60 protein-coding genes (2 of these 60 only partly in view) are annotated in these 56,355 nt (G+C 57.1%); 23 read left to right on the top strand and 37 right to left on the bottom strand.

All coding sequences use genetic code 11. From position 1 onward, the window contains the following. Positions 1–38 carry the 3' end of a DNA-binding transcriptional regulator ArgP gene (gene argP / locus OQV00_RS04105; RefSeq protein ID WP_004867418.1) on the top strand. The gene continues 856 nt to the left of window position 1, outside the view, so 38 of the gene's 894 nt are visible here — the last part of the coding sequence; its start codon lies off the left edge, out of view; the stop codon is at positions 36–38. Between the two features lie 53 nt (positions 39–91). Here the strand turns inward: argP and OQV00_RS04100 are convergent, their stop codons facing one another. From OQV00_RS04100 to tkt, 7 genes are all read right to left on the bottom strand, one after another. Further along, a complete protein-coding gene (locus OQV00_RS04100; protein ID WP_015585769.1) occupies positions 92–853 on the bottom strand; it encodes an oxidative stress defense protein in 762 nt (253 codons plus the stop codon). A gap of 85 nt (positions 854–938) precedes the next feature. Then, positions 939–1,580 (bottom strand): arginine exporter ArgO, encoded by a 642-nt coding sequence (gene argO / locus OQV00_RS04095; RefSeq protein ID WP_015585768.1) that lies wholly within the window; start codon positions 1,578–1,580, stop codon positions 939–941. Positions 1,581–1,729: 149 nt separating this feature from the next. Then, a complete protein-coding gene (mscS, locus tag OQV00_RS04090) occupies positions 1,730–2,587 on the bottom strand; it encodes a small-conductance mechanosensitive channel MscS (protein ID WP_004867425.1) in 858 nt (285 codons plus the stop codon). A 188-nt stretch (positions 2,588–2,775) separates the two neighbouring features. Next, entirely contained in the window at positions 2,776–3,855 is a 1,080-nt protein-coding gene (gene fbaA / locus OQV00_RS04085) for a class II fructose-bisphosphate aldolase (RefSeq protein WP_004867428.1), read from the bottom strand. A 195-nt stretch (positions 3,856–4,050) separates the two neighbouring features. Beyond that, a complete protein-coding gene (pgk, locus tag OQV00_RS04080) occupies positions 4,051–5,214 on the bottom strand; it encodes a phosphoglycerate kinase (RefSeq protein ID WP_004867431.1) in 1,164 nt (387 codons plus the stop codon). 77 nt (positions 5,215–5,291) lie between these two features. Continuing rightward, positions 5,292–6,311, bottom strand: coding sequence for an erythrose-4-phosphate dehydrogenase (epd, locus tag OQV00_RS04075; RefSeq protein ID WP_015585767.1), 1,020 nt, complete (start codon positions 6,309–6,311; stop codon positions 5,292–5,294). 331 nt (positions 6,312–6,642) lie between these two features. Further along, positions 6,643–8,634, bottom strand: a complete 1,992-nt coding sequence (tkt, locus tag OQV00_RS04070; RefSeq protein WP_128320973.1) for a transketolase — start codon at positions 8,632–8,634, stop codon at positions 6,643–6,645. Positions 8,635–8,911: 277 nt separating this feature from the next. Between tkt and loiP the strand changes: the two genes are divergently transcribed. Continuing rightward, complete coding sequence (loiP, locus tag OQV00_RS04065; RefSeq protein WP_004867438.1) at positions 8,912–9,670, top strand: metalloprotease LoiP; 759 nt, start codon at positions 8,912–8,914, stop codon at positions 9,668–9,670. A gap of 42 nt (positions 9,671–9,712) precedes the next feature. Here the strand turns inward: loiP and OQV00_RS04060 are convergent, their stop codons facing one another. From OQV00_RS04060 to OQV00_RS03995, 14 genes are all read right to left on the bottom strand, one after another. Then, positions 9,713–11,353: a thiamine pyrophosphate-binding protein gene (locus OQV00_RS04060; RefSeq protein WP_032718233.1), complete on the bottom strand. Its 1,641-nt coding sequence runs from the start codon at positions 11,351–11,353 to the stop codon at positions 9,713–9,715. A 14-nt stretch (positions 11,354–11,367) separates the two neighbouring features. Further along, positions 11,368–12,837, bottom strand: coding sequence for an aldehyde dehydrogenase (locus tag OQV00_RS04055; RefSeq protein WP_118842432.1), 1,470 nt, complete (start codon positions 12,835–12,837; stop codon positions 11,368–11,370). A gap of 9 nt (positions 12,838–12,846) precedes the next feature. Further along, positions 12,847–13,617 (bottom strand): aspartate dehydrogenase, encoded by a 771-nt coding sequence (locus OQV00_RS04050; protein ID WP_004867444.1) that lies wholly within the window; start codon positions 13,615–13,617, stop codon positions 12,847–12,849. 9 nt (positions 13,618–13,626) lie between these two features. Continuing rightward, a complete protein-coding gene (locus tag OQV00_RS04045) occupies positions 13,627–14,421 on the bottom strand; it encodes an SDR family oxidoreductase (protein WP_015585763.1) in 795 nt (264 codons plus the stop codon). Further along, positions 14,405–15,175 carry an alpha/beta fold hydrolase gene (locus OQV00_RS04040; protein WP_134936100.1) on the bottom strand — a complete coding sequence of 257 codons (771 nt, stop codon included), beginning with the start codon at positions 15,173–15,175 and terminating at the stop codon, positions 14,405–14,407. The genes OQV00_RS04045 and OQV00_RS04040 overlap by 17 nt, the downstream gene beginning before the upstream one ends. 9 nt (positions 15,176–15,184) lie before the next feature. After that, a complete protein-coding gene (locus OQV00_RS04035) occupies positions 15,185–15,715 on the bottom strand; it encodes a cupin domain-containing protein (RefSeq protein ID WP_004867451.1) in 531 nt (176 codons plus the stop codon). A 10-nt stretch (positions 15,716–15,725) separates the two neighbouring features. Next, the gene (locus OQV00_RS04030) at positions 15,726–16,982 is read right to left on the bottom strand and encodes an MFS transporter (RefSeq protein ID WP_004867453.1); all 1,257 of its coding nucleotides are present in this window, start codon (positions 16,980–16,982) and stop codon (positions 15,726–15,728) included. Positions 16,983–17,008: 26 nt separating this feature from the next. Further along, positions 17,009–18,205 (bottom strand): NAD(P)/FAD-dependent oxidoreductase, encoded by a 1,197-nt coding sequence (locus tag OQV00_RS04025; protein ID WP_032718236.1) that lies wholly within the window; start codon positions 18,203–18,205, stop codon positions 17,009–17,011. Beyond that, positions 18,202–19,128 carry a VOC family protein gene (locus OQV00_RS04020; RefSeq protein ID WP_004867458.1) on the bottom strand — a complete coding sequence of 309 codons (927 nt, stop codon included), beginning with the start codon at positions 19,126–19,128 and terminating at the stop codon, positions 18,202–18,204. The genes OQV00_RS04025 and OQV00_RS04020 overlap by 4 nt, the downstream gene beginning before the upstream one ends. 88 nt (positions 19,129–19,216) lie before the next feature. Continuing rightward, on the bottom strand, positions 19,217–20,005 hold the full coding sequence (locus OQV00_RS04015; protein ID WP_004867460.1) for an IclR family transcriptional regulator: 789 nt from the start codon (positions 20,003–20,005) through the stop codon (positions 19,217–19,219). 14 nt (positions 20,006–20,019) lie between these two features. Then, on the bottom strand, positions 20,020–20,769 hold the full coding sequence (locus OQV00_RS04010; RefSeq protein WP_015585758.1) for an SDR family oxidoreductase: 750 nt from the start codon (positions 20,767–20,769) through the stop codon (positions 20,020–20,022). Then, positions 20,769–21,791 (bottom strand): aromatic ring-hydroxylating oxygenase subunit alpha, encoded by a 1,023-nt coding sequence (locus OQV00_RS04005; protein ID WP_004867464.1) that lies wholly within the window; start codon positions 21,789–21,791, stop codon positions 20,769–20,771. The genes OQV00_RS04010 and OQV00_RS04005 overlap by 1 nt, the downstream gene beginning before the upstream one ends. A 10-nt stretch (positions 21,792–21,801) precedes the next feature. After that, positions 21,802–22,110, bottom strand: a complete 309-nt coding sequence (locus OQV00_RS04000; RefSeq protein WP_004867467.1) for a recombinase-like helix-turn-helix domain-containing protein — start codon at positions 22,108–22,110, stop codon at positions 21,802–21,804. Further along, positions 22,107–22,430, bottom strand: coding sequence for a Rieske (2Fe-2S) protein (locus tag OQV00_RS03995; protein ID WP_004151769.1), 324 nt, complete (start codon positions 22,428–22,430; stop codon positions 22,107–22,109). The genes OQV00_RS04000 and OQV00_RS03995 overlap by 4 nt, the downstream gene beginning before the upstream one ends. Positions 22,431–22,859: 429 nt before the next feature. Here OQV00_RS03995 and OQV00_RS03990 point away from each other — a divergent pair, with 429 nt between their 5' ends. Beyond that, positions 22,860–24,071 (top strand): MFS transporter, encoded by a 1,212-nt coding sequence (locus OQV00_RS03990; RefSeq protein WP_054829379.1) that lies wholly within the window; start codon positions 22,860–22,862, stop codon positions 24,069–24,071. Positions 24,072–24,074: 3 nt separating this feature from the next. On the opposite strand, the gene speB is transcribed toward OQV00_RS03990, so the two are convergent. The 4 genes from speB to OQV00_RS27225 all read right to left on the bottom strand — a co-directional run bounded on the left by speB (position 24,075) and on the right by OQV00_RS27225 (position 27,577). Continuing rightward, positions 24,075–24,995, bottom strand: coding sequence for an agmatinase (gene speB / locus OQV00_RS03985; RefSeq protein WP_004867471.1), 921 nt, complete (start codon positions 24,993–24,995; stop codon positions 24,075–24,077). Positions 24,996–25,240: 245 nt separating this feature from the next. Next, complete coding sequence (speA, locus tag OQV00_RS03980; RefSeq protein ID WP_266279871.1) at positions 25,241–27,217, bottom strand: biosynthetic arginine decarboxylase; 1,977 nt, start codon at positions 27,215–27,217, stop codon at positions 25,241–25,243. Between the two features lie 8 nt (positions 27,218–27,225). Then, positions 27,226–27,342 carry an acid stress response protein YqgB gene (gene yqgB, locus OQV00_RS03975; RefSeq protein WP_015585756.1) on the bottom strand — a complete coding sequence of 39 codons (117 nt, stop codon included), beginning with the start codon at positions 27,340–27,342 and terminating at the stop codon, positions 27,226–27,228. Positions 27,343–27,427: 85 nt separating this feature from the next. Next, the gene (locus OQV00_RS27225) at positions 27,428–27,577 is read right to left on the bottom strand and encodes a hypothetical protein (RefSeq protein WP_418324751.1); all 150 of its coding nucleotides are present in this window, start codon (positions 27,575–27,577) and stop codon (positions 27,428–27,430) included. 465 nt (positions 27,578–28,042) lie between these two features. Here OQV00_RS27225 and metK point away from each other — a divergent pair, with 465 nt between their 5' ends. The 8 genes from metK (at position 28,043) to ruvX (ending at position 36,015) form a co-directional block, all read left to right on the top strand. Beyond that, complete coding sequence (gene metK, locus OQV00_RS03970) at positions 28,043–29,197, top strand: methionine adenosyltransferase (RefSeq protein WP_004867476.1); 1,155 nt, start codon at positions 28,043–28,045, stop codon at positions 29,195–29,197. 403 nt (positions 29,198–29,600) lie between these two features. Next, positions 29,601–30,995 (top strand): sugar porter family MFS transporter, encoded by a 1,395-nt coding sequence (locus OQV00_RS03965; RefSeq protein WP_142632024.1) that lies wholly within the window; start codon positions 29,601–29,603, stop codon positions 30,993–30,995. A gap of 79 nt (positions 30,996–31,074) precedes the next feature. Then, positions 31,075–31,575 carry a SprT family zinc-dependent metalloprotease gene (locus tag OQV00_RS03960; protein ID WP_015585754.1) on the top strand — a complete coding sequence of 167 codons (501 nt, stop codon included), beginning with the start codon at positions 31,075–31,077 and terminating at the stop codon, positions 31,573–31,575. Between the two features lie 94 nt (positions 31,576–31,669). Beyond that, on the top strand, positions 31,670–32,377 hold the full coding sequence (gene endA / locus OQV00_RS03955) for a deoxyribonuclease I (protein WP_004867482.1): 708 nt from the start codon (positions 31,670–31,672) through the stop codon (positions 32,375–32,377). An 86-nt stretch (positions 32,378–32,463) separates the two neighbouring features. After that, on the top strand, positions 32,464–33,195 hold the full coding sequence (gene rsmE / locus OQV00_RS03950; RefSeq protein WP_044350850.1) for a 16S rRNA (uracil(1498)-N(3))-methyltransferase: 732 nt from the start codon (positions 32,464–32,466) through the stop codon (positions 33,193–33,195). A 20-nt stretch (positions 33,196–33,215) separates the two neighbouring features. Next, positions 33,216–34,163 (top strand): glutathione synthase, encoded by a 948-nt coding sequence (gene gshB, locus OQV00_RS03945; RefSeq protein ID WP_004867487.1) that lies wholly within the window; start codon positions 33,216–33,218, stop codon positions 34,161–34,163. Between the two features lie 872 nt (positions 34,164–35,035). Next, on the top strand, positions 35,036–35,599 hold the full coding sequence (locus OQV00_RS03940; protein WP_015585751.1) for a YqgE/AlgH family protein: 564 nt from the start codon (positions 35,036–35,038) through the stop codon (positions 35,597–35,599). Continuing rightward, the gene (ruvX, locus tag OQV00_RS03935; RefSeq protein ID WP_004867490.1) at positions 35,599–36,015 is read left to right on the top strand and encodes a Holliday junction resolvase RuvX; all 417 of its coding nucleotides are present in this window, start codon (positions 35,599–35,601) and stop codon (positions 36,013–36,015) included. Before OQV00_RS03940 ends, ruvX begins: the two co-directional genes overlap by 1 nt. Positions 36,016–36,084: 69 nt before the next feature. Here ruvX and OQV00_RS03930 read toward each other — a convergent pair whose 3' ends face one another. Both OQV00_RS03930 and OQV00_RS03925 read right to left on the bottom strand, forming a co-directional pair. After that, positions 36,085–36,738, bottom strand: coding sequence for a LuxR C-terminal-related transcriptional regulator (locus OQV00_RS03930; RefSeq protein WP_015585750.1), 654 nt, complete (start codon positions 36,736–36,738; stop codon positions 36,085–36,087). 335 nt (positions 36,739–37,073) lie between these two features. Beyond that, complete coding sequence (locus tag OQV00_RS03925) at positions 37,074–38,054, bottom strand: type IV pilus twitching motility protein PilT (RefSeq protein ID WP_048023397.1); 981 nt, start codon at positions 38,052–38,054, stop codon at positions 37,074–37,076. Between the two features lie 16 nt (positions 38,055–38,070). On the opposite strand from OQV00_RS03925, the gene OQV00_RS03920 reads away from it, so the two are divergent. The 8 genes from OQV00_RS03920 (at position 38,071) to OQV00_RS03885 (ending at position 44,869) form a co-directional block, all read left to right on the top strand. After that, a complete protein-coding gene (locus tag OQV00_RS03920) occupies positions 38,071–38,775 on the top strand; it encodes a YggS family pyridoxal phosphate-dependent enzyme (RefSeq protein WP_266279867.1) in 705 nt (234 codons plus the stop codon). A gap of 17 nt (positions 38,776–38,792) precedes the next feature. Further along, positions 38,793–39,359, top strand: coding sequence for a YggT family protein (locus tag OQV00_RS03915; protein WP_015585747.1), 567 nt, complete (start codon positions 38,793–38,795; stop codon positions 39,357–39,359). Beyond that, on the top strand, positions 39,356–39,646 hold the full coding sequence (gene yggU, locus OQV00_RS03910; RefSeq protein WP_032690761.1) for a DUF167 family protein YggU: 291 nt from the start codon (positions 39,356–39,358) through the stop codon (positions 39,644–39,646). The genes OQV00_RS03915 and yggU overlap by 4 nt, the downstream gene beginning before the upstream one ends. 12 nt (positions 39,647–39,658) lie before the next feature. Then, positions 39,659–40,252 (top strand): XTP/dITP diphosphatase, encoded by a 594-nt coding sequence (locus tag OQV00_RS03905; protein WP_015585746.1) that lies wholly within the window; start codon positions 39,659–39,661, stop codon positions 40,250–40,252. After that, positions 40,245–41,384 (top strand): radical SAM family heme chaperone HemW, encoded by a 1,140-nt coding sequence (gene hemW, locus OQV00_RS03900; RefSeq protein ID WP_015585745.1) that lies wholly within the window; start codon positions 40,245–40,247, stop codon positions 41,382–41,384. Before OQV00_RS03905 ends, hemW begins: the two co-directional genes overlap by 8 nt. 312 nt (positions 41,385–41,696) lie before the next feature. Next, positions 41,697–42,743 (top strand): ABC transporter substrate-binding protein, encoded by a 1,047-nt coding sequence (locus OQV00_RS03895; protein ID WP_266279864.1) that lies wholly within the window; start codon positions 41,697–41,699, stop codon positions 42,741–42,743. Between the two features lie 61 nt (positions 42,744–42,804). Next, the gene (locus OQV00_RS03890; protein WP_004867514.1) at positions 42,805–43,617 is read left to right on the top strand and encodes an ATP-binding cassette domain-containing protein; all 813 of its coding nucleotides are present in this window, start codon (positions 42,805–42,807) and stop codon (positions 43,615–43,617) included. Between the two features lie 4 nt (positions 43,618–43,621). After that, a complete protein-coding gene (locus OQV00_RS03885) occupies positions 43,622–44,869 on the top strand; it encodes a sugar ABC transporter permease (RefSeq protein WP_004867516.1) in 1,248 nt (415 codons plus the stop codon). Positions 44,870–44,922: 53 nt separating this feature from the next. Here the strand turns inward: OQV00_RS03885 and OQV00_RS03880 are convergent, their stop codons facing one another. The 3 genes from OQV00_RS03880 to trmB are packed head-to-tail and all read right to left on the bottom strand — an operon-like array spanning position 44,923 to position 46,738. Next, on the bottom strand, positions 44,923–45,642 hold the full coding sequence (locus OQV00_RS03880) for a YggN family protein (RefSeq protein WP_015585744.1): 720 nt from the start codon (positions 45,640–45,642) through the stop codon (positions 44,923–44,925). A gap of 50 nt (positions 45,643–45,692) precedes the next feature. Continuing rightward, positions 45,693–46,019, bottom strand: coding sequence for a YggL family protein (locus OQV00_RS03875; protein WP_004867521.1), 327 nt, complete (start codon positions 46,017–46,019; stop codon positions 45,693–45,695). Further along, the gene (gene trmB / locus OQV00_RS03870; RefSeq protein ID WP_004867525.1) at positions 46,019–46,738 is read right to left on the bottom strand and encodes a tRNA (guanosine(46)-N7)-methyltransferase TrmB; all 720 of its coding nucleotides are present in this window, start codon (positions 46,736–46,738) and stop codon (positions 46,019–46,021) included. The genes OQV00_RS03875 and trmB overlap by 1 nt, the downstream gene beginning before the upstream one ends. 136 nt (positions 46,739–46,874) lie before the next feature. Between trmB and mutY the strand changes: the two genes are divergently transcribed. The 4 genes from mutY to OQV00_RS03850 all read left to right on the top strand — a co-directional run bounded on the left by mutY (position 46,875) and on the right by OQV00_RS03850 (position 50,868). Next, complete coding sequence (gene mutY, locus OQV00_RS03865; RefSeq protein ID WP_048023393.1) at positions 46,875–47,933, top strand: A/G-specific adenine glycosylase; 1,059 nt, start codon at positions 46,875–46,877, stop codon at positions 47,931–47,933. A 27-nt stretch (positions 47,934–47,960) separates the two neighbouring features. Then, positions 47,961–48,236, top strand: a complete 276-nt coding sequence (locus tag OQV00_RS03860) for an oxidative damage protection protein (protein ID WP_004867532.1) — start codon at positions 47,961–47,963, stop codon at positions 48,234–48,236. A gap of 50 nt (positions 48,237–48,286) precedes the next feature. Next, positions 48,287–49,369, top strand: a complete 1,083-nt coding sequence (gene mltC / locus OQV00_RS03855; protein WP_015585742.1) for a membrane-bound lytic murein transglycosylase MltC — start codon at positions 48,287–48,289, stop codon at positions 49,367–49,369. Between the two features lie 239 nt (positions 49,370–49,608). Then, complete coding sequence (locus tag OQV00_RS03850) at positions 49,609–50,868, top strand: nucleoside permease (RefSeq protein ID WP_004867542.1); 1,260 nt, start codon at positions 49,609–49,611, stop codon at positions 50,866–50,868. 39 nt (positions 50,869–50,907) lie between these two features. Here the strand turns inward: OQV00_RS03850 and citG are convergent, their stop codons facing one another. The 7 genes in view from citG to OQV00_RS03815 are tightly spaced (at most 16 nt apart) and all read right to left on the bottom strand, a layout consistent with a single transcriptional unit that may run on beyond the window. Next, positions 50,908–51,711 carry a triphosphoribosyl-dephospho-CoA synthase CitG gene (gene citG, locus OQV00_RS03845; RefSeq protein ID WP_015585741.1) on the bottom strand — a complete coding sequence of 268 codons (804 nt, stop codon included), beginning with the start codon at positions 51,709–51,711 and terminating at the stop codon, positions 50,908–50,910. Then, positions 51,689–52,228: a citrate lyase holo-[acyl-carrier protein] synthase gene (citX, locus tag OQV00_RS03840; RefSeq protein WP_004867550.1), complete on the bottom strand. Its 540-nt coding sequence runs from the start codon at positions 52,226–52,228 to the stop codon at positions 51,689–51,691. The genes citG and citX overlap by 23 nt, the downstream gene beginning before the upstream one ends. Before the next feature lie 4 nt (positions 52,229–52,232). Beyond that, positions 52,233–53,750, bottom strand: a complete 1,518-nt coding sequence (gene citF, locus OQV00_RS03835; protein WP_032718241.1) for a citrate lyase subunit alpha — start codon at positions 53,748–53,750, stop codon at positions 52,233–52,235. Between the two features lie 10 nt (positions 53,751–53,760). Further along, on the bottom strand, positions 53,761–54,636 hold the full coding sequence (gene citE / locus OQV00_RS03830) for a citrate (pro-3S)-lyase subunit beta (RefSeq protein ID WP_004867558.1): 876 nt from the start codon (positions 54,634–54,636) through the stop codon (positions 53,761–53,763). Next, positions 54,636–54,926: a citrate lyase acyl carrier protein gene (gene citD / locus OQV00_RS03825; RefSeq protein WP_004867561.1), complete on the bottom strand. Its 291-nt coding sequence runs from the start codon at positions 54,924–54,926 to the stop codon at positions 54,636–54,638. Before citD ends, citE begins: the two co-directional genes overlap by 1 nt. Before the next feature lie 16 nt (positions 54,927–54,942). Then, complete coding sequence (citC, locus tag OQV00_RS03820; protein ID WP_195874327.1) at positions 54,943–55,962, bottom strand: [citrate (pro-3S)-lyase] ligase; 1,020 nt, start codon at positions 55,960–55,962, stop codon at positions 54,943–54,945. 13 nt (positions 55,963–55,975) lie between these two features. Beyond that, positions 55,976–56,355 carry the end of a fumarylacetoacetate hydrolase family protein gene (locus tag OQV00_RS03815; RefSeq protein WP_004867566.1) on the bottom strand. 484 nt of this gene lie beyond the right edge of the window, so only the last 380 of its 864 coding nucleotides appear in the window; the start codon falls outside the window, past its right edge — the gene reads right to left on this strand; its stop codon occupies positions 55,976–55,978.

Below are 56,355 nucleotides of genomic sequence, written 5' to 3'. Positions count from 1 at the left end.
TGATCGATTACGGCCACAAGGTGCTGCGTCAGGACTAAGCGCTGGCGATAAAAAAAGCCACTTCAGATGAAGTGGCTTTTTATTTTATGGCTTACTGTGCCGCATCAGGCTGCTTAGCCGGCGCAGCGGGGGCCGGGGCTGGCTGAGCAGGCTGCAGTTCAAAAACAACATCGACCTGATCGTCAAACTGAATGGTCGCCTGCTCGTAGGTTTCCTGCGCCGAAACCGGGGCCGCATCGGCAGCCTTCATCATGCGTACCATCGGGCTCGGCTGGTAGTTCGAAACATGGTAGCGAACGCTATAAACCGGTCCCAGCTTGCTATGGAAACCTGACGCCAGCTCTTGCGCCTGATGCACCGCGTCATCAATGGCCGCTTTACGCGCTTTGTCTTTATAGGCATCCGGTTGCGCAACGCCCAGCGAAACAGAACGAACTTCATTCAGACCCGCTTTCAGCGCGCCATCCAGCAGACCGTTCAGCTTGTCCAGCTGACGCAACGTCACTTCGACGGTGCGCACCGCGCGGTAGCCTTTCAGGATGCTTTTGCCATTCTGATAGTCGTAATCAGGCTGGGTGCGCAGGTTGGCTGAGTTAATATCTTTTTTGGCGATGCCGTTCTTTTCGAGGAAAGAGAGATACTGCGCCACGCGATCGTCGGCCTGCTTTTTCGCCGACGCGGCGTCTTTCGCTGCAACGTTCACTTCAATCGCCAGGGTGGCGATATCCGGCACAGCGGCTACGCTGGCGGTACCCGAAGTCACAATATGCGGGCCATTCGGCAATTCATTTGCCTGTACTGCCATCGCACTCAATCCAATTGCTGCCGCCAGGGCCATGAGTTTTAACTTCACTGTCGTTTCTCCATCTTACATTGGGTCGCCCGTCTACGGACGCATGTCTGCAAGCTTAACGCGTCCGCGGAGAAAGTCCATCGGACTAAGCCTGGTAAAACAGAGCCTGGACATGCTGGAAACCGTCTTTCGCCAGCTGCAGCGCAATAAACCACATCACCAGGCCAACCAGCACGTTAATCATCCGCTGCGCTCGCGCGGTACGTAAGCGTGGTGCCAGCCACGCCGCCAGCAGGGCCAGGCCAAAGAACCACAGGAATGATGCGCTAATGGTGCCTAAGGCAAACCAGCGCTTAGGCTCCACGGCCAGCTGACCTCCCAGGCTGCCCAGCACGACGAAAGTGTCGAGATAGACATGCGGGTTAAGCCAGGTGACCGCCAGCATGGTGACGATAATTTTCCAGCGCCCCTGCTTCATGACTTCCGCACTGGCCAGTTCCAGATTGCTGCTCAGCGCCGTTCTCAAGGCGCCGAAACCGTACCAGAGCAGAAAGGCCACGCCCCCCCAGGTGACCAGCGCCAGCAGCCACGGCGACTGCATCAGCAATGCGCTACCGCCAAAAATACCGGCGCAAATCAGCAACAGATCGCTCAACGCGCACAGGAACGCGATCATCAAATGATACTGTCGGCGAATCCCCTGATTCATCACAAACGCATTTTGCGGCCCGAGCGGCAAAATCATAGCCGCTCCCAGGGCAAGCCCCTGAAAGTAATACGATAACATGGTGTTTTTTCCGGTAGGTCGTTAATGCAGAGGAATATAGCGCGATAAAATCATTAGAGGAAATTGATAATTTTAATCATTAATAAGAGTAGCTAATACAGCAGTGGCAATAAAGGCCAGCATCGCTGGCCTCCGGATCGGCGGCTGTCTTACTCCACTTTCTCCTGCGGACGAACCATATGAACATCCATCTGCGGGTACGGGAAGCTGATGCCGTTGGCGTCAAACTCGCGTTTAATACGCTCCAGCACATCCCAGTATACGCTTTGCAGATCGCTGCTCAGACTCCAGACGCGCACCACATAGTTCACCGACGACGCCCCCAGTTCATGCAGACGTACGGTCATTTCGCGATCTTTGAGGATACGATCTTCCGATTCGATAATACGGGTGAGCAGCTGCTTGACCTTATCGATATCGGCATCGTAGGAGACGCCGATAATAAATTCGTTGCGTCGCGCCGGCTCACGGGAAAAGTTAATGATATTGCCGGCGATAATTTTACCGTTCGGAACCACCACAATTTTACCGTCGGCCGTACGCATGGTCGTAGAGAAAATCTGCACGCTCAGTACCGTACCGGCGACGCCACCGAGATCGACATACTCACCTGCACGGAACGGGCGGAACATCACCAGCAGTACGCCAGCGGCCAGGTTAGACAGCGATCCTTGCAGCGCCAGACCTACGGCTAAACCGGCGGCACCGAGGACGGCGATCACCGATGCCGTCTGCACGCCTACGCGACCTAATGCCGCAATCAGGGTGAACGCGACAACGGCATAGCGCACCAGGGCGGACAGAAAATCGGCAACGGTCGCATCAATCTTACGCGCCAGCATCAGTCGGTTCACCGTATTAGAGATGACCCGTGCCACAATCATACCGATGATAATAATCGCGATAGCGGCAACGATATTGACGGCATAGCTCAGCAGTAATTCTTGATTGCGCACCAGCCAGGAACTGGCGTTGTGTAGGCTATCGCCAACGTTCAACTCTTCCATTTAATCTTCCTTATGAATACCCGTAGGGGGAATAAAAAACCAAACCTGTACAGCGACAGGTTAACTAAGGTTAAACAATATGCACATGTTTTGCCAAGTTGATCACAATTCTCGGCGAAATATCGTATTGTTCAGCCATAAAAAAAGCCCGCTATTCAGCGGGCTTTCGCGCAAGAAACAGATTTTTCTTACAGAACGTCGATCGCGTTCAGCTCTTTAAATGCCTGCTCCAGACGAGTCACCATGGACGTCTGTGCAGCACGCAGCCATACGCGCGGATCGTAGTATTTCTTGTTCGGCTGGTCTTCGCCTTTCGGGTTGCCCAGCTGGCCCTGCAGGTAAGCTTCGTTGGTTTTGTAGTACTGCAGGATACCGTCCCAGGTTGCCCATTGGGTATCGGTATCGATGTTCATTTTGATAACGCCGTAGCTTACGGAGTCTTTGATTTCCTGAGCGGAAGAACCGGAACCGCCGTGGAAGACGAAGTTCAGGCTGTTGTGCGGCAGGTTGTGTTTCTTAGAAACATATTCCTGAGAATCGCGCAGGATGGTCGGAGTCAGCACGACGTTACCCGGCTTGTACACGCCGTGTACGTTACCGAAGGAAGCGGCGATGGTGAAACGCGGGCTGATTTTGCTCAGTTCAGTGTACGCGTAATCAACGTCTTCCGGCTGAGTGTACAGGGCAGAAGCGTCCATGTGGCTGTTGTCCACGCCGTCTTCTTCGCCACCGGTGCAACCCAGTTCGATTTCCAGAGTCATGTCCATTTTGGCCATGCGCGCCAGATATTTAGAGCAGATTTCGATGTTTTCGTGCAGAGACTCTTCAGACAGGTCGATCATGTGAGAAGAGAACAGCGGTTTGCCGGTAGCAGCGAAGTGTTTCTCACCCGCGTCCAGCAGGCCGTCGATCCACGGCAGCAGTTTCTTCGCGCAGTGGTCGGTGTGCAGAATAACCGGCACGCCGTAGTGTGCAGCCATCTGGTGAACGTGATGTGCGCCAGAGATAGCACCCAGGATTGCTGCGCCCTGAGGAACGTCAGTTTTCACGCCTTTGCCCGCGATAAACGCAGCGCCGCCGTTGGAGAACTGAACGATAACCGGAGAACGAACTTTTGCAGCAGCTTCCAGAACGGCGTTGATGGAGTCAGTACCCACACAGTTAACCGCTGGCAGAGCAAAGTTATTTTCTTTAGCTACCTGGAACACTTTCTGAACGTCATCACCAGTGATCACGCCAGGTTTTACGAAATCAAAAATTTTAGACATGTTACGTAGTCCTGTATCTTCGGCCGTTTATGCTCGCCATCATTCGTGCGGCAGTCCTCTGGCTTACCTCGCTTACCCCGGTTACGTAAGAACCTGGCGTTCGCGCTGTCGCCACCTTCCGGCAACACGAATTATTTAGAGCAACAAATTGAATTTTATTTGCAAAACAGGCGGGATTTCCCCGCCTGATCAAACTTACTTCTTAGCGCGCTCTTCAAGCATAGCTACTGCTGGCAGGACTTTACCTTCCACGAATTCGAGGAATGCGCCGCCGCCAGTGGAGATGTAGGAAATTTTGTCCGAAATGCCGAACAGGTCAATCGCTGCCAGGGTGTCACCACCGCCGGCGATGGAGAAACCTTCGCTGTCAGCGATGGCGTTAGCCACGATTTCAGTCCCTTTACGGAAGTTCGGGAATTCGAATACGCCAACCGGACCATTCCACAGAATAGTTTTAGCGTTTTTCAGGATATCAGCCAGTTTCTGTGCAGAAACATCGCCCAGGTCCAGGATCTGCTCGTCATCTTTGATGTCGTTAACAGATTTCAGCGTCGCGGTCGCCGTTTCGGAGAACTCAGTTGCCACGCGAACGTCGGTCGGAACCGGGATATCGCAGGTGGTCAGCAGGCGTTTCGCTTCGTCAACCAGGTCAGCTTCGTACAGGGATTTACCCACGTTGTGGCCCTGAGCGGCAACGAAGGTGTTGGCGATGCCGCCACCGACGATCAGCTGGTCAGCGATTTTAGACAGGGAATCCAGAACGGTCAGTTTGGTGGAAACTTTAGAACCACCCACGATGGCAACCATCGGGCGAGCCGGCTCTTTCAGCGCTTTACCCAGCGCGTCCAGTTCAGCGGCCAGCAGCGGGCCAGCACATGCAACATCGGCGAATTTACCGATACCGTGGGTAGAGGCCTGCGCACGGTGTGCAGTACCGAAGGCGTCCATAACGAACACGTCGCACAGCGCCGCGTATTTTTTGGACAGCGCTTCGTCGTCTTTCTTCTCGCCTTTGTTAAAGCGAACGTTTTCCAGAACGACCAGTTCACCGGCGGCAACTTCAACGCCATCCAGGTAATCTTTAACCAGGCGAACCGGGTTAGACAGTTTGTCTTTCAGGTAATTAACAACCGGCAGCAGAGAGAATTCTTCGTTGTACTCGCCTTCGGTCGGACGACCCAGGTGAGAAGTGACCATCACTTTAGCACCCTGTTTCAGCGCCAGCTCAATGGTCGGCAGAGAAGCACGGATACGCGCGTCGCTGGTTACTTTCCCGTCTTTGACTGGTACGTTCAGATCGGCACGGATAAAAACGCGTTTACCAGCCAGATCCAGATCGGTCATCTTAATTACAGACATGGTGAATCCTCTCAATGATTCTTAAAGTTTTGCAGACGCCATACGCTCCATCACGAACAATGTTGCGCAGGGATGTCTCACCTGAAACCAATAACGGCCATCGCTAACGTCGTGTCGAGCATCCGGTTAGCAAAGCCCCATTCATTATCACACCAGACCAATGTTTTGATCAGATGAGCACCACTGACCCGGGTTTGGGTGCCATCAACGATGGCGCTGTGTGGGTCGTGGTTGAAATCTATCGAGACCAACGGCAATTCCGTATAGTCAACTATACCATGAAATGCACCTTGTGCTGCTTTTTGCAGCAACTGGTTGACTTCATTAGCCTTTACAGGTTTTTTCACCGTCACGCTAAGGTCAATCGCCGTCACATTAATCGTCGGTACGCGGACCGCAATTGCCTCGAAACGGTCGTTAAACTGCGGGAAAATTCGCGTGATCCCCGCAGAGAGTTTGGTATCGACCGGAATAATCGACTGGCTGGCCGCGCGCGTACGGCGCAGATCCGGATGATAAGCGTCGATCACCTGTTGATCGTGCATGGCGGAGTGGATTGTCGTTACCGTTCCTGACTCAATGCCGTAGGCATCATCTAACAGTTTTATGACCGGGATAATGCAGTTGGTCGTGCAGGAGGCGTTGGAAACAATACGATGCTCCGTACGCAACTCATCATGGTTCACGCCAAATACAACGGTCGCGTCAAGATCGCTGCTGCCGGGATGGGAAAAGAGCACTTTCTTTGCCCCTGCCCGAATATGGGCTTCGCCATGCTCACGGCTGCCGTAAACACCGGTACAATCGAGAACAATATCAACCGCCAGCTCCTGCCAGGGCAGCGCCTCAATCGAAGGTTCATGCAGCAGACGTATGGCATCATCGCCGACATACAGCTGCTCTCTCTCCTGGCGAACATCCCAGGCAAAGCGCCCATGGCTGGTGTCATATTTCAACAAATGCGCGATGCCCGCGGCATCCGCCAGCTCGTTGATTGCCACCACGGTAATTTCCGCACGACGCCCGGATTCATATAAAGCGCGAACCACGTTGCGTCCTATGCGACCGAAGCCATTAATCGCGATGCGTATGGTCATAGGTCTCCTGCAAGGTTGTCCCTGATTTGAGATGGCTGACAGAGTAATCCAGCAACGCCCGAAGGGAAACCTTACCCGTCGCAAACTGCGACTGATTGATTAATTGTCGAACATTTAAACGACTGAAACGCTTCAGCTAGAATAAGCGAAACGAGGAATAAAAGGAATGTCTGTCCAGCGGAAGAAGTGAGTTATCTGACGTACATCACATTTTGGATGGAATAATACGCAATCTGTCGGCGGCTATCGGGAATAACGGCGTCAAAAAAAAGCCGGGCGTTTAGCCCGGCTTTTTCTGCTGTTATCGCCCGGATAAGCGGGCAGATAACGACTACAGCAGCGCTTTCGCTTTCGCGACCACGTTGTCGACGGTGAAGCCGAACTCTTCGAACAGCTGCTCTGCCGGCGCAGACTCACCGAAGGTGGTCATGCCAACGATAGCGCCATTCAGGCCGACATATTTGAACCAGTAGTCGGCGATGCCGGCTTCAATGGCCACGCGAGCAGAGACCGCTTTCGGCAGCACTGATTCACGGTACGCCGCATCCTGCTTGTCGAACGCGTCGGTAGACGGCATGGAGACCACGCGCGCTTTCACCCCTTCGGCAGTCAGTTTGTCCCACGCGGCCACCGCCAGCTCCACTTCAGAGCCGGTGGCAATGAAGATCAGCTCCGGCTGACCGGCGCACTCTTTCAGCACGTAGCCACCGCGAGCGATGTTCGCCAGCTGCTCTGCAGTACGATCCTGCTGCGCCAGGTTCTGACGGGAGAGGATCAGCGCGGTCGGGCCGTCGTGACGCTCAACGCCATATTTCCACGCCACCGCCGATTCCACCTGGTCACACGGACGCCATGTGGACATGTTCGGGGTCACGCGCAGGGACGCCACCTGCTCTACCGGCTGGTGCGTCGGGCCATCTTCGCCCAGACCGATGGAGTCGTGGGTGTAGACCATCACCTGACGCTGTTTCATCAGCGCCGCCATACGCACCGCGTTACGGGCATATTCCACGAACATCAGGAAGGTGGAGGTGTACGGCAGGAAACCACCGTGCAGAGCGATCCCGTTGGCGATCGCGGTCATGCCGAATTCACGCACGCCGTAATGGATATAGTTACCGGCGGTGTCTTCGTTAATCGCTTTCGAACCAGACCACAGAGTCAGGTTGGACGGCGCCAGGTCAGCAGAGCCGCCGAGGAATTCCGGCAGCAGCGGGCCAAATGCTTCAATCGCATTCTGCGACGCTTTACGGCTGGCGATTTTCGCCGGGTTAGCCTGCAGCTTAGCGATAAATTCACTGGCTTTGGCGTCGAAGTCAGCCGGCATTTCGCCCTTCATACGACGGGTGAATTCAGCGGCTTCCTGAGGGAAGGCTTTCGCATAAGCAGCGAACTTCTCGTTCCAGGCCGCTTCTTTCGCCTGACCGGCTTCTTTCGCATCCCACTGTGCGTAGATTTCAGACGGGATTTCGAACGGCGCGTATTTCCAGCCCAGCTGTTCGCGGGTCAGCGCAATCTCTGCATCGCCCAGCGGCGCGCCGTGAGAATCGTGGGTGCCCGCTTTGTTCGGGGAACCGAAGCCAATGATGGTTTTGCACATCAGCAGGGACGGTTTGTCGGTGACCGCACGCGCTTCTTCTACCGCACGTTTGATGGCGTCGGCGTCGTGACCGTCAACGCCGCGCACCACGTGCCAGCCGTAGGCTTCGAAACGTTTAGCGGTGTCGTCGGTGAACCAGCCTTCCACATGACCGTCGATGGAGATACCGTTGTCATCATAGAACGCCACCAGTTTACCCAGTTTCAGGGTACCGGCCAGGGAGCAGACCTCGTGAGAGATCCCTTCCATCATGCAGCCGTCGCCCATGAAGGCGTAGGTGAAGTGGTCAACGATATCGTGGCCCGGACGGTTGAACTGCGCGGCCAGCGTTTTTTCCGCGATAGCCATGCCCACGGCGTTAGCAATACCCTGACCCAGCGGGCCGGTGGTGGTTTCTACGCCAGCGGTGTAGCCCACTTCCGGGTGGCCCGGCGTCTTAGAGTGCAGCTGACGGAAGTTTTTCAGCTCTTCGATCGGCAGATCATAACCGGTGAGGTGCAGCAGGCTGTAAATCAGCATGGAGCCGTGGCCGTTGGACAGCACAAAGCGGTCGCGGTCGGCCCAGGCCGGGTTCTGCGGGTTATGGTTCATGAAATCACGCCACAGGACTTCGGCAATGTCAGCCATACCCATCGGGGCACCCGGGTGGCCGGATTTGGCTTTCTGTACAGCATCCATGCTCAGCGCACGAATAGCGTTAGCAAGCTCTTTACGTGAGGACATTTTGACTCCAGTTCGGACTGTTGAAGGCCATACCCTTAACGACTTGACGAGAGCGCGTTTTGGGCTACGCCAGAAAAAAGTGTCAACAATGTAACCCAAGCGCGAAAGCATGTACATGGAGCATCCTTTTGTGGTTTAAGAAATCTCCGGAACACGTTGTGCTGCCCCGGAATCCTCTCGCCCGCGCCGCGCAATAGTCTTTATAATTTGTACAGGATGCGACAGCCTTATTGTTGCCTTTTTCAGTCAGATCATCGAACGAGTGTGGAAGATAAAAATGAAAATTCGCTCAACTATTCTTGCCCTTGGGATCGCAGCAACCCTCACCGGATGTCAGAACATGGACTCCAACGCCCTTCTCAGTTCGGGCGCCGAAGCTTTTCAGGCCTATTCCCTGAGCGATGCTCAGGTTAAAAGCTTAAGTGACCAGGCTTGCAAAGAGATGGATAGCAAAGCCACCCTGTCGCCGGCCAGCAGCGAATACAGCAAGCGTCTGAATAAAATCGCCGCCGCGCTGGGCGACAATATCAACGGCCAGCCGGTGAACTACAAAGTGTATGAAACCAAGGACGTCAACGCGTTCGCGATGGCTAATGGCTGCATCCGCGTCTATAGCGGCCTGATGGACATCATGAACGATAACGAAGTTGAAGCGGTAATCGGCCATGAGATGGGCCACGTCGCCCTCGGCCACGTGAAGAAAGGTATGCAGGTTGCGCTCGGCACCAACGCCGTTCGCGCCGCCGCCGCCTCGGCGGGCGGTATCGTCGGCAGCTTGTCGCAATCTCAACTTGGCGATCTGGGCGAAAAGCTGGTGAACTCGCAGTTCTCCCAGCGCCAGGAGTCCGAAGCGGACGACTACTCCTACGACCTGCTGCGTAAACGCGGGATTAATCCGGGCGGACTGGCCACCAGCTTCGAGAAGCTGGCTAAACTGGAAGCCGGGCGTCAAAGTTCAATGTTTGACGATCACCCGGCCTCCGAAGAACGTGCTCAGCATATCCGCGATCGCATGAAGGCAGACGGTATTAAATAATCTCCTCTTCCCCTCTCTGCGCCGCAGAGAGGGGAAGAGAGCTTAGTACAGCGTCTTCTGCGGCGGTCCGGCAAAACGCAGCGCGCCAATCTGCCCCATCCTGACCTCTACCACCGACGGCCCCGGCGTCGCCAGCGCTTCGGTCATCACCGAGGTGAAATCCTCCGCTCGCTCCACGCTCCACGCCTGCAGACCAATAGCCTGTGCCAGCAGCGTGAAATCCGGCGTGTGCAGTTCGTTGTAATACTGGCGACCGCCGAAATACTTATCCTGAATACCGCGCATAACGCCATAGCCGCCATCGTTCATGATAATCAGCGTGACGTTAGCTTTTTCCTGCGCCAGCGTCGCCAGCTCTCCAAGGTTCAGGCTCAGACCGCCGTCGCCGACCAGGCCAACTATCTTACGCTGCGGGTTGGCAATCGCCGTGCCGATCGCCATCGGCAGCCCCATTCCAATCGCCCCCGCCAGCGAATGCACGTTCATCAGCGGGCCATTTGCACGGAACAAGCGACTGCCCCACAGGCTGCCGGAGACGGTGATATCGCGGACCAGAATGCCGTCATCAGGCAGCGCCTGTTCGATAGCATCATTCAGCCGGGCATAGGCGCCGCACTGTTCACGTAGCCCGTGCTCAGCCAGCGTCACCGCCTCTTTTACCTGTGCGTCCCAGTGACCATTGCCCCATTCACGCCCCTGCGCTTTTGCCGCCAGCGCCGCCAGTAAAGCCGGACAATCGGCGATCAGCGTATTGTCCATCAGATAGTTACGGCTGGCCGCCGCCGGATCGATATCAATCTGTACGCGGGGTGACGGCAGTTCCAGCGTCCAGGAACGTGTTTCGTTACTGCGCAAACGCGAGCCCGCGACCAGGGTGAAATCACATTGCGCCATCAGCGCCTCAACGGAAGGCGAATTATGGAAGGCGCGCAGGCTGGCGCGATGGCTGTCCGGCAGCACGCCGCGCCCGTGAGTACTGGAGATCACGGTGATCCCCGCATCCGCCAGTTTTTTCACCGCCGCTTCGCTACCGATAGCTCCGCCGCCCAGCCACAGCAGCGGCTGTTTCGCCTGCCTGAGCTGCGCCCACAGGGTATCCACCGTTGTCTGAGCAACCGGCGGCGCCGGCGCGATGTGCAGCGGGGCGGTGACCAGCGCCAGGGGAATACTGGCTCCCTGAATATCAATCGGGATCTCCACCGATACCGGCCCGCACGGCGGCGTCCGCGCTTCCTGAATCGCCTTGTGCAAAATGGCGATCGCCTGGTTGGCGTTGCTGATGCGATACGCGCGTTTCGAACTGGCTTTCAGGAAGGTCAGCTGATCGCGGGTTTCGTGAATAAACCCGGTATCCGCATCCAGCCAGGTTTTCTCTACCTGACCGGTCAGATGCAGCAGCGGCGTACCGGCATTCATCGCCTCCACCAGCGCCCCGACTGCGTTCCCCGCCCCGGCGCCGGTGCTGGTTAGCGCGACGCCAAGGCCGGAAAAGCGACCGTGGGCATCGGCCATGGTCACCGAACCGGCCTCGCCACGCGCCGGAACAAAGCGGATATTGCCGCGCTGGCCAATGGCATCGGCAACCGGCAGGTTATGAATAGAGATGACGCCGTAAATAGCCTCAACGTTGTACTGCTCCAGCGTTCTGGCGATGGCTTCGCCGACGGTTATCATTTCGCTCATTGCTCACCCTTCTCTCAATCGCACCAGTGATTCACGCTATTACCCGTCGCCAGATAAATGCTCTTTTGTTGCATCCAGGCTTTCAGCCCCTGAATCCCTTTTTCGCGGCCCAGACCGCTCTCTTTAAAGCCCCCGAACGGGGTCGAAATAGAGAAAACCTTATAGGTGTTGATCCACACCGTCCCGGCTTCCAGACGTTCGCTTAAGCGCAGGGCGCGCCCGCTATCCCGCGTCCAGATCCCCGCCGCCAGACCATAGACCGAGTCATTGGCTTCGCGGATCAGCGTCTCCTCATCGCTGAAGGGTATCGCCACCAGCACCGGGCCGAAGATCTCTTCCTGACAGACCCGCGCCTGATTCGTCAGCCCTTCGACGATCGTCGGCTGGAAGTAGCTGCCCGCCGCCAGCGCCGGATCGGCCGGAATCTCCCCTCCGCACAGCACCCGCCCGCCTTCGCGTTTCGCCAGTTCGACGTAGGCGAGCACGCCGTCACGGTGCTGTTCATTAATCAGCGGCCCGATGTGGGTATCGTCGCTGAACGGATGGCCAATACGCAGTCCGCGCGTCAGCTCCAGCAGCCGCGCCATCAGCTGCGGGTAAACTTTTTCATGCACAAACAGCCGCGAACCGGCGATGCACGCCTGGCCGCCTGAGCTGAAAATGCCGTAGCAGATCCCCCGCGCCGCCTGTTCGATATCGGCATCTTCCAGCACGATGGTCGGCGATTTTCCGCCGAGCTCCAGCGACGCCGGGATCAGCTTTTCCGCCGCGACGTGCGCCAGATGACGTCCGGTGCTGGTGCCGCCGGTAAACGAAATTTTGCGCACCAGCGGATGACGCGCCAGCGCATCGCCAATCACCGATCCTTTCCCCGGCAGCACGCTCAGCAGCCCCGCAGGCAAACCGGCTTGCTCGAAGATCCGCGCCAGCTCCAGCGCCATCAGCGGCGTCGCTTCCGCGGGTTTGAGGATCACCGCATTGCCGGCGGCGATCGCCGGCGCCACTTTTTGCATTTCGCTGGCGATCGGCGAGTTCCACGGGGTGATCGCCGCCACCACGCCCAGCGGCTCGTAGCGGCTCAGGGTCAGCAGGTCTGCCTGACGCGGCGTCGGCAGCTCTCCTTCCAGCAGCTCGCAGGCGGCGGCGAAGTAGCGGGCGCTGCCCGCCGCGCTCATCACCAGGCCTCGCGCTTCCGCCAGCGGCTTGCCGTTGTCGCGGCTTTGCATCCGCGCCAACTCATCAAGACGGGATTCGATAATATCCGCCACTTTATGCAGGATCTTTGCCCGCAGATGGGGCAGCATGTTGCGCCACGTTGGTTCCCGCCAGGCACGCTCGGCGCAGGTCATCGCTTCCTGCAGATCGTCGAGACTGGCCGCCCGCAGCGTGGCGTTCACCGATCCGTCCGCCGGAAAGTAACTGTGCATCAGATTGCCGCCGCCGTGGCGCCAGCGACCGCCGATAAAAATCGTTAATTCGTCCATTGCCGCCTCTTAGCGTTGCGCCAGTTCACGGCAGGCGCGTACCGCGCTCAGTGCCGCCAGGGTCGATGTTTTAGGATTGTCGGCCAGCGGCAGACCGCTCAGCTCGAGGCGAAACTCCCCGAACGCGCCTTCAACATGTAACGTGTGGGTGTTACGCCGCGTGGCCGGATCGACCATCAGCTGCACCCGCGTGTCGTCCATGCCGATACCGCCCAGCGCCACGGTTGCCGCCACGTTGGCATTCGCCGGAAACAGGCGTGCCGCTTCGCGGGCGCTGCCCTCAAAAAAGATTTTCGCTTCGCTGACCGCATTGAGGTCGATGAGCATTTCCGCGTAGCTTCCGCGCCAGCTGGCCGGGCTTTTGCGCGACTGATAGGTCACGCGCTCAAGACCGCCCTCTTTTGCCGCCGCCAGTCCGTCAATGCCGGCCACCGCGCCAGCGAGCAGCGTCAGCCTGCCGCCCGCCTGATATAAACGCTGTTCGAGCGCGCTATCGGCCAGCGCGCCGGTGGAGATCACCGCCAGATGCCAGCCGCGCGCGAGAATCGCTTCGCCATATTGCGCGACCGCCTGTTGGCTGGCGCACTCCAGTACCAGATCCGGGGCTTCCGTACAGGATTGCGGATCGTCAAGTACCGTCACCGCATCGCCAAAGCGGGCGCGAATCGCCGCATGGTGAGCCTCCCGGGCGACAATCCAGCCTAACGTGACCTGCGGGGGCAGCCGTTCAATCACCGCTTGCGCCATGGCGCCATAGCCGATAAGCATAATTTTTTTCATGATGGCTCCTTACAGGTGACGGCAAAAACCGCCGGAGACATCCAGCGCGGCGCCGGTGGTAAACGATGCCAGCGGCGAGGCCAAAAACAGCAGCGCCTGCGCAGGCTCCTGCGGCTTACCGAGCCGCGCCATTGGGATCCCGCGTTTACGGGCGATATCCGCTGTCCACTCGGGCCAGCTCTGGCGCTTGTCCGCGCGGTTTTCAAAGCGTCGCTGCCACTGCCCGGACTCCACCATACCGAGCAGAATGGAGTTCACGCGAATGCCTTTGCTAATCAGCTCCTTCGACAGCGTCAGCGTCATGTTAAGCAGCGCCGCGCGGGCGGCGGAGGTGGCGATCATGTGTTCTTCCGGCTGCAGCGCCAGCAGCGAGTTCACGCAGGTAATCGAGGCGATATCCGAGCGCTCCAGCTGCGCCTGAAAGGCTTTTACCGGGTTAATCACCCCGAACAGCTTCAGCTCTGCCTCATGCAACCACGCCTCGCGCGGGGTATCGGCAAAATGCGCCACGTAGCCCTGCCCGGCGTTGTTGATCAACATGTCCGCGCCGCCAAAACGGTCCGCTACCGCATCGGCAAAGGCCTGCACCTCGTCTTCTTTCAGGACGTCGCAGCGGTAAGAGAAAACCTCCGCTCCGGGATACTCGTTCTGCAACGCGGCATGCGCGCTGGCGAGCCGGTCGGGATTGCGGCCGCAAAAGGCGACTTTCGCCCCTTCGCCCAGCAGCAGACGCAGCGTTTCAAAGCCGATCCCTGACGATCCTCCGGTGACTACCGCTACACGGCCTTCAATTTGTGCATTCATCGCGCACCTCTTCCCCTACCCGTAAAAGCTGTTGATTAAAAAAGGTTTCATTATCGAGATAGCTGGCGTGCCCCGCGTGCGGAATCGCCGTGTAACCCATGCCGTAGCGTAGCGCCAGACCACGCACCAGCTCCGGCTGCGTGATAGCGTCCTGCTCACCGCACCACACCTCAAACCGGCCGTGATAATCGCCAAGCCAGCGGTGAATATCGTCGTGCGCCAGCATCCACGCCGCGGCCAGATAGCCCTCACGACGCAGCTTGCGCATTCCGGCGGCAACGGTGGCGACATCGGCCTCCGCCGCACAGGGATGCAACAGCTTCGCCGCCCGGTTTTGCGCCAGCCGTTCTGCGCCTGACGCAATCAGCTGCTGGCGACTCTGCCAGACTTTTTCCCGCTGTTCCGGCTCCGCCTGGCCGTACCCCTGTGCGACATCGACTAACACCAGATAGCGCACGCGGCGGGGATACTTCGCCGCAAAGGCGCTGGCCACCAGCGCACCAAGCGAATGCCCCACCACTACCGCCCGCTCAACGCCGGCGTGGTCCAGCAGGCGCGCCAGCGCATCGGCATAATCGCCCGCATTCGCCTGCTCAACCGGCAGCATCGGGCTTTCGCCATAACCGGGCATATCCCAGGCCAGCACGCGATAGCCGGACAGCGCCATCTGTTTATGCCAGGAAGCCGCGCCGGAGCTGATGCCGTGTAACAGCACCAGCGGCGTGCCGTGCCCTTGTTCACGAAAACCCGTCATACCGCCTCCTTAATTCCGTTTTACTTTCGACAGGGGGTGATCTTCCGGATAGGTCGGGATATTCGGCTTGCGGGTGCCCAGCATCACGCACATCAGCGCCTCTTCCTCACCGTGGTTAAACAGCCCGCGGTAGATACCCGCCGGGACGGAGATCAGATCGCGCTCGCGCAGCACGGTTTCGGTATAGCTGTCGCCATCCTGAATCATCAGCGTTATCTGCCCTTTGAGCATGAAGAACACCTCCTCCACATCATCATGCAGGTGCAGCGGCCCTTCACATTTCGCCGGCAGCACCATGGTGGAGAAGGTGAAGTTTTCCGCCGCGACGGTATTGGTATCGCTCGCCACGCCGGTGGCGCCGGTGCCGATATAGCGCATCTGGGCGCGACGATATTTCGGGTCGAAATCGGCCTGGAATTTCAGCGCGTTCCAGTCATATTTCCGTCCCTCAAAGCGCGCGATACGCGACTCTACCCACTCTTCCATCGTCAGATGTTCCGGTTTGATACCCTGTTTTGCAGTTACGGTTGAATCAGTCATCGTTTTATCCTCAGTAACGTCTCAGCAGCGGCAGTAACAGGACGCAGCCCACCGCCGCCATCACCGCCAGAAAAATCAGCCCGGAATCCATGCTGTGGGTGAAGGCGATCAGCGCCCCCATCACCGCCGGCGACAGGGCGCCCGCAAAGTTCCCTAGCCCGTTGAAAATGCCCCCCGCCGTGGCGCTGACCCGGGGATGGGTCGCCTTGGCCAGCAGAGCGAAAATATTGGGTGCGCCGGTGCCCCACATAAAGGTGCTAAAACTCATCGCCGCAATGACCGTCAGCGGGGTGGCGAAGTGCATCACCGCCGCCAGGCCAACCGCCGCCCCGGCCAGCGAGATAAAGCAGGCAGCCGCGCGTTTATCAAGACGATCGGAGAGCCAGGCGCCGATCACTTCTCCCAGCAGCATGGCGATAAACGGCATTGACGACAGCCAACCGGCATGCTCCAGATGGATACCTTTGCCTTTAATCAGATAGCCCGGCAGCCAGCCGTTGATGCCCCACAGATAGGCCAGAAAGGCGATGTTAAACACGCAAATCATCCAGAAATGCGGGCTGACGAACAGCTCCCGCCGCGCCGCGCGGCGCGCCTCCTGGGAGACCTTTTCGCCGGACGCTTTGCTCTCCAGCTGCACCCCGCTCAGGCCGATGCGCACGAAAATCAGCACCGGCACCGTCAGCATCGCCATCACAAAGAAGGTGCTCTGCCAGCCAAAGGTATTGAGCAACCAAATCGACAGCGGAAAACCAATCGCCGCGCCGACCGGTGTCCCGAGCAGCCACAGCATGGTGGCCCGCGCCTGAAGCCGCTGCGGAAAGGTGTGGCGGACGATGGCGAACGCCAGCGGAAACAGCGGTCCTTCGGCAATGCCGAGCAGAATGCGCAGGGTGACCATCACGGTGTAGTTATGGGTGAAGCCCATCATCACCATTAAAATGCACCACACCATCATCATCCCGGTGAGCAGGCGCAGCGGCGCGATACGGTCGCCCAGCCCGCTGAGCAGCACCGAGGAAAACCCGTAGCTCAGCAGGAAGGCACTCATCAGAATCCCCAGCCGCGTGGTGTCAAAATCCATCCCCATCGCCTGCTGGAAATGGCTATCGGAAAACAGCGCGGCAATACTGATTTTGTCGAAGAACGCCAGCAGTACGCAGGCCAGCAGCGACAGTGGAATCGCCCAGCGGACCGCTTTTTCAGGCGTGTGGACGCCCTCACCGCCTGCCTCAAGCGGCGCGGTGTTTGTCTCTAATGTGGTCATCTCTCCCCCTTAAGGGTGCGCGGGTCTTATCGCAATGACATCAGCGAAAAGGCCAGGTCATCGAGCGGTACGGCGGAAAGATCTCTCCCCGTGGCCATCCAGCGTTTCGCCAGCTTGACGGTGCGGGCGTCGTTAAACGCCACCAGCTGAGTCAGGCGACCGTCAGCATCGATCGAGAAAAACAGCGGCCCTTTGGGATCGCGGCGAACCACCGTCCGGGTTCCCGGCTGCGGAATGCCGAGGATCTGAATATTGTCGGCATATTGATCCGACCACAGCCACGGCGCGTCGGCGTAGCCGGCCGCCTGCGGGTTCCGCATCGCTTTCGCCGTCGCCACCGCCTGATTCTGGGCAAAGGCCCAGGACTGGATGCACAGACCATACTGGTGATGCTGCGCCACATCTCCGACCGCGAAGATCGCCGAATCGCTGGTCTGCCCCAGGGCGTTGACAACGATCCCGCGCTCGACCGCCAGTCCCGCGTCCCGCGCCAGTTCGAGATTGAGATCGACGCCGATCCCTACCACCACCGCATCAAAGATTTCCCGCTGACCATCGCAGTGAATTACCGGCAGACCGCCATCATCCTCCAGCTCCAGCGCGCCGCAGCCGCAACGAATATCGACGCCCCGATCGCGATGGATCCGTTCAAGTTCCTGCGACACTTCCGCGCTTACCGAACGCATACACAGCAGCGGTTGCTGTTCAAATAAGGTGACCGCGACGCCGCTTTTTCGCGCCGAGGCGGCAATCTCAAGACCAATCCAGCCGCCGCCGACAATCGCCAGCCGCGCGGTGGTCGCCAGCCGTTGCTTCAGGCGCTGCGCATCCTGCCAGTGGCGAAGCGTGTAAACCTGAGGCTGTTTCGCCCAGGCTTCGCCGGGCAGGCGGGCACGACCGCCGGTGGCGATCAGCAGCTGGTCATAGCCGAGCTGTTCGCCGTTGCTCAGATGAACGCTTTTGCTCTGGCGATCGATGGCCTCAGCGCGCAGCGGGCGGAACCAGCGAAGGTTTAACGCCTGCTGAACCTCTTCGCTGAACAGACGCGGCAGCGGCGCATCGGCTTCCAGCAGCGTCGCTTTTGACAGCGGCGGACGCTCGTAAAAATCCCACTCTTCTTCCGCCACCACGCAAATCTCACCGTCGTAGCCTTCGTCACGCAGGGTTTTTGCCGCCCAGCCTCCCGCCTGGCCGCCGCCGATAATGACTATCCGCGCCGTCATACCGCCTCCGGCTTTTTCTGCTGGCGGCGGGTATCGTGGTCGATCCCACCTTCCACCGCCCACTCGGTAAAGGAGACCAGCGAGTGTTCCAGCTCGCGCGGGCGCCAGTTCTCGGTCAGGAAATCATCGTTGGTGTAGTACTCAAAAGCGCCGCCGGTCGGGCTGTTGACGTACCAGAAATAGGCGGAAGAGACCGGGTGACGACCGGGGCCAATAAAGGTGCTCCACGCGTTCTTATTCATCGCGATGCCGCCGCCAATCACTTCATGGATATCGCGGACGGTAAAGGCCACGTGGTTCAGGCCGCGCTTGCGGTTGGGGAGCTGCAATAAAAAGAGGTTGTGGTGGCCGCCGCGTACGCCGCAGCGCAGGAATACCGCACGATTGATGTAGCGATCGGAAACCTGGAAACCGAGCACGTCACGATAGAAGGCCTCGACCGCCGCCAGCTCTTCGACGAAGAACACCACGTGGCCTACGTTGATCGGCTGCGCGCCGTCATATACCGGGCTGGGCGTATCAATCCGGCGCACATCGCCCCACTGGTTAATCGGCTCAACGTTCAGCGTCACCGCGACTTGCTGCGTGACCTGTACGCGCAGCGTCATGCCGTTCGGATCCTGGCACTCCAGGGCACCGTCAATCTCACGAAAAGCGGGCTGGCGGGACAGTTTGGGCCGCAGAGCATCCAGCGCCGCCCGATCCGCCACGCCCCAGGTCATACGGCGGAGGGTGTTACCCGCTTCAAAGGCCGGCGGCAGATCCGGGCTATGGATCGGGTTCAGTTCCACCCGCGCGCCGCTTAAGGTAGTAAAACGCTGGCCGCTGGCGTCGCCCGCCAGGCCAAAATCACGCATAAACCTGGCGCAATGAGTCAGGTCGTCGACGCCAAATTCCAGCTTTTCAATTCCGGTTACACTCATCGTTCGTAGCCTCTTTACCGTTCTGTCGCCCTGATTTGGGCGTAAAACATCCCCGACGCACTCAAGCGTCTGATGTTAACTTATTGATTTAACTGGCTTGTGACAGGTAGCCTAAAAAGCCAGAAATTTTGTCCGCCGCCAGGCTGACGTCGCTTTGCAGCCGTTCCCGATCGCTTTGCGGGATCTCATCCGACGGCACCAGAATACTGACCACCGCCGCTACCCGACCGCTGCGATCGTAGACCGGGTAAACAATAGAGGAGATGCCGTGGCGGTAGAAAGATTCGCCAATCACATAGCCACGCGCTTTATCCTGCTGCACCATCTGCCATAGCGCTTCGCGATCGTGAAGTTGCCCCGGCGTATTGCCCGGCAGCCGCTCATCGGGAAACAGCTGCTCAAACTCGCCGCGCGAGACATCGGTCAGCAGCATGCGGCCCAGCGAGGTGCAGTGAACCGGCAGGCGGGTACCGATACTGACCTGATTGATCCGTGAGCCGGCGGCGCTGACGCGGGCGATGTAAATAATGTCCCGACCGTCGCGGATCGCCAGATGACTGCTGCACTGACTGGTATCACGCAGCTGCTCTATCACCGGCTGGCCGACCTGCGCCACATCCAGTGAAGCAATATATTCAAAACCCAGACGCAGGACATTCATCCCCAGCGAGAAGGTATTAGTACGCGCGTTGCGCTCGAGAAACCCCATATACTCCAGCGTTTGCACCACGCGATAGGCGGTCGCTTTCGGCATATCCACCAGCCGATGCAGCTCGGCAAAGGTCAGATCGCGATGCTGCTCGCCAAATGCCAGCAGCAGCTGCAGTCCCCGCTCCAGCCCCGGCACCAGGTATTTCACTTCCTGAACGTTTGCCATACCGCCTCGCCTCTTTAGTTAAAAACAAATCCGCCGTTGACCGGGATCAGCTGTCCGGTGATAAACCGCGACAGGTCGCTTAACAGCCACACCACGCTGCCGGTCACATCTTCCGGCTGCTGGGCGCCGCTCAGCGCGCGACCGTTTTCGTACAGCTGATGGCGCTCGGCAGGGACATATTCCGTTGCCTCCACGCGGGTTAGCCCCGGCGCGATGGCGTTAATACGTATGCGCTTCTCGCCCAGTTCGCGGGCCATCGAGCGCGTCATGGCGATCACCGCCCCTTTGCTGGCAACGTAGGCCATCAGCCGGGGGGCGCCCCATAGCGCGGTGTCGGAGGCGACGTTGACGATCCCGGCCCCTTCGCGCAGCAGCGGTACCGCCGCCCGGGTCACCAGCCAGGTGCCTTTGACGTTTACCGACATCACCCGATCCCACAGATCCGGATCGTAGTCGATCATGTCTTTACCGCCGACGCCGGTGGCCATCGCCGCGTTATTGACCAGGCCGTCGATCTTTCCTCGTTCGCCGATCGCGAGGAACGCCCCCTCGATGGATGAAGCATCGGCCAGATCGATCGCCTGTGATTCAATGCGATAACCCTGCTCGCATAGACGATGAGCGCTCTCCGCCAGTTCGCCCTGCAGGATGTCGCACATCACGACGTCAGCGCCCTGCTCCGCGCAGGCTTTGGCAAAATGAAAGCCCAGACCGCGCGCCGCGCCGGTAATCACGATACGTTTGCCGGTTAACAGCCCGTTCATCAGGCCGCTCCCTGCTGCTCTTCGCGCGCGGCCAGCTGCTCTTTCGCCGCTTTTTGCATCATCCGCCGCAGACGGGAAAGGCCGACGTCATGCTGATACAGGTATTCGTGATCGCGGGCGTTCGGCGCCAGGCTTTCGAGCACCACGCGATCTTGCTCCAGCACTTCCCAGTGCAGTTTTTCCAGACGGTTGCGATACATAAAGCGCCACAGATCGCGCTGCCAGCCCTGCACGCCGCGAATACGCCAGAAGAAGACCCGGCAGTTGTCGTTATCTTCCGGCACCACCATGCCGACGATCCAGAAGTGGCCGCCCGGCCCAAAACGCTTTTTGTACGGGATTGACAAGCGCATCCAGTAAGCGCCGCTGTTGCCCAGCTCGACCCAGTCGAAGTTGACGCCGCTCTGGCCTTTCTTCTCAAAGATAAAGCCGGTTTTCGTTGGCTGCAGCACCATGTCAGCTTTACGGTCGCCTTCCGCCATTGAGTGCGAAGAGGAGTGCAGGTAGGTGCCGTGCATCGGGTCCATCACGTTTTCCAGCGCGTACTGATAGTTGCATTTCCACGCGGCGGTGCAGAGGAAGTTGCTGTATTTGTCGCTATCGGCCAGCTCTTCCGGGAAGGTGAGCGGCTCGGGCTGCTGGTCGGGGGTGGCCGCAAACCACAGGAATATCGCGCCATGCGCTTCCTGGACGTGGTAGCTGCGCACGCACTGCTGGCCCACCAGCGGACATTTGTCGACCGCCGGAACATCTTTAACTTCGCCATTCCCGGCCACTTCCACGCCGTGATACCAGCAGGCGATACGATCGCCGAGATTCCAGCCCATCGACAGACGGGCACCGCGGTGCGGGCAGCGGTCTTCCAGCGCCTGCAGCTCTCCGTCCTTGTTACGCCACACCACAATTTGCTCGCCGAGACGGGTAATACCCACCGGAGCGGACTGCACTTCCCAGCTCGCCAGAACCGGATACCACAGGCCACGTAAACCTTTATCGAGATAGTTTTGTACCGTTGTCGTCATCGCCGTGCCCTCAGTATCCGTTTACCTGCAAAAACACCCGAAAGCTCTCTTCGCTCCAGGCATCGCCTTGCCGATCGTGCATCTTCAGGGCATTCAGCCCGTCCACCAGCTGCGTCAGGCTCTCCGCCCCCTGCTCGAAAAGCGTTTCAAGGGTCGCGATAAGTTCCAGCTCCCAGCTTTCCGCAACGCGACTGCGGGTTTGCCAGATAAGGTTGTGATAATCGCCAGGCTTATGGATGTTGCCGTTCCCGCCTTCCGCAGGCGGCGTAAACTGGCGGCTTTCCGGCAGCGCCGGGTTAAAATCCAGGGATTCACTCATGCCACGTTCTCCTCGATAAAGGTAATCTGGATCTGATTGTCGTATACCCGCACCGGATAACGATTAAGGTTGCGCCCGCCGGGGCCATGCAGACACTGGCCGGTTTTAACGTCGAATACCGCTTCGTGCAGCGGGCATTCCACTTTGCCGTCTTCGACAAATCCCTGGCTTAACAGCGCATAGGCATGTGGACACACGTCTTCCAGCGCGTAGTACTCGCCATCAATCAGATAAATACCGATTTCTTTACCGTCGATGTTGCCGCTATAAGGGAAATCTTCCTGTACTTGCTCTGCGTCACATACGCCTATCCAGCTCATCACGATCCTCCAGGCTTTTGTTTCGTATATGAAACTCTGTTTCTTATTTAATACGGTCAATATAAAAGCGTTCAATCTTTCGTCAAGCGGCAATGTGAAGAATTTGTTAACCAAGCGCAGTTTAATTATCTAAGTGTGCAATTGATCACGAAAAAAAGTGGCAATATGAAATTGTGATATTTAAAGAGTGATATGGAATTAAATTAAGCGCTCGCTAAAAACCTCGTGAATAGCTATTGACTTTCTTTCTAAATAGTCATTAAAAATGATAAAAGCAGTGCGTCATCAAGTTTCACCCATGAAACACAAGTTTAAATTAATCATTTAAAACAATGAGTTTCACTGATGAACCATTTTACATGCGTGATTATCACTGCTATTTAAAAATAATAATAACGATCCATCAATGAGTGAGGAAGAAGAATAACGATGACCGCAAAATGGCAGGGAACAATCGCATTATTGCTACTTATAATTATTTCTTACATTGACCGGGTGAATATTTCGGTGATGATTCTTAACCCCGATTTTGCCAGCCACTTTCATTTAAATGAAAACAGAATGTTACAGGGAATGCTGATGACCTGTTTTCTTCTGGGTTATGGATTCTCGGCATTATTATTAACACCAGTTATAGAAAGTAAGCTGCATTATCGACAGGGATTGTTAAGCAGCGTGGTGATATGGGCGCTGATCTGCGCCATCTCGCCGCTGCTGGGCTCGCTGATGGGGATGCTGCTGGCGCGGATTATCCTCGGGATCGCGGAAGGTCCGCTGTTTTCCCTTAAAACGCGCTTTATTAGCGATAACTTCTCTGCCGAAGAGATCGGCAAGCCCAATGCCGTCACCGCCCTGGGGGTCTCTTTGGGGCTGGCGGTGGGCTTTCCGCTGGTCACTTTTTTAGTCGAGCACCAGGGGTGGATGGGATCGTTTTACAGCCTGGCGGGGCTCAACCTGGTCCTCGGCGGCGGAGCGATCTGGCGCTTCTTACCGGCGCCGGCAGCCCCGATGAACAGCGCCCGTCCCGGCTTCCGCCAGACCTTTCTGCTGGCCTGGCATACGCCGCTTCTCGGCTGGATCCTGCTGGTTGAGATTGCCACTCTCAGCTATCTGTGGGGCAGCAGCGCCTGGCTGCCGGCCTGGCTACGTGATGAGCACCACTTTTCGCTGCAGGCCACCGGTTTGCTGGCTGCGATCCCTTTCCTGCTCAGCCTCGGTTCGAAATTTCTCGGCGGCGTGCTGCTCGATAAGCTGCGCCCGGAGCAGGCGCCGCTGCTGTTTATCGTCGGCGGATTGCTGACCGCCTGTTCGGTTATAGCGCTGATGCTTAGCCAGCAGCCGGCCCTGCTGGCGCTGTTTATGCTGTCGGCCAATATCTTCTGGGGACTGCAGGGCGCGGCGATACCGGCGGTGGTGCAGCATCATGCGCCGCGCCAGGCGGTGGGCAGCGCCTACGGTATTATTAACGGCGTGGGTAACATCTGTGCGGCATTTATTCCGCTGCTGATGGGAATGGTGATGAAGTCGGCGGGATCGGTGAGTTCAGGATTTTCAGTACTGGTGGCCTCGCAGGCGATCACGCTGCTGGCCGGAGGAATGCTGCTGCTGCGCATGCGTCGCGCAGCAGCAGTGAGCGCGTAAGGTTTATTCGCCTTTTTTCGCCGCCTGGATGTAGAGCATTTCCAGTGCCAGGGTCGCCGCCGCCAGGGCGGTGATCTCGGACTGATCGTAGGCCGGCGCCACTTCCACCACGTCCATGCCGACGATGTTCAGATCCTTCAGGCCGCGCACCAGCTTGATCGCGCGATCGGAGGTCAGTCCGCCGATCACCGGCGTACCGGTTCCCGGTGCAAACGCCGGATCCAGCGCATCGATATCGAAGGTCAGATACACCGGCATATCGCCGACGATCTGTTTCACCTGAGCGATGATGTCATCCACGGAACGATCGTTCACCTGGCAGGCATCCAGTACGGTAAACCCGTTGTCTTTGTCGAACTCCGTACGAATACCGATCTGCACAGAGTGATTCGGATCGATCAGACCTTCTTTCGGCGCAGTGAAGAACATGGTGCCGTGGTCAAATTCGCAGCCGTTGGCGTAGGTATCGGTATGGGCATCAAAGTGCACCAGCGCCATTTTGCCAAAGTGCTTCGCATGAGCGCGCAGCAGCGGCAGAGTGACGAAGTGGTCGCCGCCGAAGGAGAGCATACGCTTCCCGGCCGCCAGCAGTCTTTCCGCATGCGCCTGCAGTTTTTCGCTCATTTCGCGCGCGTCGCCAAAGGCGTAAACCAGGTCGCCGCAGTCGACAACGTTCAGGCGCTCGCGCATATCGAAGTTCCACGGGAAGCGGTTGCCTTCCCAGGCCAGGTTGGTGGAAACCTGACGAATCGCCGCCGGGCCGTGACGCCCGCCCGCGCGACCGGAGGTTGCCGCATCAAAAGGAACGCCGGTGATCACCCAGTCGGCGTCGCTGTCATACGGCTGGAAGTTCAGCGGCAGACGCAAAAAACCAAACGCGTTAGAGACCAGGGAATTATCGTATTGATGACCTAAAGTGCTCATGGGTGTGACCTCTTTTTACAGGCGATATAGTTAAAAATGCACATAAAAAAACCCCTCCGCGTCGTTAGGCCCGACGAGGAAGGGTTTGAATAGGGTGACTGCTTGTTGGGCGAATTATCGCCGTTAATACGTACGGGTTCAAGAGAGTATAGCAAATACCGCCCCGTAGCTTGTTGCTGCCGGCCTGGTCTTATCCGCCCAGCGTCCGTAGGCCCGGTAAGCACAGCGCCACCGGGCAACAACGGTTACTCGTCTTCCAGATAAGTGTATCCGTACAGCCCCGCTTCGAACTCTTCGAGGAACTGCTGCTGCAGCGCTTCGTCAAGGCCGGAGTTTTTCACCTGATCGCGGAACTGGGTCAGCAGCGTGTTCGGATCGAGCTGCACATATTGCAGCATATCCGCCACGGTATCCCCTTCGTCGGAGAGCTCAACCTCAACGCTGCCGTCAGGGAAGACGAAGACGTCCACCGCTTCAGTATCGCCGAACAGGTTGTGCATGTTCCCGAGGATCTCCTGATAGGCGCCAACCATAAAGAAGCCCAGCATCGGCGGGTTTTCAGGATCGTATTCCGGCATCGGCATGGTGGTGGCAATCCCGTCGCCATCCACGTAGTGGTCAATCGCGCCATCGGAGTCGCAGGTAATATCCAGCAGCACCGCGCGGCGTTCAGGTACCATGTTCAGCCCTTCCAGCGGCATCACCGGGAACAGCTGATCGATACCCCACGCGTCCGGCATCGACTGGAACAGCGAGAAGTTGACGTAAATCTTATCCGCCATCCGCTCCTGCAGTTCGTCGATAATCGGACGATGCGCGCGGTTGCTCGGGTCGAGCTGCTTCTGGACTTCATGGCACATGTTCAGATACAGCTGTTCTGCCCAGGCGCGCTCCTGAAGATTGAAGGTACCGGACGAGTAGCCGATATGAATATCGTGGAGATCCATCTGGCTGTCGTGCAGCCATTCGCGCAGCGAGCGGCGATTGCCGGTCTCGTGCATCTCCTGCCAGGTTTCCCACATGCTCTGCAGCGGACGCGCTGCGTCTTGCGCTGGCGGGGTCGCTTCGGTGTATTCGTTGCGCTCAACGCCGATGATGTTGGAGACCAGCACGGTGTGGTGTGCGGTAACCGCGCGCCCGGATTCGGTAATCACCGTCGGGTGCGGCAGGCCGTTCTCTTCACAGGCATCGCCAATCGCCCAGATAATGTTGTTGGCGTACTCATTCAGGCCGTAGTTCACCGAACAGTCGGACTGTGAACGGGTACCTTCATAGTCCACGCCCAGACCGCCGCCAACATCGAAGCACTGAATATTAACGCCGAGCTTATGCAGCTCAACATAGAAGCGTGACGATTCACGCACGCCGGTGGCGATATCGCGAATGTTGGCCATCTGCGAGCCGAGGTGGAAGTGCAGCAGCTGCAGGCTTTCCAGATGCCCTGCCTCGCGCAGAATCTCAACCAGCTGCAGAACCTGTGTTGCCGCCAGGCCGAACTTCGATTTTTCACCGCCGGAGGACTGCCATTTACCGGAGCCCTGCGAGGCCAGACGCGCACGCACGCCAAGGCGCGGAACGACATTCAGGCGCTCGGCTTCTTCCAGCACGATGGCGATTTCCGACATCTTTTCGATGACCAGATAGACCTTGTGGCCCATCTTTTCGCCGACCAGCGCCAGACGGATATACTCGCGGTCTTTGTAGCCGTTACAGACGATCACGCTGCGGGTCATACCGGCGTGCGCCAGTACCGCCATCAGCTCCGCCTTGGAGCCAGCTTCCAGACCCAGCGGTTCACCGGAATGGATCAACGACTCAATCACGCGGCGATGCTGGTTAACCTTGATCGGGTAAACCAGGAAGTAGTCGCCGTTATAGCCGTAGGACTCACGCGCGCGTTTAAACGCGGCGTTAATCGAACGCAGTCGGTGTTGCAGGATCTGCGGGAAGCAGAACAGTGCCGGCAGGCGCTGCCCCTGCGCTTCGCGTGCTTTCACTAATTCTGCAAGGTCAACGCGCGCTTCCGGGACGTCAGGATCCGGGCAAACGCTGATATGGCCCAGTTCGTTAACGTCGTAGTAGTTATTACCCCACCAGGCAATATTGTAAGTACGTAGCATTTTGCTGGCTTCCTGGGAGCTCATCGCAACCTCCTGCATGGAACGTAGTACGCCGTGTTCGCCTGCTGACGAAGGCGAAACTGAAGAAATGTCGTCAGACATAGCGAACCTCAAATTGTAATATTGACTACTATCGCAGTCCGAAGACGCGATAACAACCCATGAACAGTCCTAAACCCCAGCAGATAGTGCTGGCTTTGCGACTGCGCGACCGGTTTCTTATTCATATCATAGTAAAACACATACCCGAACGTAGTATGACAGTCCGGAGAAACCACGAGAAAACCCTTGCGACAGCAAGAGCGCCCTTGTTCAGTTTTCAGATAGCCTGCCGGCCCTGGAATCCTGAGAAGCGCCGAGACGGGTAGAACATCGGCTGATTTGCATGAAAGAGATGCAGATTGCGGGATAGCGACGCGCGACGGAACGACGCGACGAGTCGGATGAAAAACGTGGGTTCATTATCTGATATCACCTCCACACTGCCCCGATACGGGCCAGCGATAAGCCAAAGCTAGACATACCACAGCAGGTGCCAAAACACCGCGGCGGATTTCTGTAAAAACAGACTGCTTAACCCGGCTGGAAGTGGCGTCACGAGATGTGCTTCGTGCGCTTTTTTAATGAGCCGCGCGCGGCGTTTTATACCGATAAGCCGGCTAAAATGCAAAATAAAAATGGGCGAGTTGCCGCGAATGGCAGGAAAAATTGCCACCCTCTATTTTTCATCAATGCGACCTGCATCAAAAAAGGCTGGAAATGGGATTAAGATTTGACCTAAAATAGCCATCCAGAAGTTAATCCGTCTATACTGATTAACACTCAGACTGCTCGTGTCACTACCTGCAAGTTTTGGTAGAATCATCTACCACAGCTAATCCACACAACAGTATGAGCTACACGAATACTCCACAGGTAAAATAAAACATGGCAAAACACCTCTTTACGTCCGAGTCCGTATCAGAAGGGCATCCAGACAAAATTGCTGACCAAATCTCCGACGCCGTGCTGGATGCGATCCTTGAACAGGATCCGAAAGCGCGTGTCGCGTGTGAAACTTATGTCAAAACTGGCATGGTGCTGGTCGGCGGTGAAATCACCACCAGCGCATGGGTTGATATCGAAGAGATTACCCGTAACACGGTTCGTGAAATTGGCTACGTGCATTCCGATATGGGCTTTGATGCCAACTCCTGTGCCGTACTGAGCGCCATCGGCAAACAGTCCCCGGATATCAATCAGGGCGTTGACCGCGCCGATCCGCTGGAACAAGGGGCGGGCGACCAGGGCCTGATGTTTGGCTATGCTACCAACGAAACCGACGTTCTGATGCCGGCACCGATCACCTATGCTCACCGTCTGGTGCAGCGTCAGGCTGAAGTGCGCAAAAACGGCACGCTGCCGTGGCTGCGTCCGGATGCGAAAAGCCAGGTGACCTTCCAGTATGACGACGGCAAAATCGTCGGTATCGATGCCGTGGTTCTGTCCACTCAGCACGCGGAAGACATCGATCAGAAATCCCTGCAGGAAGCAGTGATGGAAGAGATCATCAAGCCGGTTCTGCCGACTGAATGGCTGAACAGCGCGACCAAATTCTTCATCAACCCGACCGGTCGTTTTGTTATCGGCGGCCCGATGGGCGACTGCGGTCTGACCGGCCGTAAAATCATCGTGGATACCTACGGCGGCATGGCTCGCCACGGCGGCGGCGCGTTCTCCGGTAAAGATCCGTCTAAAGTTGACCGTTCTGCGGCCTATGCCGCACGCTATGTCGCGAAAAACATCGTGGCGGCTGGCCTGGCTGACCGTTGTGAGATTCAGGTCTCCTACGCTATCGGCGTGGCAGAACCGACCTCTATTATGGTGGAAACCTTCGGTACCGAAAAAGTGCCGTCCGAGCAGCTGACTCTGCTGGTGCGTGAATTCTTCGACCTGCGTCCTTACGGCCTGATCCAGATGCTGGATCTGCTGCACCCGATCTACAAAGAGACGGCGGCATACGGTCACTTTGGTCGTGAACATTTCCCGTGGGAAAAAACCGACAAAGCCGCTCTGCTGCGTGAAGCTGCCGGCCTGAAATAAGCGCGCGCTTTACCGTTTCAAAGGCCAGCTTCGAGCTGGCCTTTTTGTTTTCCCCCCTTCGACACTTCTCCCCTGACGCCCCCGCACTGCCGCATTGCCGCCGAGCCTTTTCAACAATTAATGAAAGCGATTACATTAGAGCCATAGCCACAAATCATGCATGATGATGCGTTAGTGAAACAGTTTTTCACCATATTGCATTATGTTTCAGGCTTATCTGATTATCGCTTTCCTCAGGTAAATTCATAATCATTTATCTATTTGAAATTAATGAATTTTAATAGATTACTTTTCTTTACCTTGGTGTAACCGATTACACAGCCGTGACTGATATCACGTTTTTTTGCGATAGACTCCCCTACCCTAAGCATCGACAGAATCAATAACTCAACTGGAGGGCGTTATGCCTGACAACAAAAAACAAGGGCGCTCGAACAAAACGATGACGTTCTTTGTCTGTTTCCTCGCCGCGCTGGCAGGCCTGCTTTTCGGCCTTGATATCGGTGTTATTGCGGGTGCCTTACCCTTTATTGCCAACGAGTTCCAGATTAGCGCTCACACTCAGGAGTGGGTGGTGAGCTCCATGATGTTCGGCGCTGCGGTCGGCGCCGTCGGCAGCGGCTGGCTCTCCTTCCGTCTCGGGCGGAAAAAGAGCCTGATGATCGGCGCGATCCTGTTCGTCGCCGGTTCACTGTTCTCCGCTGCCGCCCCGAACGTTGAAGTGCTGCTCGTCTCCCGCGTGCTGCTCGGCCTGGCCGTTGGCGTCGCCTCGTACACTGCCCCGCTGTACCTGTCGGAAATTGCGCCAGAAAAAATCCGCGGCAGTATGATCTCCATGTACCAGCTGATGATCACCATCGGGATCCTCGGCGCCTATCTGTCGGACACCGCCTTCAGCTACAGCGGCGCATGGCGCTGGATGCTGGGCGTGATTATCATCCCGGCGATTCTGCTGCTGATTGGCGTTATCTTTCTGCCGGACAGCCCGCGCTGGTTTGCAGCCAAACGCCGCTTTGTTGATGCGGAACGCGTGCTGATGCGCCTGCGTGATACCAGCGCCGAAGCCAAACGCGAGCTGGATGAAATCCGTGAAAGCCTGAAGATCAAGCAGTCTGGCTGGGAGCTGTTTAAAGAGAACAGCAACTTCCGCCGTGCCGTATTCCTCGGCATCCTGCTGCAGGTGATGCAACAGTTCACCGGGATGAACGTCATCATGTATTACGCGCCGAAGATTTTTGAACTGGCGGGTTATACCAACACCACCGAACAGATGTGGGGGACCGTCATCGTCGGTCTGACCAACGTGCTGGCGACCTTCATCGCTATCGGCCTGGTTGACCGTTGGGGCCGTAAACCGACGCTAATCCTCGGCTTTATCGTCATGGCCGCCGGTATGGGCGTGCTGGGCGCCATGATGCACATGGGTATTCACTCAGCCGCCGCCCAGTACTTCGCTGTGCTGATGCTGCTGATGTTTATCGTTGGCTTCGCCATGAGCGCCGGCCCGCTGATCTGGGTCCTGTGCTCCGAAATTCAGCCGCTCAAAGGCCGCGATTTCGGCATCACCTGCTCTACGGCAACCAACTGGATTGCCAATATGATCGTCGGCGCCACCTTCCTGACCATGCTTAACTCGCTGGGCAGCGCGAACACCTTCTGGGTCTACGGCGCTCTGAACGTCCTGTTCATTCTGCTGACGCTGTGGCTTATCCCGGAAACCAAAAACGTTTCGCTGGAACACATCGAACGTAACCTGATGAAAGGCCGCCCGCTGCGCGAAATCGGCGCTCGCGACTGACCGTTAACGCTTCCTCCCCCGGCGGGAGGAAGCGTCTGCCTCTTGCTCTCCCCTTCACGGCGCACTATCCTCTGGCGCTATGAAAACGCCCCGAATTCCCATCGCCATTCAGCAGGCCGTTATGCGCAGCCTGCGGGAAAAGCTCGCCCAGGCAAACCTCAAGCTTGGCCGTCAGTACCCGGAACCAAGTCTGGTCTATCAGCAGCGCGGCACCTCTGCCGGTACCGCCTGGCTGGAAAAGAACGAAATTCGCCTCAACCCGGTACTGCTGCTGGAAAACCAGCAGGCCTTTATCGATGAGGTCGTCCCGCATGAACTGGCGCATCTGCTGGTCTGGAAACACTTCGGCCGCGTGGCGCCGCACGGCAAAGAGTGGAAATGGATGATGGAAAGCGTGCTCGGTGTCGCCGCCCGCCGCACCCATCGTTTTGAACTCGACTCCGTTCGCCAGAACACCTTCCCCTACCGCTGCCAGTGCCAGCAACATCAGCTTACCGTCCGTCGCCACAACCGCGTGGTTCGGGGAGAAGCCACCTACCGCTGCATTCGCTGCGGCGATCTGCTGGTCGCTGAAGAGTAAATATCGGCTACAACTGGAAATTTTCTGATCTGACTGATTGCATCTGACAATCGCATTCGCTACGTTGCGGGCTCGTTTTGACACGGAGTTCACGATGTCCCGTATTTATGTTTTTGCCGCGGCGTTTCTGACTGCCGCCTGTAGCGGCCAGGTCGCGGCCGAAGGAATCAACAGTTTCTCCCAGGCGAAAGCCGCCGGGGTTAAGGTCAATGCCGATGTCCCCGGCGATTTCTACTGCGGCTGTAAAATTGACTGGCAGGGGAAAAAAGGGGTTATCGATCTGGAGTCCTGCGGTTATAAAGTGCGTAAAAATGAAAACCGCGCCAGTCGGGTCGAGTGGGAGCATGTCGTTCCGGCCTGGCAGTTTGGCCACCAGCGCCAGTGCTGGCAGGACGGCGGGCGGAAAAACTGCGCCAAAGATCCGGTCTATCGCAAGATGGAAAGCGATATGCACAACCTGCAGCCGGCCGTGGGCGAAGTTAACGGCGACCGCGCCAACTTTATGTATAGCCAGTGGAACGGCGGCGAAGGCCAGTACGGCCAATGCGCCATGAAGGTCGATTTTAAGGATAAGGTTGCCGAGCCGCCCGCCCGCGCCCGCGGTTCTATCGCCCGTACCTACTTCTATATGCGCGATACTTATCAGCTGACCCTCTCCCGCCAGCAAACCCAGCTTTTTACTGCCTGGGATAAGATGTATCCGGTCACCTCCTGGGAGTGCGAACGCGACGAGCGTATCGCTAAAGTACAGGGCAACCACAATCCGTACGTCCAGCAAGCTTGCCAGGCGCAAAAGAGCTAACCTACACTAGCGGCAATTGTTAATTTGCAGGCGCCGCTTCCCCGCCAGGGAAAAACGGCACCTGCGCGAAGAACGGAATACCCAGCATGCGCATCCCTCGCATCCACCACCCGGAACTTGTTACCGTGGGCAGTCAAATCGCCCTCTCTGACGATGCCGCCAATCACGTTGGCCGCGTATTACGTATGGGCAAAGGCCAGGCAATCCAGCTTTTTGACGGCAGTAATCAGGTTTTCGAGGCGGTGATCGCCGAAGCCGGAAAGAAAAACGTGTTAGTTGACGTGATTGGCAGCGAACCAGACGATCGCGAATCCCCTCTGCATATTCACCTGGGCCAGGTGATGTCGCGCGGCGAAAAGATGGAATTCACCATCCAGAAATCGATTGAACTTGGTGTAAGCCTCATAACGCCACTGTTTTCCGAGCGCTGCGGCGTTAAACTGGATGCCGAACGTTTGCAGAAAAAGATCCAGCAGTGGCAAAAAATCGCCATCGCTGCCTGCGAGCAGAGCGGCCGCAACGTGGTGCCGGAGATTCGCCCGGCGATGCAGCTGGAGGCCTGGTGCGCTGAGCAGGATAATGGCCTGAAGCTCAATCTGCACCCGCGCGCCAGCGCCAGTATCAACACGCTGCCGTTGCCGGTTGAACGCGTTCGTTTGCTGATTGGCCCGGAAGGCGGCCTGTCAGCGGAAGAGATAGCGATGACCGCTCGCTACCAGTTTACTGATATTCTGTTGGGACCGCGCGTTCTGCGTACAGAGACAACTGCGCTCACTGCCATTACCGCGCTGCAGGTGCGTTTTGGCGACTTAGGTTGAAGCGTTAACGGAGAATAACAATGATCAAGCTCGGCATCGTGATGGACCCCATCGCAACCATCAACATCAAGAAAGACACCAGCTTCGCTATGTTGCTGGAAGCGCAGCGTCGCGGCTATGAACTCCATTATATGGAGATGAACGACCTGTACTTAATCAACGGGGAAGCCCGCGCCCGCACGCGCAAGCTCAGCGTGGAGCAGAATTACGATAAGTGGTATGAGTTTACCGCTGAGCAGGATCTGCCGCTGGCGGATCTCGACGTCATTCTGATGCGTAAAGATCCGCCGTTCGATACCGAGTTTATTTACGCGACCTATATTCTTGAACGTGCTGAAGATAAAGGCACGCTGATCGTCAATAAGCCGCAGAGCCTGCGCGACTGTAACGAGAAGCTGTTTACCGCCTGGTTTGCCGACCTGACTCCGGAAACGCTGGTGACCCGCAATAAGGCCCAGCTGAAAGCCTTCTGGGAAAAACACGGCGACATTATTCTGAAACCGCTGGACGGCATGGGCGGTACCTCTATTTTTCGCGTGAAAGAGGGCGATCCGAACCTGCCGGTAATTGCGGAAACCCTGACCGAGCTGGGCAGCCGTTACTGCATGGCGCAGAACTACCTGCCGGCCATTAAAGATGGCGATAAGCGCGTGCTGGTTGTCGACGGTGAGCCGGTGCCTTATTGCCTGGCGCGTATCCCACAGGGTGGCGAAACCCGCGGTAATCTTGCTGCCGGTGGCCGTGGCGAAGCCCGTCCGCTGAGCGATAGCGACTGGGCCATTGCGCGCCGCGTCGGGCCAACGCTGAAAGCCAAAGGGCTGATCTTTGTCGGTCTGGATATCATCGGCGATCGTCTGACGGAAATTAACGTCACCAGCCCAACCTGCGTGCGTGAAATTGAAGCCGCGTTCCCGATCTCCATCACCGGTATGCTGATGGATGCTATCGAGAAGCGCCTCGGAAAATAGGATCTCTCTCAGGCTAACAGCCCCGTATTGTTAGTCTGCAAGATCTACTGATGCAACGAAATATTTCGGGCTACAGGCAGGCGATGACGCAGCGAGTACCCGGGAGCATAGTCCACTCTGTGACCGGGTTAAGCGAGGAAATCAACGCCCCTGTCGCCTGGGAGATACGCCGCGAGATTCAACGAAAGATTTCGGGCTACAGGCAGGCGATGACGCAGCGAGTGCCCGGGAGCATAGTCCACTCTGTGACCGGGTTGAGCGAGGAAATCAACGCCCCTGTCGTCTGAAAGATACGCCGCGAGATTCAACGAAAGATTTCGGGCTACAGGCAGGCGATGACGCAGCGAGTGCCCGGGAGCATAGTCCACTCTGTGACCGGGTTGAGCGAGGAAATCAACGCCCCTGTCGCCTGAAAGATACGCCGCGAGATTCAACGGAAGATTTCGGGCTACAGGCAGGCGATGACGCAGCGAGTACCCGGGAGCATAATCCACTCTGTGACCGGGTTGAGCGAGGAAATCAACGCCCCTGTCGTCTGAAAGATACGCCGCGAGATTCAACGAAAGATTTCGGGCTACAGGCAGGCGATGACGCAGCGAGTGCCCGGGAGCATAGTCCACTCTGTGACCGGGTTGAGCGAGGAAATCAACGCCCCTGTCGCCTGAAAGATACGCCGCGAGATTCAACGAAAGATTTCGGGCTACAGGCAGGCGATGACGCAGCGAGTACCCGGGAGCATAGTCCACTATGTGACCGGGTTGAGCGAGGAAATCAACGCCCCTGTCGCCTGAAAGATAAAGTTGAATCGACAGGTCCTTGCTTTACCCGCATACTGGGTGCTGCTTTTTGAACCAGGAACAGAACCTCTGACAATGAATTTACAGCATCACTTTCTGATTGCCATGCCTGCTCTTCAGGATCCGATATTCCGCCGCTCCGTGGTCTATATCTGCGAATACAACGACGATGGCGCCATGGGCATTATCATCAATAAGCCGCTGGAAAACTTGCAGATTGACGGAATTCTGGAAAAGTTAAACATTGTCGCTGAACCGCGCAATCCGGAGATTCGTCTGGATAAGCCGGTGATGCTCGGCGGGCCGCTGGCGGAAGATCGCGGTTTTATTCTGCACTCACCGCCTTCTGATTTTTCCTCCAGCATTCGCATCTCCGATAACACGGTGATCACCACTTCCCGCGACGTACTCGAAACGCTCGGCACGGACAAGCAGCCGGCTAACGTCCTGGTCGCGCTGGGCTATTCCTCCTGGGAAAAGGGTCAGCTGGAGCAGGAAATCCTTGATAACGCCTGGCTGACGGCCCCGGCGGATCAGAATATTTTGTTTAAAACGCCTATTGCCGATCGTTGGCGCGAGGCGGCGAAACTGATCGGTATCGACATTGTGACGATGCCCGGCATAGCGGGGCATGCATAATGAGCGGAACGCTGCTGGGTTTTGATTTCGGAACCAAAAGTATCGGCGTTGCGGTCGGTCAACGCATCACCGGTACCGCACGCCCGCTTCCTGCGCTGAAGGCACAGGATGGTAAACCGGACTGGAACGTTATCGAAAAACTGCTTAAAGAGTGGCAACCAGAGGCGGTCATCGTCGGCCTGCCGCTGAATATGGACGGAACTGAGCAACCGCTCACCGCGCGCGCACGTAACTTCGCCAATAAAATTCACGGCCGCTTTGGGGTGAAAATCACTCTGCACGACGAGCGTTTGAGCACGGTAGAAGCTCGTGCCGGGCTATTTGAGCACGGTGGATTCCGCGCCCTGAACAAAGGCAGCATTGATTCTGCCTCCGCGGTGATTATTCTGGAAAGCTACTTCGAGCAGGGCTTCTGATCCCGAAGCCATAATGATGGCGCCCTCTTCTGCAAAGTGGCGCCATTGTTCTTTCGCCTGTCTTAATGCCTAGTGGCGTAAATGTTCATTCGCCCAGCTGACTGCCTGGGTGCGGTTTTTTACGCTCAGCTTACGGAAAACATTGTACAGATGTGTACGTACCGTGTTTTCACTGATAAACAGCGCGCGAGCAATATCCATGTTGGTTGCGCCGCAGCGTAATTCATTGAGAATTTCACATTCACGCTCGGTGAGCGGCGAACTCTCCGCCGGGATCGATGTATGGTCCGCGGCATACATCGCCGGGTGCATCACGCTCAATTCAGCCGTCTGTTCGCCATTAAGTACGGCCTTAACACCCTCAATTAAGCGCGATTCATCATCGTCATGGCGGAAAACGCCATACAGCGCAGGCCACTGCGCCATTTCATAAAGCTCATATTTTTGGGCGCTGTTGATAATCAGTAGCCGCGGATTTTCCGCATAAGATTGAATAACATCTCGCCATACCCCGTTGAGCTTTTTATTCGATACGGCGATATCGAATAATATTACCGATTCTTTCGGCAGATGCTGAGTTAGCGGTTTGTTAATATTATGAAGTGTCACCATAACTGACAATGTATCGGTCAGGTAAGTGGCAAACGCCTTACTCTGAATTGACGGGTGAGTAATAAAAACAACCTGACGAGAAAAAGATAAATTATCTGAAAAATTAATCACTTAAAACTCTCCTTAGCAAACACCCACCATCATGGTGGTTAAATGAATTAAACCTAAAATTACAAAAAATTAATAAATTTACATTTTAAAACACTATTTCACAGGAAACATCCTATTTCCATGAACAGCATAAGTCGAACATGCGAAAAGTGTCAAAAGATAATCTTATTTTTTTCTTTGTTCTGCGAGTAAAATGCCATTCGCTATTTCACTGAGGTCGTTAATTTGACGTAGTCATTTATGACTGAATTATATTCAGCCATAATAACCACAAACATTAATAAAACATTACGATAACAACACACTGGCATGACAACTGAATATTAAAACAGCGCTTATAACAGGCCCGCTGCCACACGTTGTTGAAAACTTTGCGTAAAAGTCAGCATTCCGGCTTGTTGACCGGTTTGCATAATCCCCGGCAATTGATGAGTTTTCCCCTCGCGGATCAAATTCGCTACCGCTGGGGTATTCACCAAAAGCTCATATAGCGCAACTCTTCCCTCTGACGCTGTCGGCAATAATTTTTGTGCCAGCACCGCACATAAACTTCCCGCTAGCTGGCTGCGTATTTGTTCTTTTTCCTGCGCGGGGAAGACATCCACCAGACGCTCAATCGCCTGTGCCGCACCTCGGGTATGCAGCGTGGCCATCACCAGATGTCCGGTCTCCGCGGCGGTCAGCGCCAGGCGGATCGTTTCGTTGTCGCGCAGCTCACCCAACAGAATCACATCGGGATCCTGGCGCAGCGCCCCCTTCAGCGCCGAGGAAAAAGAGGGGCAGTCACGTCCGATTTCACGTTGTTGAATCAGGCATCGCTCGCTGTGATGGACAAACTCCACCGGATCTTCCAGCGTCAGAATATGCCCTTCACGCTGCTGGTTGAGATGGTTGACCATCGCCGCGAGGGTGGTCGACTTACCGCTGCCGGTGGCGCCGGTCACCAGAATCAAACCGCTTTCTTCATTCAGCAGTTCCGTCAGCGCCGCCGGTACACGCAGCGCCTCAATCCGGGGGCAGCTTTCCGGCAACAGACGTAGCGCTAATGAAATACCCCGGGCGTGAGAAAATGCGCTGGCGCGAAGGCGCGGGACGCCGACGGGGGCTAAAGCAAAATCCACCTGTCCGTTGGCCCGCCAGTGCGCGCGCTGTTTCTCATCGAGCCACCTGTCAAGCCATTTCACAATATCCGGCGTGTGAAATGGCGCCGGCTCAAGCTTTCCCTGCCGACGCCAGCGCGCTGCCGAGGTATTGCACAGGTGTAGATCGGAGACATTATGCTTTACACTAAGGGCCACGATTTCTTCCAGCTCCATAACACATCCTCGGAATATGAACGATATTGCGCATAACCTGGCACAGGTCCGGGACAAAATCTCAGACGCTGCCGCACGCTGCGGCCGCACTCCAGAAGAAATTACATTGCTTGCAGTGAGTAAAACTAAACCTGCGAGTGCCATTGAAGAAGCGATAGCCGCAGGCCAGGTGGCCTTTGGCGAAAACTACGTCCAGGAAGGGGTGGAAAAAATCCGCTACTTCCAGGAAGCAGGCGCCTCTTCGCTGCAGTGGCACTTTATCGGGCCGCTGCAGTCCAACAAAAGTCGTCTGGTGGCGGAACACTTTGACTGGTGCCACACCGTCGATCGTCTGAAAATCGCCACGCGGCTTAGCGAGCAGCGCCCTTCGCACCTTCCGCCGCTTAATGTCTTGATTCAAATAAACATTAGTGACGAACAGAGCAAGTCGGGCATTCTGTTTGATGCGCTGGATGGACTGGCAGCGGAGATTGCCGCCCTGCCCAACCTGCGTCTACGCGGGTTAATGGCAATTCCGGCACCTGAGTCAGAATATGTAAGGCAGTTTGCCGTGGCCCAACAAATGGCGGTAGCATTTGCGCGATTGAAAACGCAATACCCTACGGTCGATACGTTGTCTTTGGGCATGTCGGATGATATGGAAGCCGCAATCGCGGCGGGAAGCACGATGGTGCGCATCGGTACCGCAATTTTCGGTGCGCGCGACTACAGCAAAAATTAAGGAATCTGAGGAACGCCATGAAGACGTTGACTTTCCTGCTGGCAACGGTCATTGAACTCTACACCATGATCATGTTGCTACGCGTCTGGATGCAGTGGGCACGCTGCGATTTTTACAACCCGTTTTCGCAGTTTGTCGTTAAGGTCACCCAGCCTGTCGTCGGGCCGCTGCGACGCATTATCCCGGCCATGGGCCCCATCGACAGCTCCTCGCTGCTGATCGCCTTTATTCTCTGCGTTGTGAAAGCCATCGTGCTGTTTATGGTGGTCACCTTCCAGCCAATTATCTGGATCTCCGCGCTGCTGATTCTGATTAAGACCGTCGGCCTGCTGATATTCTGGGTACTGCTGCTGATGGCGATCATGAGCTGGGTAAGCCAGGGCCGTAGTCCGGTGGAGTTCGTTCTGATGCAGCTGGCCGACCCGCTGCTGCGCCCTATCCGCAAAATGCTGCCGTCAATGGGCGGTATCGACTTTTCGCCGATGGTGCTGGTGCTACTGCTGTACGTGGTCAATATGGGCATCGCCGAACTGCTGCAGGCGACGGGTAACGTTCTGCTTCCGGGGCTGTGGATGGCGCTATGAGTGCCGTCGAAGCCTGCGCTGACGGGCTGGTGTTGCGGCTGTATATTCAGCCCAAGGCCAGCCGTGATAGCATCGTTGGTTTACATGGCGACGAACTGAAAGTCGCCATTACCGCTCCCCCCGTAGATGGCCAGGCTAACGCCCATCTGGTTAAATTCCTCGCCAAACAGTTTCGTGTCGCGAAAAGCCAGGTTCTGCTTGAAAAAGGGGAGCTTGGTCGCCACAAACAGATAAAAATCATCAACCCGCAACAGATCCCGACTGCGGTCGCGGCACTGACAAAATAGACAGGATTAATGATGCAAAAAGTTGTTCTCGCCACCGGTAACGCCGGGAAGGTTCGCGAGCTGGCCTCGCTGCTGGAAGATTTTGGACTGGATATCGTTGCTCAAACCGAGCTGGGCGTGGATTCCGCCGAGGAAACCGGACTGACCTTTATCGAAAATGCGATTCTGAAAGCCCGCCATGCCGCACAGATAACCGGCTTACCGGCGATTGCCGACGATTCCGGTATTGCGGTAGACGCGCTGGGCGGCGCGCCGGGAATCTATTCAGCGCGTTACTCCGGAGAAGACGCTACCGACCAGCAGAACCTGGAAAAACTGCTCGCTGCCCTGAAGGACGTCCCGGACGACCAGCGTCAGGCACAATTCCACTGCGTGCTGGTCTATCTGCGACATGCGGCCGACCCGACGCCGGTTGTTTGTCACGGCAGCTGGCCTGGGGTCATTACCCGTCAGGCGGCGGGCAGCGGTGGCTTCGGCTATGACCCGATCTTCTTTGTTCCGTCCGAGGGCAAGACCGCGGCGGAACTCAGCCGTGAAGAAAAAAGCGCGATTTCCCATCGCGGGCGCGCGTTGAAACTGTTACTGGAAGCGTTACGTAATGGCTAATTTGCCGCCACTGAGCCTGTATATTCATATCCCATGGTGTGTGCAGAAATGTCCGTACTGCGACTTCAACTCGCATGCGCTAAAGGGCGAGGTGCCGCACGATGATTATGTGCAGCATCTGCTGACCGACCTGCGGGCCGATGCAGCCTATGCCCAGGGACGTGAAATCGGCACGATTTTCATTGGCGGGGGGACGCCGAGCCTGCTCTCCGGGCCGGCCATGCAAACTCTGCTCGACGGCGTGCGCGACTGCCTGCCGCTGGCCGCGGGTGCGGAGATCACCATGGAAGCCAACCCAGGCACCGTGGAAGCCGATCGCTTCGTGGAGTACCAGCGTGCAGGCGTGAACCGCATCTCCATCGGCGTGCAAAGCTTTAGCGAACCTAAACTGCAGCGCCTGGGCCGTATTCACGGCCCCGCAGAGGCGAAACGGGCGGCGCACCTGGCCAGCGGTCTCGGGCTACGCAGCTTCAATCTTGACCTGATGCACGGCCTGCCGGATCAGTCGCTGGAAGAGGCGCTGGACGATCTGCGTCAGGCCATCGACCTTAATCCGCCGCATCTCTCCTGGTATCAACTGACCATTGAGCCAAATACCCTGTTTGGCTCCCGTCCGCCGGTGCTGCCGGATGACGACGCCCTGTGGGATATCTTTGAGCAGGGACATCGTCTGCTCACGGCGGCAGGTTATCAGCAGTATGAGACCTCGGCCTATGCCAAACCGGGTTATCAGTGTCAGCACAACCTGAACTACTGGCGCTTTGGCGACTACCTTGGCATCGGCTGCGGCGCGCACGGGAAAATCACCTTCCCGGACGGGCGCATTCTGCGTACGGCAAAAACGCGCCATCCGCGGGGCTACATGGAAGGCCGCTACCTCGAACGCCAGCATGACGTGGCAGCCGCCGACAAACCCTTCGAGTTCTTTATGAACCGCTTCCGTCTGCTGGAGGCGGCACCGCGCAGTGAATTCTGCCGCTATACCGGTCTGGAAGAACGCGTGATCCGGCCGCAAATTGATGCTGCCATCGCCCAGGGCTACCTGGCTGAAGATGAGCACTGCTGGCAGATAACCGAGCACGGTAAGCTGTTTTTAAACTCGCTGCTGGAGCTGTTCCTCAGCGAAGAGTAATCCCCCCGGGCGGTCCTTGACCGCCCGTTGTTGTTCTTTTCTCCCTCACTTCTCCGTCCGTTTTTTGTTCCCGAGTCGGTCAAATTACCCGATCACTTTTTATGCAATTCTTTGCAGCCAATCACAAATCCGCATCGACTTTTTTCCATTTCTTGACTCCGTTTTAGTGCGGTGGTAATCCTGCTTCATCGGTTGAGCAAATGTAAAACCGAAGTATCCTACATGTGAATTATTGGTAACTCTTATTAAAAAAGTCTTTATGACGTCGGCTCAGGCTGGCGGGCTCAAGCACATAAAAAAGAGGGTAATATAATGAATTACCGTAATATTTTTATCGCACTCGCAACAATATCCGGCGGTATTTCCGCGTCGGCACAAGCGGCCGAATCCGCCACCGTGGCATTTCTCATGCCCGACCAGGCCTCCACGCGTTATGAGCAGCATGATTTCCCCGGTTTCAAAGCGGAAATGAGCAAACTGTGCGCAGAGTGTAAGGTCATTTATCAAAACGCTAACGCCAGCGCGACGCTGCAACAGCAGCAGTTCAATTCGGTCATTGCCCAGGGAGCGAAGATTATCGTTCTCGATCCGGTTGACTCCTCCGCGGCCGCCGCCCTGGTCGAAAATGCCCAGGCTCAGGATGTTAAAGTGATCGCTTACGATCGCCCGATCCCCGACAAGCCTGCCGATTTTTACGTCTCGTTTGATAACGAAGGTATCGGCTATGCGATTTCACAATCGCTGGTTAATCATCTGCAAGAGAGCGGCGTGCCAAAAGGGGCCGGCGTCCTGCAGATTAATGGCTCGCCGACCGATGCCGCCGCAGGGCTTATCCGCGATGGTATTCTTCGTGGGCTGAAAGCGTCGGGTTACACCACCCTCGCGGAGTTTGATACTCCGGAATGGGCGCCGCCAAAAGCGCAGGAGTGGGCCGCCGGGCAGATCACCCGCTTCGGGGACAAAATTAAAGGCGTCGTCGCGGCCAATGACGGCACCGGCGGCGGCGCCATTGCCGCTTTTAAAGCCGCCGGCGTACAGCCGGTTCCGCCGGTCACCGGGAACGACGCGACGATTGCCGCGCTGCAGCTCATCATCGCTGGCGACCAGTACAACACCATCTCCAAACCGTCAGAAATCGTTGCCGCGGCCGCGGCGAAAGTGGCCGTAGAACTCATTCAGGGTAAGAAACCGCAGGCGAGCACCACGCTGTACAACACGCCTTCTCAGCTGTTTACCCCGGCAGTCATCACCGCCAAAAATATCAAAGCGGAAATTTTCGATAAAAAGATCCAGACCTACGCTCAGGTGTGTACCGGTGATTACACCGCAGCCTGCCAGAAATTAGGTATTGAGAAGTAATGCTGCCCCTACGTCCGTCGTCGCCGACGGGCGTAGTTTCGCCATCATTGAGGTCTTTTTTATGTCGCAACAACAAGACATCGTCGCCAACACCAGGCAACCAATTTTAAAACTGAGTCATGTCTCAAAACACTTCGGCGCGGTCTCCGCCCTGACGGATATCGAGCTGGAGGTTCATGCCGGCGAAGTGGTCGCCCTGGTGGGCGATAACGGCGCGGGAAAATCCACGCTGGTGAAAATTCTCGCCGGCGTACACCAGCCCACGACCGGCACTATTGAGTTTGACGGTAAAGCCATCACTCTCGACAGTCCGGGCAAGGCGCTGGAGTACGGTATCGCCACGGTCTTTCAGGATTTAGCGCTGTGCGAAAATCTCGACGTCGTCGCGAACCTGTTTTTAGGCCACGAAATTTCGCCGCTGCAGCTGGACGAAGTGGCGATGGAGGTGCGGGCCTGGACGCTATTGCAGGAGCTGGCGGCCAGAATCCCGTCGGTGCGCGAGCCGATTGCCTCGCTTTCCGGCGGCCAGCGCCAGACGGTGGCGATCGCGCGTTCGCTGCTGATGAACCCCAAAATCATCATGCTTGATGAGCCCACCGCCGCGCTCGGCGTGGCCCAGACGGCGGAAGTGCTCAATTTGATTGAGCGCGTTCGCGAGCGCGGCCTCGGCGTCATTATCATCAGCCACAACATGGAAGACGTCCGTGCGGTGGCCGATCGCATCGTGGTGCTGCGGCTCGGGCGCAATAAAGGCATCTTTACCCCCGACGCCTCAAATCAGGATCTGGTGGCGGCCATTACCGGCGCAACAGAGAACGCCGTTTCACGTCGCGTCGAACGAAAATCACAGTCTAGCGCTTCCGGAGTGATTTAATTTTATGAACAGCAAGACAGCATCCCGCCCCGCTCTGGATCGCAGCGATGAGCGCGTCCAGCACAACGACGGCCTGTTCGGCGTGGTACGTGCGCAGTTCAATCGTATCAAAACCGGCGATCTGGGGACCGCGCCGGTCATCGCCGGGCTGATCGTGATCTCCCTGGTTTTCACCTGGCTCAACCCGGTCTATATCGCACCCAATAACCTGGTTAACCTGCTTTTTGACTGTGCTACCGTTGGGTTTATCTCACTGGGGATCGTCTGCGTACTGATGCTCGGCGAAATCGATCTTTCGGTGGGCTCAATGAGCGGACTCTCTTCGGCGATTGTTGGCGTGCTGTGGGTTAATGCCGGCTGGCCGGTTGCCGCAGCGATTGCCGTTGCGCTGCTGTGCGGTATCGCCGTCGGGCTGCTTTACGCTCTGCTGTATAACCGCGTCGGCATGCCAAGCTTCGTCGCGACGCTCGCCGGCCTGCTGGCCCTGCTCGGGCTGCAGCTGTATATCCTCGGGCCCAGCGGCAGCATTAACCTGCCCTACGCCTCTCCGCTGGTGCGCTTTGGCCAGCTGCTAGTGATGCCGGGCTGGTTCTCTCATCTTATGGCGCTGCTGCCCGGGCTGGCGATTCTGATATTTGGCCTCAAAACGCGTACGCGCCGCCTGGCAGCGAACCTGTCGGCGGAAGCCGTCAGCTCACTGTTGTTGCGCGCGATTCTGCTTACGGTCATCTTTGAAGCCGCCGTGTTCTATCTTAATCTCGGGCGCGGCGTACCGTGGATTTTCGGCCTGTTCGTCGCCTTCGTGATGATGCTCAACTATGCGCTCAAGCGGACTCAATGGGGGCGATCTATGTTTGCCGTCGGCGGCAACCGCGAAGCCGCACGTCGTTCAGGGATCAACGTGCGGGCTATTTACGTCAGCGCTTTTGTACTCTGCAGCACGCTCGCCACCTTTGGCGGCATTCTGGCCGCTTCCCGGCTGGCCTCGGCGAGCCAGCAGGCCGGGACCGGTGACGTGAACCTGAACGCCATTGCGGCGGCGGTCATCGGCGGTACCAGTCTGTTCGGCGGGCGCGGAAGCGCCTGGTCCGCTCTGCTGGGGATCATCGTGATTCAGTCGATTTCGAATGGTTTGACGCTGTTGAATTTGCCGTCATCGCTACGCTACATCATTACCGGCTGCGTGCTGGCGATTGCGGTGATTATTGACTCGCTGGCCCGCCGTTCCCGCGTTTCGCACGGACGCGCCTGAGAAGGTTGAACGCGGTGTGCCCCGGTGAAGGCCGCGGCACACCGCAGAGAGCGTTATTTCAGGGAACTCACCAGCGCTTTGCGGCTGTCTTCAAGGGAGACGACCCGGCTACAAACGTCTTTACCAAATTTCTGGAAATCCGCTTCCTGGTTTTTCCACTCTTCCTGAATCGCGGTTTGCAGGCCGCCGAGGCTGCCGAGGATCCCCTGCAGCGGATTGCCACCGCCTTTCAGGACCGCCTTCGCGCCCATCTCGTTGATACTGTCCTGCAGAATGCCGCCCATCGCCTGATTAACCAGCTGCTGGCCGTCGGCGCGCACCTGATCGATCGCTTTGTAATGGAAAGTCAGGCCGTCGCTGCGACGTTCAATAATGCGGTTCATCTGGGTTTTCAGCTGCGCGTCAAGTTTGGTCAGACGACCATGCATACTGCTGCTGGCGCCAACCTGCTCGGTAATAATTTTATCCAGCGCCTGACGCCCTTTTTCGACTCGCGTACGCGCGCCGTCATCAATCCATGGCAGGCTGCTGCGCAAGCCGGCCTGATAATCCTGGGCCTGTTCACGCTGGGCCGCAGTCAGAGAATACTGTTTTCCGTTATAGGTCAGATTGCCGTCCGGTTTAATCACCAGATCGCCGTTCTCCCCTGTTACCTGCACCTGATGCGGGCTGAGGATCACGTCGTCACGCGGCGTGACGCTACATTGGTAGTCCGCGTGCGCGGACAGAGCGGTAACGGACAGCGCCACCGCCAGCAGCGTTTTGCGCATCATAAAACTCCCTTAAGACAAAACGGGTCGGCAATTGCCGACCCTTGTCAAACTTAGTCCCACCAGACGTCAAAAAGTTCGCTGGTGCGCACATCGGCAAGCCCGCGTTCTTCCAGCCACTTGCGGACAATGGCCTGATGCTCTTCGGTACATTTCCCGATTTCCTGCAGACAGATCAGCCCTTCCCAGGAGAGGTAACCGCTGCCGTCAAACGCCAGTTTGTTCGGCTCGATCACTTCTTCAATCAGGTCATTCACGGTGCGATCGATATGCTCTTCGGTGCTCCCTTCCGGAAAACGCCATGCGACGGAAAAACCGATTTCCTGAAACTCGTCGATATGCATTTTTTTACGCAGACGACGGCTACGATTCTTTGCCATTATTTCACCCTCTCGAACATTAAGTCCCATACGCCGTGGCCAAGACGATGGCCACGCTGTTCAAATTTGGTTACCGGACGCGATTCCGGGCGCGGTACATAATCGTTGCTTTCTGACAGGTTACGATACCCTTCCAGCGATGACATCACTTCCAGCATATGCTCGGCATACGGCTCCCAGTCGGTCGCCATGTGGAAGACGCCGCCCAGTTTGAGCTTACTTTTCACCAGCTCAGCAAAAGGCGCCTGTACGATACGGCGTTTATTATGACGCGCTTTATGCCACGGGTCAGGGAAAAACAGCTGCACCATATTGAGGGAATTATCCGGAATCATGGTGTGGAGCACCTCGACCGCATCGTGACACATCACGCGCAGGTTGTGTACACCCTCTTCTTCGGCGGAGGCCAGGCAGGCACCGACGCCCGGTGAGTGAACTTCGATACCGAGGAAATTCTGCTCAGGCTTCGCTTTCGCCATCGCCACCAGCGAAGCGCCCATGCCGAATCCGATCTCCAGCGTCGTCGGCGCGTTGCGGCCAAACAGCGCGGCAAAATCGAGCGGCGCATCGTTGAACTCAACGCCCATCACCGGCCAAATGTTATCCAGCGCATGCTGCTGCCCTTTGGTCAGGCGGCCCTGGCGGCGGACGAAGCTACGAATACGGCGCAGCGGGCGGCCGTTTTCATCGAATTCCGGAGATATGACGTCGTTTTTCATAAAAGTTAGGTCTGCTTGTGAGAGTGTGCGGAAAACGGGCATTATCCAAAGTTACCCGACGGATGCAAGGGTTTACAGCCTGTCGCCCTTATGCTGCAATCTGCCACCCTGATATCGCGATTCCGGAGCTGTAGCTTTGACTTTTCTCGCCGCGCAATTTTCAGCCCAGGTGCTGGACTGGTACGACAAATACGGGCGTAAAACCCTGCCATGGCAAATGGGTAAAACGCCTTACAAAGTATGGCTCTCCGAGGTGATGTTGCAACAAACGCAGGTCGCCACGGTTATTCCCTATTTTGAACGCTTTATGGCGCGCTTCCCGACGGTTATCGATCTGGCCGAGGCGCCGCTGGATGAAGTGCTGCATCTGTGGACCGGCCTGGGCTATTACGCCCGCGCGCGTAATTTACATAAGGCGGCGCAGCAGGTGGCGAGCCTGCACGGCGGCGAATTCCCGCAAACCTTTGACGAAGTGGCGGCGCTACCCGGCGTCGGACGCTCCACGGCCGGCGCGATTTTATCCCTCTCCCTTGGCAAGCATTACCCCATTCTCGATGGCAACGTGAAGCGCGTGCTGGCCCGCTGCTATGCGGTCAACGGCTGGCCGGGGAAAAAAGAGGTTGAGAAACGATTATGGCAGATCAGCGAAGAGGTCACCCCGGCAAAAGGGGTCGAGCGCTTTAACCAGGCGATGATGGATCTCGGGGCGATAGTCTGCACCCGTACAAAACCCAAATGCGAGATCTGTCCGTTAAGTAACGGCTGCATCGCTTACGCAAACCATTCATGGGCACAATATCCTGGCAAAAAACCGAAGCAGACCATTCCGGAACGGACGGGCTATTTCCTGCTGATGCAGCATGGCAACGCGGTGTTACTTTCCCAGCGTCCGCCGGTCGGCTTATGGGGCGGATTATTCTGTTTTCCGCAGTTTGAAGAGGAGGCCGCGCTCCGCGAATGGCTGGCTGAGCGTGGGATAAAGGATGATAATCTGACGCAGCTGACCGCGTTCCGCCACACTTTCAGCCATTTCCATCTGGATATTGTGCCGATGTGGCTTAGCATAGATTCATCTGGCGCATGCATGGATGAAGGCAGCACACTCTGGTATAACTTAGCGCAGCCGCCGTCGGTTGGACTGGCGGCTCCCGTGGAGCGCTTGTTGCAACAGTTGAAGGCCGGGGCTCTTGCATAGCTTTCTGGCGAATAAAGAGGATGACTAATGAGCAGAACGATTTTTTGTACTTTCCTGCAGCGTGAAGCGGATGGCCAGGATTTCCAGCTGTATCCGGGTGAGTTAGGCAAACGCATCTATAACGAGATTTCGAAAGAGGCGTGGGCCCAGTGGCAGCATAAGCAAACCATGTTAATCAACGAGCAAAAGCTCAACATGATGAACGTGGAGCATCGCAAGCTGCTGGAACAGGAGATGATCCAGTTCCTGTTTGAAGGGAAAGATGTGCACATTGAAGGCTACACGCCGCCTGAAAAAAAGTAAGAGTCCTCTGACTCTTAAGCACAACAAACACAACGCACACTCCCGGAATGATGAAAAAATATTTAGCGCTAGCGCTCATTGCGCCTTTGCTCGTTTCGTGTTCCAGCTCAAATAAAAAGGGCGATGGGTATAACGAAGCCTGGGTTAAGGACACCAACGGCTTCGATATTCTGATGGGTCAGTTCGCCCATAACATCGAAAATATTTGGGGTTATAACGAAGTTCTGCTCGCCGGGCCGAAAGACTACGTTAAGTACACCGATCAGTATCAGACCCGTAGCCACATCAACTTTGATGAGGGCACCATCACCGTCGAGACCATCGCCGGTACCGATCCGACCGGCCGTTTACGTCAGACCATCATTAAGACGCTACTGATGGGCGACGATCCGGGGTCAATCGACCTCTATTCCGATGCCGATGATATCCAGATCTCGAAAGAGCCGTTCCTGTACGGCCAGGTGGTGGATAACCACGGCGATCCGATTCGCTGGGAGTGGCGAGCCTCGCGCTATGCCGATTATCTGCTGCAAACGCGGCTGAAAAGCCGCAGCAACGGCCTGCGGATGATCTACAGCATCACCATTAATCTGGTGCCGAACCACCTCGACAAACGTGCGCATAAGTACATCGGGTACGTTCGCCAGTCGGCGCGGAAGTATGGCGTCGATGAGTCGCTGATTCTGGCGATTATGCAGACCGAATCCTCTTTCAACCCGTACGCCGTGAGCCATGCTGATGCGCTGGGTCTGATGCAGGTTGTGCAGCACAGCGCCGGGAAAGATGTCTTCCGGGCGCAGGGGAAATCGGGACTGCCAAGCCGCAGCTATCTGTTCGATCCGGCGAATAACATTGATACCGGCACCGCCTATCTGGCGATGCTGAATAATGTGTACCTGTCAGGTATCGATAACCCGACCTCGCGCCGCTATGCCGTGATCACCGCATATAACGGCGGTGCCGGCAGCGTATTGCGCGTCTTCTCCAGCGATAAGGTCCAGGCGGCCAATATTATCAACAGCATGACGCCGGGGGATGTCTATTCCACCCTCACCAACCGTCACCCGTCGGCGGAATCGCGCCGCTATCTTTATAAGGTGAATACGGCGCAGAAGTCCTACCGCCGGAAATAAGGTTATCTCCTCACCCGCCCCTTCCCTGACGTGAGAGGGGCGGTTTTTCCCGCTTCACCTCGCCTTTCCCATAGGAAAATGTTATTTGCATCACAATCTAATCTGCAAATTAATGGGGATTGCATTTTTTTGCGGAAGGTAACAAAACATCGCGGCGTTAACTGATAGAATTTCATCAAATTGAAACCCTGAATGTAATTATCACAACACATCCCCCGCTTACTCGTGAGGAAAATAACATGAACCTTAAGCTGCAGCTTAAAATATTGTCGTTTCTGCAGTTCTGCCTGTGGGGTAGTTGGCTGACTACACTTGGCTCCTATATGTTTGTGACGCTCAAGTTCGACGGTGCGTCTATCGGCGCCGTTTACAGCTCGCTCGGCATTGCGGCGGTTCTGATGCCAACGCTGCTGGGTATCGTGGCGGATAAGTGGATCAGCGCGAAGTGGGTTTACGCGCTGTGCCATCTGGTGGGGGCGGGTACGCTGTTTATGGCGGCCCAGGTCACCACGCCTGGGGAGATGTTCTTTGTGATTCTGCTTAACTCGCTGGCCTATATGCCAACGTTGGGCTTAATCAACACGATTTCCTACTACCGACTGAAATCCGCCGGTCTGGATATTGTGACGGATTTCCCACCGATTCGTATCTGGGGCACCATCGGCTTTATCATGGCAATGTGGGGCGTCAGCTTCGCGGGCTTCGAACTGAGCCACATGCAGCTCTACATCGGTGCGGTGCTTTCCGTTGTCCTCGCGCTGTTCACCCTGACGCTGCCGCACGTTCCGGTCTCCAATCAGCAGAAAAACCAGAGCTGGAGCAGCATGCTTGGCCTCGATGCCTTTGCCCTGTTTAAAAACAAGCGGATGGCGATTTTCTTTATTTTCTCCATGCTGTTAGGCGCAGAGCTGCAAATCACCAACATGTTCGGGAATACCTTCCTGCACAGCTTCGATAATAACCCGCTGTTCTCCGGGAGCTTTATCGTTGAGCACGCGTCGGTGATGATGTCGATTTCCCAGATCTCCGAAACCCTGTTCATTCTGACCATTCCGTTCTTCCTGAGCCGCTATGGCATCAAGAACGTGATGATTATCAGTATCTTCGCCTGGATGCTGCGCTTCGGTCTCTTCGCCTATGGCGATCCGACCCCGTTCGGCACCGTGCTGCTGGTTCTGTCGATGATTGTTTACGGCTGCGCCTTCGACTTCTTCAACATCTCCGGCTCGGTGTTTGTTGAGAAAGAGGTGAGACCTGAAATCCGCGCCAGCGCCCAGGGGATGTTCCTGATGATGACCAACGGCTTCGGCTGTATCCTCGGCGGCGTGGTGAGCGGGAAAGTGGTGGAGATGTATACCACCAACGGCATCACCGACTGGCAGCCTGTCTGGCTGATCTTTGCCGCCTACTCGCTGGTTCTGGCCATCGCCTTCATCGCGCTGTTTAAATACAAACACGTGCGTGTACCGGCCGGCGCGCAGACTACCGCCGCGCATTAACCGATTGCCTCCTCCCCCTGCTCTTCGGGGGGAGGGACATCAGCCGCACTTCGCTAAAACCCACGCCACCGACAGTAAATCCGCACTCCCACCCGGGCTTAAATGACGCCTTATCAGCGCTCTGTCCATCTCCAGTAAGCGCCGACGATCCCAGCCGTTCGCCAGCAGCGTTTGCGCATAGCTCTGCACATATCGCAGCCCGTGAATACCGCCGCGCGACACCAGATTACTGTCCGGATTCACCGCCATCAGGCGCAGGAGCAAATCATGCAGCTGGCGGCCGTTCCACAGGGGCAAGACGCGACGTACCGTCGCAAAACCACTTTCCGCCTCACCGCGTGCGCCGGTTAAACCCAGCTGCTGAAACTGACGTTCGCCTGCGGTTACTGCCGCACTGCGGCCAGCCAGCTCACGCGCCACCAGCCCCCGGCACAGAATCCTCACTTCGCTACAGAGGCTTGACGCGGTCACCTCCCGCACTCTTCCGGCGGCAAAACAGAGCAGCCCGAGAGAAAATATCCCCCCTTTATGAGTATTTACGCCGCCGGTTGCGGCATACATTGCCTGCTCGCAGGCAATGCCCATCGGGCGTAGCAGGCGCAGCTGCTCGCCTGCCGGTTGGTCTGCGTAGTCACTCCCCAGCTCGGTAAAGCGGGAGAGCCACGGCGTAATCGCAGTAATACTGCGGACAAACAGAGCGTGGTCCATATCGTGATGAGCCCCGTTGTTGAGTCGGTCCACCAGCCCCGGCTTGGGGGTCAGCTCCAGCTCCTGCCACAGGGCCTCTTCCGCCAGACGAGGGACCTCAATGGCGCAAAATTTAGTCGCGGGCAAACCAGTCATTGATAATCTTCTCCACGCCTCCCACCACCTGTCCGACCGGATGCTTGCGCGAGCGAGAGCAGACATGCGCCGGCTCATCGCACACCAGGCAGCGGCGCATGTGCAGCCCCAGCGACAGACGGCCAACGTGGCCATCCTGCGGGCAGATCACATCCAGATCCCACAGCCTACCGAGCGGATGACTCTGCTCCAGCGCCACGCAGTGGGCCTTGATCTCCGGCGCATTATGCGCCACGGACCACATCGCCTCAGGCCCCGTCGGGAGCCACAGCACCTGGCGATCCCGCACCGGCCAGCGGTTCTCCCACAGCAGCTGGTCGCACATCTGGAGCGCCACGCCCATCGTATTGCGGTAGCGGAGACTATTTTTTACCGTTCCCGGCGTCACCAGGGTCAGCGAAATAATCGGCTGTTGATAACGTCTTAGCCAGTCAGCCTGGCGCGCCGCTCGGCACTCTTTCGCCGCCAGCCACGCCTCCAGGCTGACACCCGCCTCCACGGGTGTCGCAGTGGTCATGTTGTTACTCCTTAACCTGGCGCACGGTATCAATCACCCGCCCGTCGCGGTAGCGAATGACGCCGACGATTTTGTCCGTGAATTCAATGGGTCTGGGGACCCCGCAGAGCGAGATAGCCCGCGCGTACAGCGCGTCGATATCGACGATGTTCATCCCGGCGGCAATCAGGCGCGCGCGGATCTCCGGTCGTGCCGGATTCACCGCAATGCCGTGGTCAGTGACCAGGACATCGATGCTTTCTCCCGGCGTCAGTCGCGTCGTCACCCGCTTCACTACCGTGGGAATGCGGCTACGCAGCAGCGGGGCGACGACAATAGTCAGGTTTGCCGCTGCCGCCACATCACAGTGACCGCCGGACGCCCCGCGCATGACGCCGTCGGAACCGGTAATCACGTTAACGTTGAAATCGACGTCGATTTCCAGCGCGCTGAGAATAGCCACGTCGAGCTGGTCACAGCTCGCCGCCTTGCTGCCCGGGTTGGCATAGACGTTGGTGGAGATCTCCACATGATGAGGGTTGCGCGCCAGCGAAGCGGCCGCCTGACCGTCGAAGCACTGCGTATCGAGCAGCTTTTCAATCAGTCCTTTCTCATGCAGATCCACCAGACTGCCGGTAATCCCCCCCAGCGCAAAACGAGCTTTCACGCCGCTACGCTCCATCTTCTCTTCCATAAAGCGGGTGCAGGCGGTGGCCGCCGCACCGGAGCCGGTCTGCATCGAAAAACCGTCCCTGAAGTACCCGGAGTGCTCAATCACATCTGCCGCATAGCGGGCGATCATCAGTTCACGCGGGTTACTGGTGACGCGCGCCGCGCCGACGCTGATCTTCGCCGGGTCGCCCACGCTATCCACCTGCACGATGTAATCCACCTGATCCTGCATCAGGCTCGCGGGCATATTGGGGAAAGGCACCAGTTCTTCAGTCAGCAGCACCACCCGTCGGGCAAAGTGCGCATCGACCATCGCATAGCCGAGCGAACCGCAGCAGGAGCGCCCGTGGGTGCCGTTGGCATTGCCGAACTCATCGCTGCACGGCACACCGAGAAACGCGACGTCAATGTTCAGCTCGCCATCCTGTAATAATTTCACTCGCCCGCCGTGGGAATGGATCTGCACCGGCTCATCCATCACTCCGTGGGAGATAGCCTCCGCCAGTTTCCCGCGCATCCCTGAGGTATAAATGCGACGAATCACCCCGCTCTGGATATGTTCGATAAGAGCATCGTTGCAGGTCATCAAGGAGCTGGAAGCCAACGTCAGGCCTTTAAAACCCATTTGCGCCAGCTTCGCCACCACGCTGTTAATCACCCGATCGCCTTCACGGAAGGCATGGTGAAAGGAGATAGTCATTCCGTCCTGCAGGCCGCTGCGCACCACCGCCTCCTCGAGGGATTCACACAGCTTACGGCGATGCTTTTCCTCTACGTCGGCCAGCCAGGGCGTCGCGCTGAGGGCAGAATCAAACGGTTTTAAATCCCGCAGATGGGGGAAGGTCGCATGGAGAAGTTCTGTCTGGTTCATTGTTTTATCCTTAACGGCGTACGCCGGAGGCGGCCGCGCGTTCCAGCACTCTCTGTGCGTGGTTAATAATCGGGGCGTCGACCATTTTGCCGTTGAGCGAGACCACGCCCAGGCCATTGCGTTCCCCCTCCTGCGCGGCCTCAATCACTAACTGCGCGTGTTCAACCTCCTGCCGGGTTGGCGCATACGCATTGTGCAGCAGGTCAATCTGACGCGGGTTAATCAACGATTTGCCGTTAAAGCCCATTTTGCGAATCAACTCGACTTCGCGCAGGAATCCGGCTTCGTCGTTCACGTCTGACCACACCACGTCGAAGGCATCGATGCCGGCTGCCCGCGCGGCATGCAGTACCGCACAGCGGGCGTAGAACAGTTCGGTACCGTCGCTGCGCTCGGTCTGCATATCCATCACATAATCAAAGGCCGCCAGCGCAATCCCAATCAGCCGCGGGGAACGGCGAGCAATAGCCACGGCGTTAATGACGCCAACGGCCGACTCAATCGCCGCCATGATGCGGGTGGACCCCACTTCACGCCCGCAGTCGCGCTCGATGCGCACCAGGTGGCTTTCCAGTTCGTCGATATCTTCCGGAGTATCGGTTTTCGGCAATCGGATCACGTCCACGCCAGCTCGCACGGCGGCTTCCAGATCCAGCAAGCCAAACGGCGTGCTCAGCGGGTTAATGCGCACCACGGTTTCGATATCCTGATACATCGGGTGCTGGAGCGCATGCCAGACCAGCAGGCGCGCGCTGTCTTTCTCGCGCAGCGCCACCGCGTCCTCAAGATCGAACATGATCGAATCGGGACGGTAGATAAAGGCGGTAGAGAGCATCGCTGCGTTAGCGCCCGGCAGGAATAACATGCTACGACGGAGCCTGTTCATCACAGCGTCCTCCAGTCGATATGCGGTTCATCGGCAGCGCGCAGCACCGCGCTTTGCAGGCGCGCGCGAATGACGCAATCCAGCGCGCCTTTGTCTTCGATGATAATCAACCCCTGCCGCACCGCCATCGCGTGCAGCGTTTCCTCAACCACCTGACGAATCTGCTCGCCAAACTGCTTTATCACTTCACTGTGGATGACAATCTCCAGCTCGCCGTCGGCGGGGGCGATTTTCACCATCAGGTCGCTGGACTCCTGCGTACCGGCCAGCGCCTCCCTTACAATTTTCATGATCGTTTCCTGATAATTAAGCGACTTCCGCGCTGTAGTGCGCTTCGAGATGCGCGAAAGTGGATTCCGGGACAATGTCCCGAATACGAGAATACTGTTCTGTCTTAAGTAAACGGCGGACTTCCGAGGCCGAAATGGCGCTTCCCCCGACCTTAATACGGGTCATCTCCTCAACGTTGATACGACCCGCCAGCAGTTCGTGCAGCGTCAGGTTGTACTGACGGGTGATATCGCAAAACGGCTCGGAGCCGATAAAACGATGGGTAATGCCGAGAGACGGCGCGATGTAGTCGCGAAAGATCAGCACGTCGATTTCACTCCACGCCTGCTGCACTTTTCCGCTCTCTTTCAGGAAGTAGGCCGGAAAAGTGGCGCGCGAGATGATGTACTGCGAGCCCTCGTGCACGGAGACATTCGCCAGATGCGCCACTCCGGCCCGTACCATCTCCAGACGCGCGGCGAACGGAAAGAATGAGGCGTCTTCACGTACCACAAACAGATGCAGCCAGTCGCAGCGTGCCGCCGCGTGTTCCACCAGATGGCGGTGGCCAAGCGTGAACGGATTCGCATTCATGACAATCGCCCCGATATCCTTGCCGGGCCGGCGCTCACCGCGCAGCGAACGGCAGTAGCGCGTAATGCCCTGCGGCGTGTTCTCCATCAATACCGCGTTATTGCCACTGCGGGCGACAGGCCAGAAGCCGCTGCGGGAAAAGCGCTCCTCGTTACAGGGCCGGGTGCAGAGGAAGAGATGAAAATGGCCGCGCGCGAGGGCGACGTTTTCCACTTCCGCCAGCAGCCGCGCGCTGAGATTCACACCGCGCAGCTGCTCATCGACCGCCACGCATTTGATAACGTTGGCGGCCAGCCCCGCGCAGCCCACCAGTTGTCCTCCGGACCAGGCCTCAACGAACAGCGTGATATCGTTGTCCATCCCCAGACCGCTGTCCGTCAGCAGGTAACGAATCCGGCTCAGACGTTCCGGGTGTTGGGCCACTTCCGTGAAGCGAAAGTCGATAGCGGGTTGCGAGTCCATCATCACGCCTTACTCAATGTGCCGTCGTCAGCGTGCTGGCTGGCGCTTCCATGATCACATTGCTGAGATGGCCAATATGCTCAATCTCAACCTCAATGCGATCGCCCTCCTGCATAAACAGCGGCGGGTTCCGCTTTTTCCCCACCCCACCCGGCGATCCGGTGATGATCACATCGCCCGGGCTTAAGCGGGTGAAGGTGCTGATGTACTCGATCAGCTCCGCCACCTTGTGGATCATGCTGCTGGTGTTGTCATCCTGAACCATCCGGCCGTTCAGCCAGGTGCGGATCGTCAGCTGATGCGGATCCGGGATCTCATCCGCGGTCGCCATCCACGGGCCGAATGCGCCGGTCTGCCGCCAGTTTTTCCCCGCGGTAAACCAGCTGTGCTGCC

The organism is Klebsiella sp. DY2415 (assembly GCF_026314315.1).
GTDB classification, from domain to species: Bacteria; Pseudomonadota; Gammaproteobacteria; order Enterobacterales; family Enterobacteriaceae; genus Klebsiella; species Klebsiella ornithinolytica.
This window is presented reverse-complemented; position numbering and strand designations above follow the sequence as displayed.

Coding starts and splice junctions, on each gene's coding strand:
- argO (WP_015585768.1), bottom strand. CDS start 1,580: ATGTTATCGTATTACTTTCAGGGGCTTGCCCTGGGAGCGGCTATGATT.
- mscS (WP_004867425.1), bottom strand. CDS start 2,587: ATGGAAGAGTTGAACGTTGGCGATAGCCTACACAACGCCAGTTCCTGG.
- fbaA (WP_004867428.1), bottom strand. CDS start 3,855: ATGTCTAAAATTTTTGATTTCGTAAAACCTGGCGTGATCACTGGTGAT.
- pgk (WP_004867431.1), bottom strand. CDS start 5,214: ATGTCTGTAATTAAGATGACCGATCTGGATCTGGCTGGTAAACGCGTT.
- epd (WP_015585767.1), bottom strand. CDS start 6,311: ATGACCATACGCATCGCGATTAATGGCTTCGGTCGCATAGGACGCAAC.
- tkt (WP_128320973.1), bottom strand. CDS start 8,634: ATGTCCTCACGTAAAGAGCTTGCTAACGCTATTCGTGCGCTGAGCATG.
- loiP (WP_004867438.1), top strand. CDS start 8,912: ATGAAAATTCGCTCAACTATTCTTGCCCTTGGGATCGCAGCAACCCTC.
- OQV00_RS04060 (WP_032718233.1), bottom strand. CDS start 11,353: ATGAGCGAAATGATAACCGTCGGCGAAGCCATCGCCAGAACGCTGGAG.
- OQV00_RS04055 (WP_118842432.1), bottom strand. CDS start 12,837: ATGGACGAATTAACGATTTTTATCGGCGGTCGCTGGCGCCACGGCGGC.
- OQV00_RS04050 (WP_004867444.1), bottom strand. CDS start 13,617: ATGAAAAAAATTATGCTTATCGGCTATGGCGCCATGGCGCAAGCGGTG.
- OQV00_RS04045 (WP_015585763.1), bottom strand. CDS start 14,421: ATGAATGCACAAATTGAAGGCCGTGTAGCGGTAGTCACCGGAGGATCG.
- OQV00_RS04040 (WP_134936100.1), bottom strand. CDS start 15,175: ATGACGGGTTTTCGTGAACAAGGGCACGGCACGCCGCTGGTGCTGTTA.
- OQV00_RS04035 (WP_004867451.1), bottom strand. CDS start 15,715: ATGACTGATTCAACCGTAACTGCAAAACAGGGTATCAAACCGGAACAT.
- OQV00_RS04030 (WP_004867453.1), bottom strand. CDS start 16,982: ATGACCACATTAGAGACAAACACCGCGCCGCTTGAGGCAGGCGGTGAG.
- OQV00_RS04025 (WP_032718236.1), bottom strand. CDS start 18,205: ATGACGGCGCGGATAGTCATTATCGGCGGCGGCCAGGCGGGAGGCTGG.
- OQV00_RS04020 (WP_004867458.1), bottom strand. CDS start 19,128: ATGAGTGTAACCGGAATTGAAAAGCTGGAATTTGGCGTCGACGACCTG.
- OQV00_RS04015 (WP_004867460.1), bottom strand. CDS start 20,005: ATGGCAAACGTTCAGGAAGTGAAATACCTGGTGCCGGGGCTGGAGCGG.
- OQV00_RS04010 (WP_015585758.1), bottom strand. CDS start 20,769: ATGAACGGGCTGTTAACCGGCAAACGTATCGTGATTACCGGCGCGGCG.
- OQV00_RS04005 (WP_004867464.1), bottom strand. CDS start 21,791: ATGACGACAACGGTACAAAACTATCTCGATAAAGGTTTACGTGGCCTG.
- OQV00_RS04000 (WP_004867467.1), bottom strand. CDS start 22,110: ATGAGTGAATCCCTGGATTTTAACCCGGCGCTGCCGGAAAGCCGCCAG.
- OQV00_RS03995 (WP_004151769.1), bottom strand. CDS start 22,430: ATGAGCTGGATAGGCGTATGTGACGCAGAGCAAGTACAGGAAGATTTC.
- OQV00_RS03990 (WP_054829379.1), top strand. CDS start 22,860: ATGACCGCAAAATGGCAGGGAACAATCGCATTATTGCTACTTATAATT.
- speB (WP_004867471.1), bottom strand. CDS start 24,995: ATGAGCACTTTAGGTCATCAATACGATAATTCCCTGGTCTCTAACGCG.
- speA (WP_266279871.1), bottom strand. CDS start 27,217: ATGTCTGACGACATTTCTTCAGTTTCGCCTTCGTCAGCAGGCGAACAC.
- yqgB (WP_015585756.1), bottom strand. CDS start 27,342: ATGAATAAGAAACCGGTCGCGCAGTCGCAAAGCCAGCACTATCTGCTG.
- OQV00_RS27225 (WP_418324751.1), bottom strand. CDS start 27,577: ATGAACCCACGTTTTTCATCCGACTCGTCGCGTCGTTCCGTCGCGCGT.
- metK (WP_004867476.1), top strand. CDS start 28,043: ATGGCAAAACACCTCTTTACGTCCGAGTCCGTATCAGAAGGGCATCCA.
- OQV00_RS03965 (WP_142632024.1), top strand. CDS start 29,601: ATGCCTGACAACAAAAAACAAGGGCGCTCGAACAAAACGATGACGTTC.
- OQV00_RS03960 (WP_015585754.1), top strand. CDS start 31,075: ATGAAAACGCCCCGAATTCCCATCGCCATTCAGCAGGCCGTTATGCGC.
- endA (WP_004867482.1), top strand. CDS start 31,670: ATGTCCCGTATTTATGTTTTTGCCGCGGCGTTTCTGACTGCCGCCTGT.
- rsmE (WP_044350850.1), top strand. CDS start 32,464: ATGCGCATCCCTCGCATCCACCACCCGGAACTTGTTACCGTGGGCAGT.
- gshB (WP_004867487.1), top strand. CDS start 33,216: ATGATCAAGCTCGGCATCGTGATGGACCCCATCGCAACCATCAACATC.
- OQV00_RS03940 (WP_015585751.1), top strand. CDS start 35,036: ATGAATTTACAGCATCACTTTCTGATTGCCATGCCTGCTCTTCAGGAT.
- ruvX (WP_004867490.1), top strand. CDS start 35,599: ATGAGCGGAACGCTGCTGGGTTTTGATTTCGGAACCAAAAGTATCGGC.
- OQV00_RS03925 (WP_048023397.1), bottom strand. CDS start 38,054: ATGGAGCTGGAAGAAATCGTGGCCCTTAGTGTAAAGCATAATGTCTCC.
- OQV00_RS03920 (WP_266279867.1), top strand. CDS start 38,071: ATGAACGATATTGCGCATAACCTGGCACAGGTCCGGGACAAAATCTCA.
- OQV00_RS03915 (WP_015585747.1), top strand. CDS start 38,793: ATGAAGACGTTGACTTTCCTGCTGGCAACGGTCATTGAACTCTACACC.
- yggU (WP_032690761.1), top strand. CDS start 39,356: ATGAGTGCCGTCGAAGCCTGCGCTGACGGGCTGGTGTTGCGGCTGTAT.
- OQV00_RS03905 (WP_015585746.1), top strand. CDS start 39,659: ATGCAAAAAGTTGTTCTCGCCACCGGTAACGCCGGGAAGGTTCGCGAG.
- hemW (WP_015585745.1), top strand. CDS start 40,245: ATGGCTAATTTGCCGCCACTGAGCCTGTATATTCATATCCCATGGTGT.
- OQV00_RS03895 (WP_266279864.1), top strand. CDS start 41,697: ATGAATTACCGTAATATTTTTATCGCACTCGCAACAATATCCGGCGGT.
- OQV00_RS03890 (WP_004867514.1), top strand. CDS start 42,805: ATGTCGCAACAACAAGACATCGTCGCCAACACCAGGCAACCAATTTTA.
- OQV00_RS03885 (WP_004867516.1), top strand. CDS start 43,622: ATGAACAGCAAGACAGCATCCCGCCCCGCTCTGGATCGCAGCGATGAG.
- OQV00_RS03880 (WP_015585744.1), bottom strand. CDS start 45,642: ATGATGCGCAAAACGCTGCTGGCGGTGGCGCTGTCCGTTACCGCTCTG.
- OQV00_RS03875 (WP_004867521.1), bottom strand. CDS start 46,019: ATGGCAAAGAATCGTAGCCGTCGTCTGCGTAAAAAAATGCATATCGAC.
- trmB (WP_004867525.1), bottom strand. CDS start 46,738: ATGAAAAACGACGTCATATCTCCGGAATTCGATGAAAACGGCCGCCCG.
- OQV00_RS03860 (WP_004867532.1), top strand. CDS start 47,961: ATGAGCAGAACGATTTTTTGTACTTTCCTGCAGCGTGAAGCGGATGGC.
- mltC (WP_015585742.1), top strand. CDS start 48,287: ATGAAAAAATATTTAGCGCTAGCGCTCATTGCGCCTTTGCTCGTTTCG.
- OQV00_RS03850 (WP_004867542.1), top strand. CDS start 49,609: ATGAACCTTAAGCTGCAGCTTAAAATATTGTCGTTTCTGCAGTTCTGC.
- citG (WP_015585741.1), bottom strand. CDS start 51,711: ATGACTGGTTTGCCCGCGACTAAATTTTGCGCCATTGAGGTCCCTCGT.
- citX (WP_004867550.1), bottom strand. CDS start 52,228: ATGACCACTGCGACACCCGTGGAGGCGGGTGTCAGCCTGGAGGCGTGG.
- citF (WP_032718241.1), bottom strand. CDS start 53,750: ATGAACCAGACAGAACTTCTCCATGCGACCTTCCCCCATCTGCGGGAT.
- citE (WP_004867558.1), bottom strand. CDS start 54,636: ATGAACAGGCTCCGTCGTAGCATGTTATTCCTGCCGGGCGCTAACGCA.
- citD (WP_004867561.1), bottom strand. CDS start 54,926: ATGAAAATTGTAAGGGAGGCGCTGGCCGGTACGCAGGAGTCCAGCGAC.
- citC (WP_195874327.1), bottom strand. CDS start 55,962: ATGGACTCGCAACCCGCTATCGACTTTCGCTTCACGGAAGTGGCCCAA.